The following is a 51936-nucleotide window of genomic DNA, read 5'->3' as shown; positions in this document are numbered from 1 at the left end:
GCTGTCCGGCAGCTTTTTCTTTCCACTGGCTCCCAGCTGACTCAACAGCGCCACTTGATTGACCAGATTGCCACGGCCGGTTGAGAGGCGATTACACGCAGTATCGTATGCAGAGCGGGTTCGCTCCAGGTGACGACCGATGTCTTCCATCGCTTCGATGAATCCAACAAACTTGTCGTGCAGTTCGCCGCCTCGCTTGGCAATCTCTCGGGCGTTCTGACTCTGGTGTTCATAACGCCAGATGTTGTGGATCGTGCGTAGCGTCACCAGCAGCGTGGCCGGACTCACCAGCATAATATTGCGCTCAAAGGCATCGTTGAACAGTGCATTATCGTTTTCCAAGGCCAGCATAAAGGCCCCTTCCACCGGTACAAACAGCAGTACAAAGTCGAGGGAACGCACACCTTCCAGCTTCTGATATGCTTTGTCGCTCAGGCCACGCACATGGCCGCGCAGCGACTGCAGATGTTCTCGCAGATAGCGTTGACGCTCCTGCTCATCCTCACTAGAGCAGTAACGTTCGTAGGCAGTCAGCGATACCTTGGCATCAACAATTACATCCTTGTTATCCGGCAAGCGCACAATAACGTCCGGCTGGTAACGTTTGCCTGACTCGGAAAGCGACACCTGCACTTCGTATTCATGCCCAGGGCGCAAACCGGATTCTTGCAACACGCGCTCCAGAATCACCTCACCCCAGTTGCCCTGGGTTTTGCTCTCCCCTTTCAGGGCATTGGTGAGGTTGAGTGCATCCTGGCTCATCTGCTGGTTCAGCTTTTTCAGCTGACCGATCTGCTCATATAGGGAGCGACGATCCTTAGCTTCCTTGTCGTAGACGTCTTCAACACGTTTCTTAAAGTCACCCAGCTGCTGACGTAACGGATTTAAAAGATGACCAAGCCCTTCCTGATTGGCCTGGCTGAATTTGGCAGACTTCTCTTCAAAGATCTTGTTGGCCAGGTTCTGGAATTCGATCTTCAGTTGTTCACGTGCGTCTTCCAGCGCCTTTAGCTTGTCCGCATGAGCCCTGCGCTCCGCATCCAAGCGAGTCTTCAGCTCCGCAAGGGCACTGCTGCGACGGACTAAGTCCTGTTGCCGCTGCTCTGCCAGTTGCGACATTTCCTGCAGGTCATCACGCAAGGCGGCCAGTTGACCAGAACGCTCTTCCAGTCGTGTTTCCAGCTCGGCGTAATCCTGACTGCGCACAACCAGCTCTTCCCGAACCAGCTTCAGCTCTTCATCCAACTGCTGCTTTTGCTGCTGCAGCTGCTCCAATAGCTCCAGACGCTCTTCCAGACGCGCCTGCTGAACGGCCTGTTCCTGGAGATGTTGCTGCTGCGCTACAAGCTCGGCCTTCGCATGCTCTAATGCTTCTTGCCTTGCTTTGAGCTTCTGCCAACAAACAGCCCCAACGAAAAGCGCCCCCGCGGAGGCGCCAATCAGGATACTTACGGAATCCATAGGTGCAGCGAACAACTGGGCCAGCTCCATCGGTTTGGTTTACCAGTAGTAATAGAGGGCGAAGCCGGACGCGACAACCAGCGGCATCATAATAAAGAGGTTTTTCACGTCACCCAACAGGCGCTGCAACAGTACAACGTGAATAACTGGGAAGGAGATGAACAGGCAGCTCAGTGGAATCCACCAGTCCAGTTTGAGCACACCAAACGCCATCGCGAACAGCAAGGTCAGTACTGAGTAGTTACCCGACATGATCACGGCAACCAGACCGTTGCGGCTTTTCGCAAACTCAGGCTTATCTTCGTCCGGCAGCTTGTTGATTGCCCCCGCACTCAGGGCTGCAGACATTGATACCAGGCCAGTTGCCAGAAAGACGTAGAGTAACTTCAGTTCCTCATCCACGAGAGTTTTCTCCAAAAAGCGAATAATTTCAGCCTATTGTACGTAATTTGCAGCGACTCACCCACCCGCCTAAAGCCGAAGCCCAAATATTCCTGCAAATAACCTTATTTCGTTTCTTACAGCGGTGCTGAAATCAGCTCCTGCGCCAACCAATCCCTGAATTGGATCACCTTCAACAGCTCTGCTTTGTAACCCGGACAAAACAGATAGTAGGCAAATCCACTCATCATGCTGAGCCCCAACGGGTTGACCAGCCGGCCTTCATTTATGGACTCCTGCGCCAGGAAGTCAGGCACCAAACCCAGACCCAACTGCTCTTCCGCTGCTTTGATCGCCAAAAAGAAATGGTCAAAACCCGCACCATGACGCGCCGGGGATCCATCTACCCCTAAGGTATGGAGAAACTCATCCCACATCCCTGGGCGGGTAACCTGGGTTAGCAGCCGGTGCTGCAGGATATCAACAGGTTGCTGGACAGGTGTCTCGGCAAGCCGGTCTGGAGAGGCCACCAGCAACAAACGTTCGCTGAGCAAAAGACGGTGATATTGACCGGCACGTTCCGGCCGTAAGCAACGAATTGCGAGGTCCACCTCGGTACCGGAAAAGTTAGGCTTGCCATCACCGGTAATCAGATCCACCTGCAGGTGGGGATGCTGCTGTTCAAACGCGTGAATACGTGAGATCAGCCAACTGCTGGTAAACGAAGGCGTAACACTCAGCAACAGCCGCTCGCGCTGCCGCTTCCCACCCTGTAGTTGTTCTGTGGCCGAATCCAGGGAGTCCAGCGCCGCCGACACAAATGGCAAGTACTGTGCACCCGCTTCAGTTAGCGATATGCCGTTGGGTTTCCGTTCAAACAGACCGACCCCCAGTGCACTCTCCAGCTGTCGGATCTGCTTACTGACCGCCCCCTGGGTCACGCACAACTCATCGGCCGCAGTGGTCACACTCAGATGGCGTGCAGCGGCATCAAACGCTTTAAGGGCATTTAACGGGGGTAGATGACGTCGCATCTCGATTCCTCAAAGTCATTCCAAATGCTCATACCCCTCGATAATAAGTCGTTTGTTGAACGAAGCGAAGCCTTCTTTAATACACACAAAACAACCCAACACAGACTTTGTAGCCTAAACACACCATGTCACACGTATTCCATCGTCACTGCCACACCACACTTCCCACTGCTGTTGGCGGAGAAGGCCCTTACCTCATCGACCAAAACGGCAAAAGATATCTGGACGGCAGCTGCGGCGCCGCAGTTACCAGTCTCGGTTACGGTCATCCACGGGTAGTTAAAGCTGTTCAATCTCAGGTACAAGAGATGAGCTTTGCTCATACCGGATTTTTCACCTCTGAACCGGCCGAGCAATTGGCAGCATTCCTCGCATCGAAAGCACCCGGCGACCTGAATAAAGTGTATTTCACCTCCGGCGGTTCAGAGTCCGTGGAAGCTGCGCTGAAGATGGCGCGTCAGTACTTTCTCGAACGTGGCGAGAGCAAACGCCACCTCTACATTACCCGTCGACAGAGCTACCACGGCAATACCCTGGGTGCACTCGGTATCGGCGGTAACCAGTGGCGGCGCGAACCTTTTGCATCTCTGATGACCGAAGCCCATTACATCGACCCATGTTATGCCTACCGAGGGCAGCAGGATGGTGAAACAGAGTTTGAGTACGGCCAGCGTATGGCCAATCAGCTGGAAGCAAAACTGCAGGAGCTGGGTCCGGAGAATGTCGCTGCGTTTGTGGCTGAACCGGTCGTCGGTGCAACAGCCGGCGCAGTGCCTGCGGTACCGGGCTACCTGAAACGCATCCGTGAGATCTGCGATCAGTATGGCATCCTGCTGATCCTGGATGAGGTGATGTGTGGCATGGGCCGGACCGGTACCCTGTTCGCCTGTGAACAGGACGATGTGGTGCCTGACCTGATCACCATGGCCAAGGGCCTGGGTGCCGGTTACCAGCCGATCGGTGCGATCATGGTGCAGCAGAAGATCTTTGACACCATCTCGGACGGCAGCGGTTTCTTCCAGCACGGCCACACCTACATGGGCCACCCGGTTGCCTGTGCCGCAGCGCTGGCAGTTCAGCACACCATTCAGGATGACAACCTGCTGCAAAACGTTCACCAGATGGGCAATACGCTGAGAAACTCACTGCAGCAGACCTTTGGCGATCACGAAAATATCGGCGATATTCGTGGCCGTGGTTTGTTTATCGGCCTGGAGCTGGTTGCCGATCGCGAGACCAAACAACCGCTGCCGGCAGAAACCGCCATCCATACGATGATCAAGAAGGAAGCGATGGCCAACGGACTGATGTGTTATCCAATGTCCGGTACGATCAACGGCCGTGAAGGGCACCACATACTGCTGGCACCACCATTCATCATCAATGAACATCACGTAGATGAGCTGGTAAGCAAACTAAAACGCTCGGTAGATTCTGCAATTAGCCAGGTATGCTGCACGGCATAAGAGGAAGAGAGGAAAACCACATGGACCAGGACAACACAATGACCCAACCCGTAACGCTGATTGTCGCGCCTAACGGCGCACGCCGCATGCCAACGGATCACCCTCGCCTGCCGATTACACCGGAAACCGCAGCTAGAGAATCACGCGCGGCGGTTGAAGCGGGTGCCGCTGTTGTACACCTGCATGCCCGTGATGCAGAGGGCAAACATACCCTTGATCCGGCGATCAACCGTCAGTTTATGGAAGCGGTACGTGCCGAACTGGGCAGTGACGTTGTTATCCAGCTCACCACCGAAGCCGTTGGCCAGTTTACGCCGGATGAACAGATCCACCTGATCCGCGAGCTGCAGCCGGAAGCAGCCTCCTTTGCTGTCAAAGAGCTGATCCCCACCGACGGCGATGCGGACAAAACACGCGGACGGGAATTTTTCAGTTGGGTGCGGGATAGCGGCATCATCGCTCAGTTCATCCTCTACTCCGCTGATGATGTGCGCCGTTACCACCAGCTCAAAGCAAAAGGCATATTACCCGCCGACAAACACCACCTGCTGTTTGTACTGGGGCGCTACAGCAAAACACTGCAGTCAGAACCGGAAGACCTGCTGCCGATGCTGATGGCGCACAGCGATGACACACCATGGGCGGTATGTGCTTTTGGCGCCAAAGAACACCTCTGCGCAGCCGCTGCAATAGCTCTAGGCGGAGACGTACGTGTGGGATTTGAAAATAACCTGCACGACATGCACGGTAACCTGGCCGAGAGCAACGCCACCCTGATTGCTCAGGCGGCTGATGTTGCCCGATCCATGGGGCGAGCAACCATCAGCGCTGAACAGTTCCGCCTACAGTTCTGAACGGTAAAAACGATCATTACCGGATGCCCGCGAAGATCGGGCATCCCATCTCTTCCTTACATCCACCTCTGGTACGCTTTTCACCGGCACAGTATGATCTCACTCTTAACGAGTAAGGAAATTCGATTGCCGTGCTGATGTTCCGATATCTAAAAAAGCTGGTCGATCGCCATTTTAAGCAGATGAACTGGCAAGCCATTGTGATGATGGTGCTGCTGTATATTCTGCTGGCCTGGCTTCTGCTGTCTGCCGTCAATGAAGACGCACTCACTGGTAGTGACTTCTTCTATTGGTTGCTGGTAACCGCCTCCACGGTGGGCTACGGCGACCTCTCACCTTCAACCCCCGAAGGTAAATTCATTGTTGCCTTCTTTGTTATCCCATTTGGCCTGAGCCTGTTTGCACTGACAGCGGGTAAAGTGGCCGCATTCAGTGCCTATCAGTGGAGAAAAGGAATCATGGGTCTGAAAGATCTGAACCTGCGCGATCACATCCTGGTTATTGGCTGGGACGAACAGCGCACCCCCGACATGCTGCGCCTTCTGCTTCTGGAAGCCGCCCAGAATAAAGGCCGCAAGATCTGCCTCTGTGTGACCGACCTGCCTGAAAACCCAATGCCGGGCGAGATCGAATTTATCCGCGCCAAGGCATTTAACGACGATAAGGATATGGATCGCGCCTGCATCAACGAAGCGTCGACCATTATCATCGACACCGCGCAGGACGACTTTACCCTGACCGCAGGCCTCTACGCCTACGGCCAGAATCACAATGCACACATCATCGCCTTTTTCCGGGATGACTCCCTGGCACGCCTGTTAAAAGAGCACTGCCCAACCATCGAATGCACGCCATCCGTATCCACGGAATTAATGGTGAAAGCCGCGATGGATCCAGGCTCAAGCTGCCTGCACCGCGAACTGCTGAGCGCCGCCGAAGGTATGACCCAATACTCGATCCAGTACCCTGACGGCTTGCCGGAGATGTGTGTACGCGATCTGTACGTGCCCCTGAAAGAGAACTACGGTGCTACACTGATTGCCGTGGACCTGGACTCAGACGGCCGCCCGGAAGTGAATCCATCACTGGAGCAGCGTGTAAAAGCGGGCTGTACGATCTACTACATTGCCGATAACCGAATTAAAACCTTCGACTGGGCTGCACTCGCGTCCCGTTGAAACAACTCTTTGTTTTTTAGATAGGAGCCCCGCATGGAAGCTTTCGAGCCTCTACTGAACGGTCTGTTGAACTTTGCACTTTATTTCGGCCTGTCTCTGGTCGCCCTGCTGCTGTTCAAGTTTCTCTATACCCTGTTTACACCTTACGATGACTGGGCGCTGGTAAAAAACCAGAACAGTGCAGCCGCATGTGCACTGAGTGGTGCCGTGATCGGTTACTCCATTGCACTGGGTAGCGCTGCCAGCAACTCTGTCTCTCTGATGGACTTTGCGGTATGGGCAGTCGTGGCATTGATTGCACAGATCATCGCGTATTTTGTTGTACGGATGTTTATGCCGTTGATCAGCCAGCGCATTCAGGACAATGAAGTCCCAGCAGGTATCGTCCTGGGCGCCGTATCCATCGCGATCGGTATCCTTAACGCCGCGTCTCTGACCTATTAAGGGAGGACATCACGGATGAAAAGATCCCGACAGATAAACCTCGGCAAGATGCGTAAGCTGCCAGACCTGTCTGCAGCCCAGCTTACCAAGGTCAGCATCGTGATCGGTGGTGGCGCCGTACTGAGCGGCTGTGACAGCACCGATGCCTTTATCTATCGCACCGTTGCCGAGTGTGAGTTGGACAATCCGCTTGACCTGCAACGCTGTGAATTCGCCTACCAGAACGCACTCTCCGAGTGGCACCGCACACAACCGCGCTACCTCTCGATGCGGGATTGTGAATATGACTTTGGCTACAACGGCTGTGAGCAACGTTCCCGCTACTTCTACCCGCTGATGGCCGGCTTCATGCTTGGTGAAAACGAGCAAACCAGCGATGAGTTTGACCTGGACTTTGACCGCCCCAAACCGCTGGGCAAAAGCAAAAGCGCCAACTCCTATAACAAATGGGTGGGAGCCAACGGTGCATTGTTCGGTGACGCAAGCAAATACAAAACCCAGGTCAGCAGCAAGGCGTTCACCCCGCTAAAAGGCAGCTCTCGCACCCTGGGGCGTGGCGGTTTTGGCAAAACCATCTCCAGCAAATCATCCTGGGGCGGCTGATGCTGCGCATCCCTACAACTGAACGTGCCGACTGGAAGCTGAGAGCCAAAGAGTTTGGCTTTCACTTCCACACCATGCACGGCGAGCCCTACTGGGACGAAACCGCTTACTACCAGTTTTCCCTGGAACAGATCGAAAAACGGATCGAAGATCCCACCGCAGAAATTCACCAGATGTGCCTGGAGGTGGTGGATCAGGTTGTGCGCAGCGAAGAGCTGTTGTCGAAATTCTGCATTCCCGAGTCCTTCTGGGATCAGATCGCCAGCTCCTGGTACGCCCGCGAGCCCAGCCTGTACAGCCGTATCGATCTGGCCTTCGATGGCACAGGTCCTGCCAAGTTCTACGAGAATAACGCAGACACGCCCACCAGCCTATATGAAACCGGTTTCTGGCAGTGGCTGTGGCTGGAGGATCAGGTAAACAGCGGCCACCTCAGCCGTGAGGCCGACCAGTTTAATGCGCTGCAGGAGCTGCTGATCAATCGCTTTGCCCAGCTCAAACAACAGATGCCCGATCACACCCTGCACTTTGCCTGCTGCAAAGATACCGATGAAGACCGTGGCACCGTGCAATATATGCAGGACTGCGCCGAGCAGGCCGGCATCACCTGTGACTTCGTTTACGTGGAAGATATCGGCCTGAGCGACCGTAACCGCTTCACCGACCTGAGAGACAACAACATCAGCTGGTTGTTTAAGCTCTATCCTTGGGAGTTTATGCAACGCGAAGAATACGGCGACAACGTGGCTGGCAGCCATTGCCGTTTTTTGGAACCGCTCTGGAAATCGGTCATCTCCAACAAAGCCCTGCTACCCATGCTGTGGAAGCTATTTCCTAATCACCCCAACCTGCTGCCCGCATTCTTTGAGGATGACCCGGCGGCCAGCAGCCTGAGCAAGTATGTACGCAAACCGATCTTCTCCCGCGAAGGCGCCAACATCTCGGTGCATGAAAACGGCGAGACGGTTTTGGCCAGTGATGGTCCCTACGGTGAAGAGGGTTATATCATTCAGGCGTGGCACCCTTTACCGCGTTTTGGCGACAACCATACCCTGATCGGCTCCTGGCTGGTGAATGACCAACCTGCGGGTATCTCAATTCGTGAAGATAGCGGCCCGATCACCCAGGATCTTTCCCGTTTCCTGCCACACATCATCTTGTGAAGTTTCTATGAAACAGATACCTGCGCTGTGTGTTGTTATCACCGCGCTACTGGCACTTCCTGTTCACGCAGAATCCACATACGAAGTGGTCGATAACAGCTATACCGTGTGTGAAACCGAAGCCCAATACCGCCAACTGCTCAGTTGGTCGCTCTACGGTGTAGGTAAAAAACCGGAACAGGGTTGTTTCCCGGCACCTGCCGGAGCAAAAGCGATTATCATGGAATGCCCGGAAAGTGATATTATTCTCTGCCGATTTCGCCTGATGCCCTCCGACGGTTCTGAACCGATGGAGGTCTGGGCCAGCAAAGTGATGTTAAAAGAGATACCTTAACCCCCATGTCCGACTTCCTTGTTAACGAAGCTATCGAAGATTACGCCTTCCTGAACACCACCCGTGAACCGGAACTGCTGCAAGAACTTATCGACGAAACCAATAAAAACATGGGGTGGCCGCAGAAGCTGTCCGGTCGCCTGGTCGGCCGCACACTGAAAATGCTGGTACAGCTGGCGCAGCCAAAGAACTGCCTGGAGATCGGTATGTTTACCGGCTACTCCGCACTCTCAATCGCGGAAGCGATGCCGGACGACGGCCGCCTGATCTGCTGTGAAACCAACCCACGCGCCATCGAATTCGCACAAACTTTCTACGATCGCAGCCCTCACGGCCACAAGATCGAAGTAATCTTTGGTCGCGCCATGGACACCATCAACGACCTGGTGGAAAAAGGCGAGCTGGGCGAACTGGACTTCACCTTCATTGATGCCGACAAGCGTAACTACCTGAATTACTACGAGCGCGTGCTGGAACTGACCCGCCCGGGCGGCCTGATTGTGCTGGATAACGTGTTGTGGTCCGGTAAGGTACTGCAGCCGGAGTCCGAAATTGACGATGTGTTGGTAGAGATGAATCGCCGCATTGCCGACGACCCGAACGTGGAAAACGTATTCCTCACCGTCCGCGACGGCATGAACGTTGTACGCAAGATCCGCTAAGGTTGCATCATGTTCATTCTGCGTAACTACCGCTCCGATTCTGCCAAACTGCAAGCCTTCGAGAATCAGGCAGACCTAGAGGCGGCCGAATTCAGCGATGCCGACTACCGTATCGCAAAGGCGGGTGATCTGCTGGAGCTGTACGTCAAAACCAACGACAACAGCCCTCTGATGGAACTACTGAAGCAGGCCCGCGCATACTACCTGGATGATCTGGACATCGTTCAGACCGCGCCTGAAGTGAATGCACTGATGGCATGGCTGATGGATGACTACGGTGTGGATTACCGCGGTGAAAGCTTGGAAGCGACCGCCGATCGCCTGGGTGATATCGATATTGAAGCGGACAGCGACCGCTATACCGACCTGATCTTCCACCTGAAAGATGCGGTCGAACGCCTGTACGACCTGGAGATGGATGAGTGGTGATTTGCCACTCTCCTTCCCACGCCTGACCTGAACTCCGGATTAGCCCACTCCCCCTCCGAAAGCCAAGCGAACACCTCAACCGCTTTGCCTATTCGGGAGCTTTGCTCCATACTCGCACCTGATTGTTCCATTTTACGCTACAATCCGATGTATCTAATGCCATTCGCCCCTGATCACATACCACGATCTGCGACCGGCCCTTTTGTTGTCCTGGGAAAAAGCGCTTTATGAACCTGAACGATGTACGTCTCTTCCTGCGTGTTGTCGAAACTAACAGCTTCACTGCCGCTGCCGAAACACTGGGTATCCAGAAATCCACCATCAGCCGCCGTATCGGCCAGCTGGAAGACGACCTTGGTGTGCGCCTTCTGCAACGCACCACCCGCAAGCTGAAACTCACCGATGAGGGTCAGGAACTGTTTGAGCGCTGCCGCCCGCTGATCGATGAACTGGAACAGCTGCCCGATCTGGTATCCGCCCACCACTCGGAACCCCAGGGTCGCCTGCGCATTACCATGCCACCAGAGATGGGCATCTTCCTGATGAACGATGTGATCGCCGACTTTATGCGTCGCTATCCGAAGATTCAGCTGGAGCTGGAACTGTCGACCCGACTGGCCGATCTGATCGAGGAAGGGATTGATTTGGCACTGCGAGTGGGCCACCTGGATGACTCCAGCCTGATCGCCCGCAAGATCGCCTCGATCTCCAGCGGTTTGTATGCATCCCCGGAATACATCAACCGTAACGGCACCCTGCGCAACCCGGGTGAACTGTCTCAGCACTCCTGTCTGGGTCGCTTGTCCAACAGCCTGCACTGGGAGTTTGAAAACTGGAACAATGGTGCTCCGGTACCGATCTCCGCCCGATTGAAAGCCAACAACCTGATGTTTATGCGTGATATGGCCGTACAGGGCCTCGGTATCGCACGTCTACCGAAAGCGTTCTGTCGCGGTGAAGTGGAACGTGGTGCGCTGGTTCAGGTACTGGAGGAGTTCCACCTACCTGGGACAGAGGTACACGCCCTCTACCCGAGTCGCCGCCACCTGAGCCCTAAAGTTCGCCTGTTTATCGACCACCTGATCCAGATGCTGGCCGACCACCCTTGGGTGGCCGATATGAAGCCTGTTAAGCAATAGTTACAGATCAAAGCGGAAAATAGCGATCCGCGGCGTGGCAGAACTTGTCACGCTTCTGTTTGTATTTCTGGTTGTAAGGCGTCCGTGTTCGGCTGTACTTATCGGAAAGCGCTCGACACTGCTGGGTAAAGTGCTTTTGTGCCTGCGTCCGGCAACGCCGATAAGGAATGCTACCCTCTGGGTAGTTGTAGCAGACAGAATCAAACAGGATTCGGTTGGATTGCTCCTGCCACTTGATGGTGTAGCGTTTTGTTTCTTTTGAAGCAGCAACAGACGTGGAAAGACCGACGCATAACGCCAGTAACAGTGGTTTGATCTTCATCTCGGCATCCTTGCTGAGTTGTGGTCATGCTTGTTTCTTGTTCCCATGCTCTGGGATTGTGAAAGTATCTCTTTCTTGCACTCGTAGCAGCGGGCTCCGACCGCGACTTTAGCTAGGTTAATACACCTGTCGCCCTCAGAGCGGGCTGCTACACATGCTAAGACCGATTTCTATCGCAACCCCAAAGCATCGGAACGAGACTATACAATTTAGATCTAGCGGCCTAATCCTTCTCCAGAATCTGGTCGACTACATCCACCAACGCACGACCTAAGGCAAAGTGCTGGTCTGCATCCAGATGCACACCATCCACGGGACTGGTAGACGTAACCGTTGCGGCATCAAAGAAGTGAACCTCTTTTGTCGCCGCCACATTGCGCATCTCGCGTGCCAGCCCTACGGCTTTCTCTTCCGCACCCACAAACTTATCGGCAATCGGCCCTTTCGGCGACTGAATCACCGGCGGGCACACCACCAGAATCGGCGGCTGCGGCATGCCCGGTTCGATGGGCGCGTTTTTTACTTCATCGATCAGGGAGGCGATCCCCTGAGCAACATGCCAGGCAGTATGCGTATGCATCGACTGCAGATCGTTGTTGCCCAACATAATGATCACCAGTGCCAGCGGTGAGTGCTTTTCAATCGCCTGCGCCAGCCCTTCTAGGCCGTTGCGCCCCGCCTTAAACGGATCTTCCAGCACCGTACGGCGACCGTTGAGGCAATCCTCAACCACCCGCACATGGTGCTCATCCAGGATCAGTCCATTTTCCAATACGCCCGGCCAGCGCTGGTCAAAATCCAGCCGTTCACGGGTTCCCGGCACGATGCCCCAGGTGAGCGAATCCGAATACACCAGAACATTTTTTAACACTGTTATTCCCTCCTTGAATACGTTGTTACTTTCCTACAACAAGAACGAATCGGCGGTTAAGCTTTGCCGAACATCCCTGCGGCCAGAGCTTTCTGTATCTCAATGATACATTCACCGCCCTTGAACTCCTTCACCATCGGCTCGGACATGCCGGACAACCAAAGCTTCAGCTCGGAGTCCATATCAAAATGCCCAGAGGTCTCAACGGCAAAGCGCACAATCGACTTGTATGGAATCGTCAGGTATTCCCGTTTTTTGCCGGTCATGCCCTGAATATCAATCAAAATCAGGCGAGACTCGGTAAACACGTACTTATCACGAATCACTTTGTACGCCAGACGAATCTCTTCGCCTTCGTAGAGGACCGGTTCCAGTTCCTCTTTCAGTTCATCGATATCAATATCGCTGGCATTACCCAGTAGTCCATCTAACAATCCCATTCCTGTACCTCCATCAATTTGAGACCAGCTTGCCCGCGTGAGACTGAACGGCAGCTGAAAAGCGGCCCGTGCACAGTAACACTCGAGATCAACACCGGATTTAAATCCAGAGTATCAGCAGCGCATGACAAAAACAGCATCAGCCGTATGGTTTTATAGGTGATGCCAGAGGATTTGGCTACCTCAGACAACGCTGATCACTTTCCTCTTAGGAAAGGCATTCAAACCGCAAGGTAACGGTATAAATCAATTCAGCTCAAAGGTAGCCCGAGCCTTCTCTTCACCGTTAATCAACACTGCCACACCATGAATGCCTGGATAATGCTTGCGTGTTGTCATCTGACGGAAGCTCTGGCTGCGGCTAAAAAATCGCGCCTGCTCGTCAAACCCACCTTCAGAGATCTTAAACACCTTGCGACTCAACTGGCCGTTGGCTTTCACATAGTCGATCCCGTATTCGATACGTAACCTGCCGAGCAGCCCATTACGCGCCCTAACGTTGAACTCAAAGTTCAGTGTTTCACCAATCTGGATGCTCGCTTGCCCTAACCGAAGGTCGCTGACCTCAATCTCATCGGTGGGATGGTAACCAAACAGCGCCATCACGTCGGGATGCGCCTGCTTCAGCAACGTGCGACAACCATGCTTGATGATCCAGTCGGTGTGCGGGTGCTGGGATCTGTTGCGCTTGGCCCAGTCGATGGTGACTTGAGGATTATCCTTAGCAATATCGTTGAGGTTATTCGCCACGCTGCGGCGCACGTAATCGCTATCATCCTGCTTTAGCGTCTCGAGTATCGGCAGGATGGGTGACGGGTCGTTTTTGAATATCGGCAATGCTTGCCCCCAAGGCAACCGAGGTCGAGAACCTTCACTGGCCAGGCGGCGTACATGGTAGTTTTCATGCTCACTCCACACCCGCATCTGTGCCATCATTTTAGTAGGGTCACTTTGAATGAATGGACGCACGGCGAACTCGGCACTGGAGAAACGGGTCAGCCACTGCATGGCATCCATCGACAGATCCCAATGCTGCTGACCGTAGGCTTCCACAAAATCGGGAAAGAACAGCGCTTCATACCCCCCGAATTCAGGCGCCACCTCCATCACCACGGTGATCGCCTTTTCGTAGGGCATATTCAGCGCATGATGCAAACAGTGGCGAATATGCTGGCTGCGGGCCTTAAGCTCACGTGCGTGCCACTGATGGTCGAAGACAGATTGGATAAAACGCTCGGCCGGAAACGATGGGTAAGCCTTGCAGCAGGCTTGTGCTACCCGATCAATATAGGTTTGGTCGTATGCTTCCTTGAGGGCTTGAGACATGAAAGACTCCAAAAATTATAAGCACGTAACGGTGCTGTATGACGGTCTATGCCCTATCTGCTTGCGTCAGATGGCGCAATTCAAGCGTATCTGCAAAGACCCAAACATCCACTGGTTTGATATTACCAATCAGGAACCTTGGTTACAGGAGCGAGACATCAAACCGATCGATGCCATGCTTGAACTGCATCTGGTAACCGACGACGGTTCGGTAATCAAAGGGCTGGATGCGTTTATCTGTCTTTGGTCACGCACCCTACTCTTTCGCCCCTTGGCCTGGCTCCTGCAACGTCCGTTTATATACGGGCTCAGCCAACGCTACTACGCAAATGCAACTCGGCGCCGCTTGCGTCGGGAAGGCCGCTTACCACCGCACTGTCCACCTCACTAACGTCAGTGAGTCAGGCTGTTTGTACCGACTTTCGCGAAGATCTGCGAGATGAACTGCGGCCTGTTTTTCCTGCACCCGAGCCTGAACGTGAAGCCGAGCTACTGCGTTTGCGGCGTCGCTTAACCGGACTTGATGGCAGCCCTTTTAAGCTGGTTGGCACGGTTGTGACCGCCTGGGCAATCAACTCATCTAAGCGGGTCAGCAAGGGCGCCATGAAGCTTTGGTAGCTGGCCTGCTTCTGCGTAATTGCATCCAGCTGAGATTCCCAGTGGGCGGTCATATCGGGTTTAGACGCGCTATCCGGCAACGCATCCACCAACCCACAACCTGCTTCTGTTGCGCGGATCGCTTTACCTTCCCGGCGCAGGAAACCCCGCTTAAACAACAGTTCGATAATGCCGGCGCGGGTGGCTTCGGTGCCCAAACCGTCGGTATCCTTCAGCACCTTGCGAATTTCACTGTCGGTTACATATCGGGAGATACCGGTCATCGCCGCCAGCAACGTTGCATCGGTGAAATATTTGGGCGGCTGGGTCATTTTTTCCAACACCTCACCACGCTCACACTGTAGTGTTTGCCCTTGGGTAAGTGGTGGTAGAAGCTGCTGCTCCTGGTCATCCTTATCGGTTTGCTTACCCGCCAGCACCTTCCAACCGGGTTCTAACGGCTGCCGCGCGGAAGCGGTGAAGCGCCCACCCTCGATAATGATCTCTGCCTTGGTTTCGAAGTACTTATACGGGGGCAGGAACTGGTAAAGATACTGACGGGCAACCAGCTCATAGATTTGGCGTTCCGCTTTACCCAGACGATCCAGATCCGTGCTTTTTGCTGTTGGAATGATCGCGTGGTGGGCATCCACTTTCTTGTCATTCCAGGCTTTGCTCTTTTGGGATGGATTCAACAACGCTTTCGCAGGCTCAAATGCGGTGCAATTGCGATTGATCGCCTCAATCACCGATGGCGCCTGACTATGTTGTTCGACGGGGAGATAACGACTATCGGAACGGGGATAGGTGATCAGCTTGTGTTTTTCATAGAGCGCCTGGCAGCTATCCAGTACCTGCTGCGCACTCATGCCAAACCGTTTTGCCGCATCAATCTGTAGCGCCGAGAGATTGTAGGGTAGTGGCGCAAATTGCTGTTTCTCTTTCTGCTCCAGCTTGGTTAACTGACCCGGCTTATTGGTGATGCGCCCCGCTACATTGTCCGCCAGTGGTTTAGAGAGCACGCGCCCGTCTTCATCCTGATAGGGACGACAGGCTTCACTAGGTTGCCACTTGGCGGTAAAGCGCTCGCCTTCCGGGGTCAGCAGATGGGCGATCACTTCATAAAACGGCTTAGGCTGAAACGCTTCTATCTCCCTGTCACGACGCACGACCAACCCCAGCACCGGCGTCTGTACTCGACCAACCGACAACACACCGTTATAACCAGCTTTTTTGCCTTGCAGGGTATAGGCGCGGGTCATGTTCATGCCATACAACCAGTCCGCACGAGAGCGCGCCAGTGCCGATACAGAGAGAGGGATAAACTCGCGGTTGTCGCGCAACCGACTCAAGGCACGCTTAACGGCAGGTGCGTTAAGGTCGCTGATCAGGCAACGCTGAATACTGGCTTTTTTGCCAGCGGGCACGCCGATAAAGTCGATCACTTCATCCACTAGCAACTGGCCCTCTCGATCCGGATCTCCCGCATGCACCAACTGATCCGCTTCTTTTATCAGTTTACGGATCACAGTTAACTGCTTGCGGGTTTTCGGCTTGGGTTGCAGTTGCCATTGCTCGGGTACAATCGGCAGGCTTTCCAGCGTCCACTTTTTATAGGCGGGATCGTAGGCATCGGGTTCAGCCTGCTCCAGCAGGTGCCCAATGCACCAGGTCACTACATCACCGTTGCCCACACGGATGCAGCCGTCTTCTTTCTTATGGGGGCGAGGCAACACATCCGCAATAGCACGTCCCAGGCTGGGCTTTTCGGCGATGTAGAGAATCATTAGTGTGTTCGCTGCTCTGACTGCAAATAGATACTGTATATAAAAACAGCAATCTAGCGAACTTTATTCCTGATTACCAGTATCCGTTTCGCGATACTCTTCCATCTTCACCATCAGCCAGTCGCGGAACGATTCCATTCCAAACGTAGGCTGACGTTTATTGGAATACACGAGGTAAAAGTTGCGGGCGGACTGCAACACCATGTCAAACGGCTGTACCAACTGGCCGTACTGCACTTCACGCTCAATCAACTGACTGTCCGACAGCGCCACACCCAAACCTTCCATCGCCGCATTCAGTGCCAACGAGGTGTTAGAGAAGGTCAGGCTTTTCTGATCCCGCGACCAACTGATCCCTTCCTGACGCAACAACTGATGCCACTCCTGGGTACGGCTGGATACATGGATCAGGGTATGGTTCTTCAGGTCTTCAAGTTTGGTTAGCTTGCCCTCTTCCAATAACAACGGGCTGCAAACCGGTTTGATAGCGGAGTTACGCATAAAAAGAGCTTCCACCCCTTTCCAGCGCCCGTCGCCAAAATAGATCGCCATATCGGTATCCGAATGCTCAAAGTCGATCAGGCCTGACAAGGTACTGAGTCGCAGCTCAACATCCGGATACTGTTTTTGAAAGTCTGCCAATCTCGGCACCAGCCACCGAGTCAGAAAGGCAGGCGCAACTGCGATATTTACGGCTCCAGCATTTGGCGAAGCCATCAAACGGCGGGTTGCGCTGTCGATCTCATCCAGCGCCAACTGAATCGCCACCAGGTATTTTTCACCGGCGGTTGTCAGAAACACCTTACGCTTCTCCCGACGGAAAAGACTCATGCCCAGAAAAGCTTCCAGCGCTTTCACCTGATGACTCACCGCAGAGGGCGTAACAAATAACTCATCGGCCGCCTGATTAAAGCTACCCAGACGCGCCGCAGCCTCAAAACTTCGCAAGGCGTTTAATGGGGGTAAACGTCTGATAACGACCTCCCGGGTCTACTTTGACCTACTTGGTATCCCTGCGAAGAATTGAGATGTTTCACGCAGGTTACAATGGTGAATTTTTCTAATCAATAAGCTGAAAAACTGTCGTTTGTTAGTTAACCGCTTAGACTTTAGTATAACCGCCATCAACACAGCGTTCCAACGCTGAGATGCAGACATGACGGGCTTTACCGAGCTACAGCTCTCAGACAGGAACCAACGCTGGTGAACATTACCCCACTATCCGGCAACGTAACAGTTTTTTATCTGGTGAATGAAATGAACAGTGATTTTGATATCCGCACAAACCAATATGGCGAACCTGACATGGATTACTACATGCAGGAAGCTTACGTCATGCGCGCGGAGGTCGTCATGTTCATGGTTACATCTGTTTTTAGTTTGATTAAGCGTATTGCGACAGCAGCGACCAAGCTGGACTTCAAACCGCAGAAGACTTTCGGGACCCTCTTAGGTTACTAAGAGAACACACCTCTTTGGGGCCTACCTTTAGGCCCCTGTTTTCTTTTTGTACCTCCTTTCTCTTTCAGCACGATCCTCCAAACACTTCGAGCTAGCAAACACATATTCCATAAGGAAATTTAAAAAAGACACATTTATTACTTTTAGAAATATAAAAGAATAAATCCGTCTTAGCGGTTTACAGCCCTTTCCTTATAATTCCGCCCGACAACGCGGCACTCCCCCGTTACATTCTCAGGCGCATCAGTGGCAAACCCACTAAACTCCCACTAGCATCCGGCCCCACAAGTCACCGGGTGAACAGGAATACTGCCTGATCGGCACTTATTTTCAGGAATCACAGATGAAAGCGTCACCTATTGCGCTGCTCCCTCTATTGCTGTTTCTGGCAATGTTTATCGGTAGCGGCATCTACTACCAGAACCAGGCTGTTGAATTCGCCTTCTACCAGATCTCTGCACCCGTAGCGATCCTGCCAGCCATCCTGCTTGCCATGCTGCTGGCGAAAGGCCCGTTAAACGAGCGTATCGAAACTTTTATCAAAGGGATCGGTGACAACACCATTATCACGATGGTGGTGATCTATCTGCTGGCAGGCGGCTTCGCCAGTGTGGCCAAAGCGATCGGCGGCGTGGATGCCACCGTAAACCTGGGCCTGAGCCTGATTCCCGATCCACTGGTTCTACCAGGCCTGTTTGTGATCAGTGCATTTATTGCCACTGCGATGGGAACCTCCATGGGCACCATTGCCGCAATGGCACCAATCGCAGTGGGCGTAGCGGACGCGACCGGTATCGAGATGGCATTGGCTGCCGGCACTGTGATTGGCGGCGCAATGTTTGGTGACAACCTGTCGATTATCTCCGACACCACCATTGCGGCCACTCGCACCCAGGGCTGTGAAATGCGCGACAAGTTGCGCCTGAACGCCAAGGTTGCCATCCCAGCTGCGGCACTAACAAGCGTTCTGCTCTTTACCATGGGCGGTAGCGGAGAAGTCAGCACAACGGACGACACCAACATCCTATTGGTTTTGCCCTATATCGCAGTTTTGATCATGGCACTCAGTGGTCTGAACGTTATGCTGGTTCTGTTCAGCGGCATTCTGTTCGCGGGTGTAGTCGGCATGGTACAGCTGCCGGATTACAGCGTGGCCCAGTTCTCGAAAGACATCTATGCAGGTTACACGAGCATGCAGGAGATCCTGATCCTGTCGATGCTGATCGGTGGTCTTGGTGCAATGATGAAATCTCAGGGTGGCGTGGAATATATCGCGGGCGTGATCGACCGTCTTACCCGCCGCAAACACAACCACGAACCGTCACCGCGTTCCGGTGAAGTCAGTATCGGCGCCGCGGTTGCACTGACCAATATGGCAACCGCAAACAACACCGTTGCAATTGTGCTGAGTGGCGCGCTGGCCAAAGATATAGCCAGCCGTTACGGTGTGGATCCAAAACGCAGCGCCAGCCTGATGGACATCTTCTCCTGCGTGGTGCAGGGCTTTCTGCCCTATGGTGCGCAGGTGCTGCTAGCAGCCTCTATCGCCAAGCTGTCACCACTGGAGCTGGTTGGCTCAATCTACTACTGCGCACTCCTAGGTATCGCCGCAGTCATCTCCATCCTTTTGGGTCGCCCAAATCGCTGATCCTTACAAGGCGTAAATCTTCGGGTTTACGCCCTTTCAACCTCCCTTGCATCTTCCCTACCTCTTTAAATCATCCAATTAACGAACAATCGCTCAACCAACTCGTTAAAAATTAAGAATTTTTCCTATATCCGAGCCCTAAAACTGTTGCTACTTTTTTAAGCACCAGTAAATAAAATGAAAATTCAGTCACGAATAACAGGATAACTACACATCTTGTTTGCTATGTGACGGACTCCAGATAAGGATCGGGACTCTCAGTGTTCGGCACCATATCCGCAGTTCCAGCCGAACGGGTCATACCATACCGCTACGTTCACTAAGAAGTACGTGTGATAAAAGGACTCGGATTATGTTGGAACGGAAAGATTACTGTACGTGCTGCCTGACTCCCGCCAAAGAAGCCGCACCTTCGCCCTCTCTGCACAAAGTGGCGCATATCGGTGACCACACAGTTTATAACTGCGATAAATGCGGAATGACGCTATGTATGGATGAGGATTACGGGAAGGATATTTATGATCGAGCCGCGTATGAGCATGTGATTGCAGGGGCGGAGTTCGCCACGTAAGCACAACCAGCAAGACTAACCTGCAAACATAAAAAAGCCCTGAATGATCAGGGCTTTTTATTAGTCACGTATTCAGTGATTAGATACGTGCAGCTGGGATAGCCTTAGGTGCTACGCTCAGGTCTTCCGCAGGTGGAGCGAAAGACGTCAGGTTGATACCTTCAACGGCTTCTTTGTACTCTTCCAGAGTCGGGAAGCGACCCAGGATACAAGACAATACAACCATTGGGGTAGAGCCCAGCAGAGACTCACCTTTCTTCTCTGGAGTGTCTTCTACAACACGGCCCTGGAACAGGCGAGTAGAAGTCGCCAGCACAGTGTCACCTGGTTCTGCTTTTTCCTGATTACCCATACACAGGTTACATCCAGGACGCTCCAGGTACAGAATGTTTTCGTACTTGGTACGCGCTTCTTCTTTTGGATTCTCGTCAGAGAATTCGAAGCCAGCGTATTTCTCCAGCAGCTCCCAGTCGCCTTCCGCTTTCAACTCATCAACGATGTTGTAAGTAGGTGGCGCAACAACCAGTGGCGCATTAAAGGAGATAGGGCCTTTCTTCTCCAGGTTACGCAGCATCGCAGCAATAATCTGCATATCGCCTTTGTGAACCATGCAAGAACCAACGAAGCCCAGATCTACCTGACGACCATTGTAGTAAGAAGCAGGACGGATCACGTCGTGGGTGTAACGCTTAGAGATGTCTTCGTTGTTTACGTCTGGGTCAGCAATCATTGGCTCGTCGATTGCGTCCAGGTCAACAACCAGCTCAGCGTAGTACTTAGCGTTGTCGTCCGGAGCCAGCGCAGGCGCTTCACCGGATTTCACTTCAGCAATACGCTTGTCAGCCAGTTCGATCAGGCCGTGCAGCATATTTGCACTGTTTTCCATGCCTTTGTCGATCATGATCTGGATGCGGGACTTAGCCAGTTCCAGAGACTGAATCAGCGTCTCGTCAGTAGAAATACAGATAGAAGCTTTCGCTTTCATCTCTGCAGTCCAGTCGGTGAAGGTGAAGGCCTGGTCAGCCAGCAGCGTACCGATGTGGACTTCGATTACACGACCCTGGAAGACATTTTCGCCGTTGAACTTCTTCAGCATCTGCGCCTGAGTGGCGTGTACGATGTCACGGAAGTCCATGTGAGGCTTCATGCTGCCTTTGAAGGTTACCTTAACAGACTCAGGGATTGGCATTGCCGCTTCACCGGTCGCCAGTGCCAGAGCAACAGTACCGGAGTCAGCACCGAACGCTACACCTTTAGACATACGGGTGTGAGAGTCACCACCGAGGATAATAGCGCGGTCGTCAACTGTGATGTCATTCAGTACTTTGTGAATAACGTCAGTCATTGAGTGGTATACGCCTTTCGGGTCACGTGCAGTGATTACGCCAAACGCGTTCATGAATGCCATCAGCTTAGGCGTGTTTGCCTTAGCTTTGCTATCCCATACAGACGCAGTGTGACAACCAGACTGGAAAGCACCATCAACGCTTGGAGAGATAGTAGAAGCAGCCATTGCTTCCAGTTCCTGACAGGTCATAGGACCGGTAGTGTCCTGAGAACCTACGATGTTCACTTTAACGCGAACGTCAGAACCGGCGTGCAGAGGAGTCTTAGAAGTAACACCTACCGCGTTGCGGTTGAAGATCTTCTCAACAGCAGTCAGGCCCTGACCTACGTTGGAAATCTCTTTAGAAGGTGCGTAAACAACCGGAGCTTCAACGCCCAGAGTTTCAGCAGCGAAAGTCTGCAGTTTCTTACCAAATACAACCGCGTAAGAACCACCCGCTTTCATGAATTCAACTTTTTGCGGTGTGAAAGCGTCGGATACGTCTACCAGCTCCTGGTCGCCGTTGTACAGCTTCTTAGCTTTAGTATCGATGGTCAGAACAGTACCAGTTGCAACGGAATATGCTTCTTCCAGTACTGGGTCGCCGTTTGCGTCACGTACGATTTCGCCGTTTTCGTCGGTTTTCTTAACCCAGTTTTTCAGGTCCAGACCGATACCACCGGTTACACCAACAGTCGTCAGGAAGATAGGCGCGATACCGTTAGTACCCGCAACAACAGGTTTGTTATTTACGAATGGAATGTATGGAGAAGTTGGCTCACCCGCCCACAGTGCCACATTGTTCACACCAGACATACGGGAAGAGCCTACACCCATGGTGCCTTTTTCAGCGATCAGCATCACTTTAGCGTTAGGGTGTTTTTTACCAAGTTCAACGATTTCTTGTTGAGCTTCAGGAGAGATCATGCACTTGCCGTGCAGTTCACGGTCAGCACGGGAGTGGGATTGGTTACCTGGAGACAGCAGGTCAGTAGAGATATCACCTTCTGCAGCGATGTAGGTAACAACTTCGATCTTCTCTGGGATGTCGTCCAGCTTGGTGAAGAACTCAGCTTTTGAGTAGCTTTCCAGGATATCTTTAGCGATGGCGTTGCCCGCTTTGAAAGCGTCAGCCAGACGAGCGGTGTCTGCGTCGTACAGGAATACCTGAGACTTCAGAACTTCACCCGCAGCAGCAGCCTGAGCATCGTCAGACAGAGCGATGTCCAGCAGAACTTCAACGGAAGGACCACCTTTCATGTGAGATAGCTGTTCTAGCGCAAACTCAGGAGAGATTTCTGCAACAGTTTCTTTACCCAGAACGATGTCTTTCAGGAAAGCCGCTTTAACGCCAGCCGCTGGAGTAGTACCAGGTAGAGTGTTGTAGATGAAGAAGTTTAGAGAAGCTTCGCGCTCTGCATTACCAGTGTCTTTGATCTGGGCAATGATTTCAGAAAGCAATTCCGCGCTATCGATTGGTTTTGGGTTTAGACCTAGGTCCTTTTTACGAACCTCAATTTCTTCTAGGTAGTCAGAATAGTAACTCATAGGCTCCAGCGTCTCACTTAAATCTAGTTATGATTTGCTGGCAGATTATAAAAAAAAAGCTGCAAACAGCTCAACGAAAACTACCTAAATGAAACTAATAGTCTATATAAGCCAAAAAAATAGTGGATATAAATTAGAAAAATAGTACTAAAGCCAACGTATTTTAGACGATTTACATTGGATGAAATATGTACATTTATGCACAAGCATGGTAGAGTGATTACACTTTATTGCAAATAACAATCATTTTTATAAACATTTACCTTCATGACACTCCCAAGGTGGATCAGTCATATTTTTATTGCGTGGCTAGTTCACCAACGCTCGTATCCATAGTGGTTTAATCGACCAGTTAGACGCCCCAGAATCATATTTGGATCTTTGAGCCCTCTTGCTGTGGGCACCGAATCCCCACTTCACCACCTGACTCTTGCCTATGCTTCTCAGCGTTAGGGCCGTCGCGTTTGATCTGCGCGTAAAGACTGTGAGCGGTTGTTCCAAATCGCCGGACGACACCTACCAAATTACGACCTGCCACGGTTACTTGTTTGACCGCTGCGATCTTAAGTTTTCTGGATAACGCCTAATTGCTCACATGCCCCTCTTGTCATGTCATTTTCTCTGACTAAGCGGCGCCCAGCATACTGGTGGCGATTCACATCCTTGATCCTTTATTCATTCAATAAAGCAGCTCCACGGTCATTTCTGCGTTGCAGAAAACGAGCGCAATACCACTTCAAAATTGCTCAAATGAAGTTACAAGCACTATCAAATAGTCTTAGATTGTATGTAATTCTGACGAAATCCGGCCAATAACACTTGATTTGAGGCGCTTTATAGCTAACATTGTCGACAATCCTGACAAGATAATAATTTTAGTTGCAGGAAATAGCGGTTCGTTTGACGCCTGAAAATATGACTGACCAGGAAACCGAGCAGCCCCAACAATTACCGGATGCTCGTACAAAAAGGTTATAGGTTCAGAAACGCCCTCTCTGCGTAAGGTATAGAAGATGACAAGTCCTATCGATTTCGATCCATCCAGTTCTGTTAGAACACTCCCCGGAACAGCACACAGCTACCACAGCCTTCCTGATACTGCTGAGCTGTTTGGCATCAAGCTTGATGAGTTACCTTTCTCTCTTCGCCCTATTCTTGAAGGTATCGCCCGAAATGTTGGCCAAAATGGCGTAACTGCTGAGCAGGTTCAGGCGCTTGGCGGCTGGACAGAGCATCAGGGCAAACAGCCGGTCGAAATTCCTTTTACCGCTGGCCGTGTCATTATGCACGACCTGAGTGGTACACCAGCAATTGTGGACTTTGCAGCTATGCGTTCTGCGGTTCAGCGTATGGACCTGGACCCAGCGATCATCGAGCCGCTGGTACGCGCAGACCTGGTGATCGACCACACGGTTACGATGGACAATACCGGCAGCCCAGCTTCTCTCCGAATCAATGGCGAACTGGAAGCCGAAAGGAACAAAGAGCGCTATGCATTTCTGAAATGGGGCGCGCAGGCATTCGAAACCATCCGGATTATCCCACCTCAGACCGGTATCGTTCACCAGGTTAACCTGGAATATCTGGCACAGGGCTATCTCAATATGAATGGCCTGATGATTCCGGATACCCTCATTGGTATGGACAGCCATACGCCAATGGCAAACGCGCTGGGTATTGTGGGCTGGGGTGTTGGCGGCATCGAAGCCGGTGCCTCCATGCTGGGTCAGCCAATGCAAATGCTGGCACCAGAAGTTGTCGGCGTTGAGCTGACCGGTGCACTACGAGAAGGTGTTACCGCGACGGACCTGGTACTGACAATCACCGAAATGTTGCGTAACTATCCGGGTGGCGTAGTTGGTAAGTTTGTTGAATACGTCGGTGAGGGCTGTGCCAACCTATCCCTGCCAGACCGTGCGACCATTGCAAATATGTCGCCTGAATATGGCGCAACCATGGGCTTCTTCCCGTTTGATGAAGTCTCTGCCGAGTACATGAGAGCAACCGGAAGGGACGGCGATCTGCCACTCGCTTATTACAAAGCACAGAATATGGCTTGGACGCCTGGTCAGGCGCTTCCTCGCTACACAGACCTTCTGCAGCTGGATCTGTCCACTGTAGAACCTTCTGTGGCGGGTCCGAAACGACCTCAGGACCGACTACCTTTGGCTGAGATCGGCAACGTATTCAGAAAAGCAGCAGCTGAAGGTGATCGTAATCCTGAAGTTGCTACTGTTACCCCAATGAAAGCAGACGAAGCGGGTATTTTCGCGCCTCTGCCTGAAAGGGAACTAAAAGACGGCGATATCGTAATTGCTGCGATCACCGCCTGCACCAATACATCCAACCCTGGCTTGCTGATTGCGGCGGGCTTGCTGGCTAAGAAAGCCAATGAGCTGGGTATGAAGGTACCGGATGGCGTCAAAACCTCTCTGGCCCCAGGGTCACCGGTTGCCACCGACTTCTTGACCAAGGCAGGACTGCAACAACATCTCGACGCACTGGGCTTCAATACCGCGGGTTACGGCTGTACCACTTGTGTGGGCAACTCTGGCCCTCTGGCACCAAGCATCGAAGAAGCGTTGCAAAACCACGACATTATCGCGGCGTCTGTTTTGTCCGGTAACCGTAACTTTGAAGGTCGTGTACACCCGGATGTGGATGCCAACTTCCTGATGTCACCACCGCTGGTCGTTGCTATGGCGATGGCGGGCAACGTGAACATTGATGTGACCACTCAGCCACTGGGTCAGGATGCCAACGGCAACGATGTATTCCTTAAGGATATCTGGCCAAGCAACGCTGAAATCACTCAGACCATGAATGAGTGTATGGATCCGAAAGCCTTCCGTGAAACCTATGAAAACGCTCTCGATGGCCCGGAAACTTGGCAGAACCTGGAATCTCCGACCGGCCCTGTATACGACTGGGATGCGGATTCCACCTACATCCAGGAGATCTCATTCTTCGACGGTTTCTCTCTGGAGACGCCAAAAGACGCACTGAACAACATCGCTGGTGCGCGCATGCTGGTGATGTGTGATGACAACACCACGACTGACCATATCTCCCCGGTAAGCCGTATCCGCCCGGATTCTCCTCCAGGCGAATACCTGAGCTCACAGGGTGTGGCAGACGGCGACATGACCTCGCTGGGTGCGCGTCGTGGTAACCACCACGTGATGTTGCGCAGTATTTTCGGCAACGTGAAAGCCAGAAACCTGATGCTGCCTGGCACCACGGGTGCAGTAACCAGCTATCACCCGGCTGAAGGCGCGCCAACGGAAATGTCTATCTACGACGCTGCTGCGCGCTACCGTGAAGAAGGCACGTCCACTGTAGTATTCGGTGGCAAGCTGTACGGTACTGGCTCGTCCCGTGACTGGGCAGCGAAAGGGCCTGCCCTGCTGGGTGTTCGAGCGATCATTGCGGAGAGCTTTGAGCGTATTCACAAATCCAACCTGGTAGGTATGGGTGTACTGCCGCTGCAATTGCCGGAAGGTGTTACACGCGCGTCTCTCAACCTGGATGGTTCAGAAACCTTCGACCTGAATGGCATCGATACCCTTGAGCCTAGGGGGTCTGTAGAGCTGACCATTCACAGAGCGGATGGCTCATCCCAGCAGATTGAGTTGACTTCGCGTGTTGATACCTCATCAGAGCTGGATCAAATCCGTCACAAAGGCATCTTGCCGATGGTATTGCGCGATATTATCGCCGCGAATACATAACACCGACTCTGCGTTTCTAGACAACGAAAAAACCGCCGTTTCCCGGCGGTTTTTTATTCCTGTTAATTTATCTTTGAATAATTTATCCAAGTTTTATGTGGATAGGCATAGCTCTGGGACCAGGTCTCCCTTTTTTCCAATGATTCAACTAAACGATTTGAATGGATACTCACCGAAACAGGGCAAGGCAACTTAAACATGCATTTAGAAAGGCGAGAGGAACCTTCTCGAACTGCCTCCAGTTTAAGGCTGCACATAGAACTGGGGGGGGTAAGCAACTTCATGCATCTAACCGCTAGTTCTCATACGGTTATTAGATGGATACTGTCGAGGCTCAAACAACATAGACAGATCGTTATCACAGAACCTGACTCAATAACGCAGCACCACGAAGCACAGCCTCACGTCAGCATTTAACTTTCAACGAACGACAGGGTTGAGTGCAAGCTATCGCTGACTGTGAAGCCAATGGCACACGGATACGATACGGATACGGAAATAACAAACGTGGTGTCGGAGGTTTCGAGGTATGCGCTTAAACGGACCATGTGTCTCACTTTGTGTCGCAATTAGCGCCAGCAGCGTAAGATCGGCAAGAAAGTCTTTGAAAGATAATGCATTGGGGGAAACTGGGGGTGACCCCACCAGCCGCATCCCGGCACACGAATCCACCGCTGTGGCTGCTCCCTTCCGGGCCTGACCAGATTCACGGTTTATCGTTGCGGGAGGACCAGCAGGGCCACCACAACACGGCTTAGAAAAAGCCTCATCCAGAGTTGGACAACTCAAGATAGGCGCGCAGTATACCAACATGATCTTGATTATCAAGGAGTTTCTGATGAGCAGATCACGAAATAATTTACTGCGCCTATCTGGGCATTATTCTAAGCTGTCGGCCTCAGTCTTCCTCGTCATACCCCTTCAGCAATTGACGTACATAAAGCCAAAGGACACCGGCAATCAGTGGTACGGAAAAGCTCAGCCCCATCAACACATCGTTACGTAAGCTGTCTCCGGGTACCGTATTGCGGACGGTTCGTTCGATCAGGTCAAAGGCGTAATAAGTCACAACGATGATCGTGAAGCTCTCCAGTTTCGCCTGCAGGCGCAGCTGGCGACGGGCACGACCGTTCAGCGCTTCGAGCAGATCACGGTTCTGTTTTTCAATAGACAGATCTACCTGTGAACGGATCAGCTCACTCACCCGGGCGATACGTTTCGACAGATGTTCGATACGCTTTCCAGCCGCCTGACAGGTGCGACGCGCAGGCTCCAGACGTCGTTCCATAAACTGGGTGATGGTCTGCAGGCCTTCAATACGTTCCTGACGTAACTCGTTTAATCGGGTATCCAGCAACGCAAAGTAGGCATCACTGGCGGAAAACCGGTTGGCGGTATCCGCGGACAACTCCTCCACCCGAGCCGCCAAGGTCATCAGCTCCTGCAACACTTCCGACGGCTGTTCCTGATGATCGCCAGTCATACGGTGGGTAATATCAGACAGCTGCTTATCCAGATCGGTGATCAACGGCATCGCTCGCTGGGCAACCGGCAATGCCAACAGGGCCATGTGGCGGTAGGTCTCAATCTCACAGATTCGTTGCAACAATCGCCCGGCCTGGAACGGTTGCAACGCACGGTCTTCAACCAAGACACGAACAAGCCCGCTCTCTTCCCTGACAGCAAAATCAGTCCAGAGTGTGGCACCACCACTCATTACATCCGAGGCAGCCAGTTGGCGATCACCAAACTGTTCGGCCGCAAAGTCCCGTTTGCCAAAATACTTACGGCACCAGGCCAGCGGATCGTCCCGTCGGCGGCGGAACAGAATCTCGGCCCCCACCAGCATTTCACCAGGCAGCAAATCACCCGAGATCAACGGCAACCAGCGTTCGGCCAATACGTCTTCTGTTTCTGCACCAAAGTGGTACAACGTCAGGCTATAAAACTCATTGTGTCGTTCAAACCTCAGCCCCATCTCGTCGGAGCTGATAAAAAAGAAACCGGAATCAGATGTTCTCGCATCAATACCCAGTCGGGCGGCCATATCCAGTGCAGAATCTACGGCCTTTCCCATCTGATCAGCAGGCAACATTATCGCCAGATGCACCATATAGAGCGGCGCCTGGACCTTCTGAAACGGTCGGGCGTGAACTTCGTTGGTAATCCGCTCATACAACGTGTGGGTCTGCATCATCACTTAAGGTACTTATCCTCCTCTATTTGACAGATCATGCGTTTTAAGTGATCCATCCTAAAATTCTGTCTTTATTCATTACCAATAGTATTTTCTGAAGCATTAACCGTGCCCAGGCTATCCAAAGTCCCCACTTGAAATAACCGGGCCATCACCGGACAATACAACGGATAACATATTAAGGATTACCCGATCTCTATGCGCAAGTTCGAAGACTCTATTCCCCTGCAACTGCTCAAGGCCCGTGAAGCAACCATGAGTTTTTTCCGCCCTATCCTGCAGGAGATCTCCCTGACCGAACAGCAATGGCGCGTAATCCGTGCACTCAACGAATACACCGAGCTGGAATCCAAGCAGCTGGCAGAGCGCTGCTGCATCCTCAGCCCAAGCCTGACCGGTATCATCAACCGCCTGGAGCAACAGGGTCTGATCCAACGTCGCAAATCACCGGAAGACCAGCGCCGAGTGTTGCTGAGTCTGACCGATGAAGCCAAGCAGATGTTTGACGAGGTCAGCCCCCGCCTGGAAGCCCGTTACAAAGCAATGGCAGAACAGATCTCCGAGGAAAAACTTGAGCAGCTGAACGAGTTGCTGAGTGAGCTGTGTAAGCTCAAACCGTAACCCCCCCCCCTTTCAATCCCTTCCTGCCAAGTCATCCCTTTGATGTCGGGTCGGCATTGCCCGACATCAAGCATCCCGGCCCATATTCCTTCATATTTTCAACACCACGCTGAAATCCTATCGGCACCTAGTCCCTTAGACTAAAGGCTAAAAGTTACGAAATCAGCAACACAGAGTTAGCTTTCGACCCCTTGACATTAGATAACATCTTAATTAATTTATTTAACATATTAATTATATTATATCCCACCGGCATCGGATTCAGGCAGAGAAACGTGGACTGAGCCATCATAGATGATGTGGGACAGAAACCTGATGAGGGAAAAGAGAGATGGGCGAAATCGTATTGGCAGCAAAAATTACCCACGTACCAACGATGATTCTGTCGGAGTCTGCAGAGGACGCGCCACTGCGCGGTTGCCGTAAGCAGGCGATCGACGGCCTGATGGAGATCGGTCGTCGCGGCCGTGAGGCGGGCGCAGACACCGTTGTGGTTCTGGATACACACTGGCTGGTCAATGCCGGCTACCACATCAACGCCAATGAACATTTCAAAGGTAACTATACCAGTCACGAGTTTCCGCACTTTATTCAGAACCTGGAGTACGACTTCCCGGGTAACCCAGCTCTGGGTGATGCCATCGCCGAGAAAGCCACCGAGAAAGAGGTGTTCACCCTCTCCCATCAGGTTGAAAGCCTCGATCTGGAGTACGGCACCGTTGTACCAATGCGCTTTATTATGCGTGAAGCGCCGGATCTGAAAGTGGTCTCTGTTGCGGGTTGGTGCACCGTGCACAGCCTGGAATCCTCCCGCAAACTGGGTGAAGCGATCATGGAAGCGATCAAAGAGAGCGACAGCAAAGTGATGCTGCTGGCCTCCGGCTCCCTCTCCCACAAGATTTGGGCCAACGACGACTACGCCGCCAACAACGGCACCTTCACCATCTCCAGTGAGTTCAACCGCCAGATGGATCTGCGTGTCCTGGAGCTATGGGAGAAAGGCGAGATCGCCACCTTCCTGAAGATGCTGCCTGAATACGCTCAGTACTGCTCCGGCGAAGGCGGCATGCACGATACCGCCATGCTGTTTGGTGCCCTCGGCTGGGATAAGTATGACGGTAAAGGTGAACTGATCGGCGAATACTTCCCAAGCTCCGGCACCGGCCAGGCCAACGTGGTCTTCTCTCTGTAAGAGAACAGTTTGAGTTCAAAAGGCGACCCGGGGGCTTTGGCCCCCTTTTTTATCCGGGCAAGAGATGCACATGCAGGTACCGGACTGAACAGAATTTAGCGGAGATCAGCGATGCTTAACGCAACTTACCCCTACTATATCGCCAACAAACCTGAAGCGCCCAATCAGGACCTGGCGGTCTATGACAAATACAGTGGCGACGTCGCCACCCGTGTCGCCATGGCCGATACCGCGGCGATTGATCGTGCGATCGCGGCAGCGGATGCGGCGGCCGAACCGATGCGTAAACTGCCTGCACACAAACGTCAGGCGATCCTGAATCACTGTGTGAAACGCTTTGAAGAGCGCTTTGAAGAGCTGGCCGAAGCGCTCTGTATCGAAGCGGGCAAACCGATCAAGGATGCACGCGGTGAAGTCACCCGCCTGATCGATACCTTCCGCATTGCCGCAGAAGAAGCGGTACGCATCAACGGTGAAGTGATCCCGATGGATATCACCGCTCGTGCTGAAGGTTACACCGGTATGTGGAAACGGGTGCCGATCGGTCCGTGCTCCTTTATCTCGCCATTCAACTTCCCGCTGAACCTGGCTGCGCACAAAGTAGCGCCGGCGATTGCGGCAGGCTGCCCGTTTATCCTGAAGCCAGCAAGCCTGACACCCATCGGAGCACTGATTATCGGTGAGGTGCTGGCGGAAACCGACCTGCCGGACGGTGCGTTCTCCGTCCTACCATGTCACCGCGACGGTGCCGACCTGTTCACCACCGACGAGCGCCTGAAACTGCTCAGCTTTACCGGCTCACCGGAGGTAGGTTGGAACCTGAAAGCCAAGGCGGGTAAGAAACCGGTTGTGCTGGAACTGGGCGGCAACGCGGCCTGTATCGTTGACGAAGATACTGATCTGGATGATGCGACAGCTCGCATCGTATTTGGCGCGTATTACCAATCCGGCCAGAGCTGTATCAGCGTGCAGCGTATCATGGTGCACGACAGTCTCTACGACGTAATGCGCGACAAACTAACTGAGGCGGTCAAAGCCCTGCCAATGGGTGATCCAAAGGATGAAAACACCTTTATCGGCCCGATGATCTCCGAAAAAGAAGCCACGCGTCTGCACAACTGGGTAGTAAACGCGGTAGACAACGGCGCCACCCTTCTCTGCGGTGGCGAGCGCGACGGTGCGATGCTGCAGGCAACTCTGCTGGAAAACGTGGCGACCGACCTGGACATAAACACCCAGGAAGCTTTTGGCCCGGTAGCCATCCTCTCCCGCTTTTCCGATTTTGATGATGCACTGAAAGAGGTGAACAACTCTGACTTTGGCCTGCAGGCCGGTATCTTCACCCGCGATATCTACAAAGCGCAGAAGGCCTGGGATGAACTGGAGGTCGGTGGTGTGGTGATCGGTGACGTACCTTCCTGGCGTGTGGATCACATGCCATACGGCGGTGTTAAGGACAGCGGTCTGGGCCGTGAAGGTATTCGCTATGCGATTGAAGATATGACCGAGATCCGTCTGATGGTCATTCGCGATCCATCCTGATCAGTTAAAGCCTGGGACTGCGATCGAACCGGTTGCAGTCCCGTTATGCATTTGAGTTTTAACCACTCCCCCGCCTGACGCACCAAACGTCCTTGCTTATAAAACCGACAAACATGTTTAAAAAACATACAGAAAGCCATTGAAATTTGCCTTTCCGCAGCAAGAAGCACCAAAAACGCCCACCAGCTCTTGTTTTAATTAGCAAAAGATATAATGATGCTGAACGACGGTTATTTATATTTTTACGCCCAAATCACTCTACTTTACGGTAGTTATAAGCCCGAACAGATCTAAAACCCAAAGTAATTAAGACCTGTTAACTAGCACCGGGCTTGTTTAAATTCACATACAGAAAAGTCAGATTTCGCAACGGACTGCTACCTCACTTTTCTAAGAAATACCCAATACCGTCAGGCAACTTAAATAATAAAAAATGCCAAAGGTGAGCAGTTGCAGTATCAAAAGGCACCGATCAGTTCGGTAGTTATGGCTGGCGCTTTGCTGGCTATTTCCCACCCGGTAGTAGCAGCGCCTGATAGCGACGACTTTTCCACGATGTCGCTCAAAGAGCTGGTTGCAATGGATGTATTTAAATCAGCGTCCTTAGTCCCTACGCAAACCAGTAAAGCTCCGGGCACTCTATACACGTTCAGTCGAAAAGACTTTAAACGTTTTGGCGTACGTCGCCTGGAAGACCTGATGGCTTTTGTGCCAGGCCTGCAGCTCAACCAGTACCGTAAGCGTCACCGCTCTGTCTGGTCCCGGGGTCTCCTGGATCGTTACAACGACAAGATGGTGCTGATGGTCGATGGCGTGCGTATGCAGCACCTCTATTACGGCCACTTCTCACTGGGCGACAATCTGCCCCTGGAATATATCGAGAAGGTTGAGGTGATTCTTGGACCAGCCTCAAGTCTTTATGGCGCCAACGCCTTTGGTGGCATTATCTCCATCACTACACGTGACTTTGCCGAGCAGGCCAACTGGGAAACCACGCTGGAAGCAGGCGACAACAACCGCGGCAAAGGCACCCTGTTTTACAACTCACCCACCTTCCAGGCATTTGGCAGTTATATTGATCAGGATGCACCGTTTCGCAAAGAGCGTAAAAGCTTTATCGGTGGCGATGTACTGCAACCGCTGGACGAGGATTACACCAACCTTCAGCTCAAGGCGATGCCGATAGAGGGCCTGACCCTGGCGCTGGGTTACAACAGCAACGAAACACCGTTTCTGTTTATTCCCCCGACCCAGGATGCATTTGTACAGGAACGTAACCTGACATTATCCGCCTCATACAACCACGGCTCGCTGGATACAGGACGTCTGGAAAGCACGCTGTACTACCGGGATGATAAAGCCCGCGAATACGAGGTTGAGCAGAATACCCGCACATTGGGGTATCAGGAGTACCAGAACGCCACCATGGCGGGCGCTTCGGTGACCGGGCTTAAACGTTGGCAGGATCATGTATTCGCAGCCGGTGTGAGCTGGCAGCATGAAAAGGCCGAGCGTACCGATTTCGAGCGTTTCTTCCACTTCCGCGACGGTTTCCTCAGCCCCACGGTCAAGGGTAACCTGTTAAACGACCCGGGTATCACAAACAACAACTATGCAGTGTTTGTGCAGGATGTATGGGAGATCAATCCCGATCTGAACCTGACCCTGGGTGGACGGTACGACTACTTTGACCAGTTCGACGGTTACTTCAACTACCGTGCTGCCCTGGTCCATACCCCTGACGCACACCAAACCTGGAAAGCACAATACGGCACCGCGATCCGCACACCCACCTTCCGTGAATATCTGAAAGTCCTGGAAGGCACTACATTCCAGCCACCCGAGGTTGACGCGGAGGAGATCCACCTGCTGGAACTGGGTTATCTCTACCAGTGGGATGAAGCCAACCTCAGTTTCACCCTGTTCCGCAGTCATCTGCACGACTTTATTCACGAAGTGCCTACACCGGACGATGCTGACGAATACTTCGCCAACAGCGACGATACCTACAAAATACGTGGCGCAGATGCCCTGTTTAACGCTCGCCCTACCGATGATCTAAACCTACGCCTCGGTCTGGCGTACCTGCAGTCAGATACGGCAGACGGTGAGCTGCCTTATCTCGCGTCCTGGAGCGGCAGCCTGAAACTGGATTACAACTACCGCCCGGATCATACCGTCGGCTTCTCCGTCGTCTATAACGATGCGAGGCCCGACAGCAACAGCTTTGATGAAGACAAAGCCAAAACCTTTTTTATCGCCAACCTGTTTGGTTTTGGCCAGATAACACCCGAGATCAGTTATTACTTCGGCATCGACAACCTGTTTGATGAAAAGGTCTTTGATCCGGCCGCGGACTTCGGCTCCCAATTCAACAACGAGCGAAGCGAGCGGGAGATCTGGCTGCGCCTGAAGTGGGAAAGCAACGTTTTATGAAGCTGACCTTATCTCAGGAAGGCGGCGTTAAGGGACCAAACACACGCATCAATCGCAGCATTTTGCTCGCGGTGATTGCCGTGTTGCTGTTCGCGGTACAGCCAGACACAAGCCATGCGGCATCCAATGGTCACAAGCGAAACCTGATCAAAACTGCATTCGTATTTAATATCGCCAAATTTGTGACCTGGCCCGATGAGGTTTACATAACAAGGCCTCAAACCCTGCGCATCTGCTTCTACCGTAAGGACTTCCTGCGGCGGGCATTTAGCTCCATTGATGGCAAGCGAGTCCGGGAACGACAAGTTGAGGGCCTGACTATTGAGCACGCGAATGACACTGCGCGCTGTGATGTTGTATTGGTCGCCCAATCCCAGTTAGCGCGCTTTGAAGACGAATCAGCACAGCAGGCACAGCAGCCCGCGCTGGTGATCGCAGATCTGACCACGATGCATAACAGCCCCCGTGTGTTCCGGGGTGTAACCATGAACCTGGTGCGCCAGGGCAAATCGATCGGTTTTGAAGTCAACCTGAGCGACGTAAAACAACGTGGCTTGTCCATGAGCTCCGAGCTTTTGAAGCTGGCTCGCATTATCGACACTGAGCATTGAATAGATGAGTATCAACCGCCAATCACTGCGCAAAAAGCTGATGTTGCTACTGATGATCGTCAGTTGCTCTGTGCTGTCGTTGGTGACGCTGGGTTTTGCGATCAGCGACTGGATTAGCTCCCGTGATGACATCTATGATCGTATGCGCGCACAGGCCAGCATCATTGGTCAAAACAGTGTCGCCGCCCTGACCTTCTCTGACCCCGACGCGGCCAAACGGACCCTAAACACCCTGGAAAACACCCACGATATCGTAGGTGCCGTGCTGTTCGACAGCAATCAACATCCTTTCTCCAGCTACCAGCGTGACAATACTGAGCTACCGTTATCGCCCCCCGAGGCCTACGAGGGGTCCTTAAAAGGTACACTCTACGTCAAACTGCCAGTGCAGTTAGATGGCGAACAGATCGGCTGTATTGTACTTCTCTCGGAACTGGGCAACTGGCAGCAACAACAGCTGCACCGTATGACCATTGTGTTTGGCCTGTTCCTGTTCTCATTGCTGGTCGCCGTATTCCTATCCAACGTTGCCCAGCAGATCGTTACCCGACCTATCCTGAGTCTCGCCCGCACCGCCCGCCGTATCACCGATACCCGGGACTACGACCTGCGCGCCGCAAAGCTTTCCAATGACGAGATTGGCAGTCTGGCCGACGACTTCAACCAGATGCTGGATCAGATACAGCAAACAGAGAAGGAGTTACGTGACGCCCAGAGCCAGCTGGAAGAGAAGGTCAACGAACGTACCTCCGAGCTGCTGGAGTTGACCGAACAGCTGGAGCATCAGGCGTTCCACGATACCCTCACAGGCCTTGCCAACCGTGCCACCTTTGACACCAACCTGCAGGCCGCAATCAACTATGCCGGTCGCCGGAAGCTGAAATTGGCGGTGATGTTTCTGGATCTGGATCGCTTCAAAAGCATCAACGACACACTCGGTCACGCGGTGGGCGACAAACTGCTGGTAGAGATGGCAGATCGGCTGAGCCACTGTCTGCGCCAAAGCGATACCTTGGCACGTCTGGGTGGAGACGAATTCGCCCTGCTGCTCCCGGACAGCTCCCCCAATGCCGCGGCCGAAGTCGCCACCAAAGTGATTGAGGCCGTCAAACAACCGATCCATGTGGAAGGCTATAACCTGCAGGTAACCACCAGTATCGGTATCAGCATCTTTCCGGATAACGGCGCAGATGCCTCCAGCATTCTGAAGAATGCCGACACCGCGATGTACAGCTCGAAAGAAGCCGGTCGCAACCAGTTCAACTTCTTTAGCCCGGAGATGAACGCCAGCACCGAGCGCCGCCTGGTTCTGGAAAACAAGCTGCGCCAGGCGATCAACGATAGTCGTTTCAGCATCCACTACCAGCCTAAATGGCACGCACACAACGGTAAGATGCTGGGCGTGGAAGCTCTGGTGCGCTGGTTTGACGACGAGGAAGGCTTTATCTCGCCGGAGGAATTTATCCCGCTGGCGGAAGACTGCGGTCTGGTGAGTGCCATCGACGACTGGGTATGTAAAAACGCCTGCCAGCAGATTCAATCCCTGTTTGCACAGGGGCAACCCACCATTGGTCTATCGGTAAACCTGTCACCCACTCAGGTGATCCATAAAGATATCTATAAGCGCATCAGTACCATTCTCACCGAGACCGGTTTCCCGGGAGATCGCTTGGAACTGGAGATCACCGAAACCATGCTATCCGCTGAAGTGGAGCAACTGCATGACGATCTGGAGCTCTTGCGCCCGCTGGGCGTGGAAGTTTCCATCGACGATTTTGGTACCGGTTATTCGTCATTGAGCCGCCTGAAGAGCTTGCCGATCAATACCCTGAAGATTGACCGTTCCTTCATCAACGACATCGGTCAGGACAGCGGTGATGAGGTGATCATCCGCACCATCATCGATATGGCACACAACCTCAACCTGCGCGTGGTTGCCGAAGGGATCGAAACCGAAGAGCAACACGATTTTGTCCGCCGCCATAACTGCGACATGGTACAGGGTTACCTGTTTAGCCGTCCGGTACCTCTGGATGAGCTGGCGCAATTACTGGCCGAATCCGAGCATAATCAATCGGTGACTTCATACTAAAATCAACCGTCCCATCGACAAATAGCCAAACCGTCCTGGACCGCTACGGGTTAAAATAGCGCACCAAGAGAACCCCAACCTGCGCCAGGACGGATACCCGCAGTTGAATACAGCAAAGAGCGCCCCCGCACCTTCAGCCCTGCTTCTGGCAGGTATCGCCATGGCGAGTCCGTTGGCGCTGAACGCCTTTATTCCGGCGATGCCCGACGTGGCACAGAGTCTGGACCAACAGATCAGCACCATCCAGCTGACCTTCACCCTCTATCTGCTGACACTCGCGGTGGGGCAACTGCTGTGCGGACCACTCTCAGATTACTTTGGCCGTCGACCGGTATTACTCGCAGGACTCGGGCTACATCTGCTTGGGAGCCTGTTAGGCGCCACCGCTGACGATATCAGCCAGCTGATCAGCGGACGCGTGTTGCAGGCGTTGGGGGGCAGTGCCGGCATGGTGCTGGTGCGGACTATTTTGCTGGACCTCTATGGCCGCGAAGGTGCGGCCAACAGGATGGGGTATGTGGTGATGTCGATTGCCATCTCACAAGCGATCGCCCCGGCACTCGGCGGCTACATCAACCTCTGGTTTAGCTGGCAGAGTATTTTTTACCTATCCCTACTGATCAGCACGTTGATCTGGCTGACCACCCTGCTGCACTTGCCGGAAACCTGCGCGCAGAAAACCGAGACTTTTGGCCTGATACCCGTTCTGCGGCAATACCAACAGATCCTGCGCAGTCCGTCCTATCTGGGTTACACCCTCTCCACCACCTTTATCGCCTGTGCCTTTTACCTGTTTGTCGGCAGTATGCCCTATATCGTGGTGGACCAGATGGACGGCACCTCCGCCGATTTCGGTAACTGGTTTCTGACCGTCTCGCTGGCGTTTATGCTTGGCAGTTTCATTTCGACCCGTATCTCAGCAAGCCTCCGCATCGACAACATGGTGCGCCTGGGTAACGGCTGCTCCCTGCTGGGCGCCGCGCTACTACTGACCTTCAGCCTTCTTGATTACTGGCAATACGCCACCCTGTTTTTGCCCATGGCCCTGCTCACCTTTGGCCGTGGCATGAGCCAGCCCAACGCCCAGCTTGCGGCTATCAGCAGTTCTTCCGGTGCCGCCGGAACTGCATCCGGTCTGATGGGTTTTATCCAGCTGATTACCGGCGCAGCCGTGGCCCAGAGCATTCCTTTCCTTATCGACACAAGTGTTGTGCTGCTGATCACCTTTATCTTTATAGCCCCAGTTCTATCATGGTTATCTCACCAATTCGCAATCACCCGAACTAAATCGCCGTAGGGAAATGGCGCTTAAACCATAGCTCCAGAAACCTAAACCCTGATATGTGACTGCCTGTGCTTAAGCGATCTGATCTGTTCTTTCTGCTGTTTTCTGCTCTGTTGTTTTCGCCCCTGGTCTGGGTCGACAACCCCGCGCAGTTACTGAAAGCCGCAAATCACAGCTACCCGCTGCTGGCGAGCTTTATCAAGTTTGCGGTGCTGGCCACCTATGGCGAGCTGCTGGGGGCACGCATCGTCAGTGGCCACTACCCATTGGCTACCTTTGGCATCCTGCCAAAAGCGGTGGTCTGGGGTGTATTCGGCATCTTTATCAAACTGTGTTTTGTGATCTATGTGAACGGCGTACCGATGGCATTAAGCCTGATGGGTATGGATCAGGCCGCCACAGCCCTGCAGGGACCGGTATCGGTGCAGATGCTGATCACAGCCTTCGCCATCAGTCTGTCGATGAACCTCACCTTCGGCGTCTGGCTGATGACGGCCCACAAAGTCACCGACCTGCATATCGCTACCTATCAAGGCAAGCTGGTTGCACTGGTCCGCCCGATCCAGATTGGCCAGATCCTGACGGAGATGAACTGGCAACGCCTGTGGTCCTTTGTGTTGAAGAAAACCATTCCTCTCTTCTGGATCCCCTGCCATACCCTCACCTTTATGTTACCCAGTGAGTATCGTGTACTGTTTGCGGCATTCCTCGGCATCATTCTGGGATTGATCCTGGCGTTTGGAAGTCGCCATAAAACCCCTGAAAATAGGGCGCCAGCTGTGTAAAACACAGACACCAGCTTGTTTAAATCAAGTTTTTGATCAACTGGCGCAGGTTTGCAAAAACGAATGGTTGCCCCAGAAATAGAACGATGCTTGAATGTCCTAAACCCAGGGCATGACGAGTAACACATGGAAGACACTTCCACCGACATCCTGATGGCACGCCAGCCAATCTTCGACCGTGAATTGCGTGTTGTTGCACATGAGCTTCTCTACCGCTCATCGGGAAACCGGACATCCGCCAACGTTTTTGACGGTAACCAGGCAACCTGCGATGTCCTGATCAATCATTTCACCAGTATTTTTGATCGCGGAAACCAACGTCAGGTACCGGTATTTATCAACCTGACTGAAGACCTGTTGAGCGGAAATAGCCTGCCCGCTTTCGACAATAAACAGGTGGTACTTGAGGTACTGGAAGACGTTGCTGTCACCGACGAGGTAATCACCGCGGTTCGTCACCTGGCATCGGCCGGTTACCGTATCGCACTCGACGATTTCGAATACAGCCCCGCCCACGATCCGCTGCTGCACCTTGCACATATCGTTAAAGTGGATCTGACCATCACCCGCGGTAATGACTTGGTCACACTGGTCGAGCAGTTACAGCCATTTAACGTGGCCCTGCTGGCAGAGAAGATCGAAACCGAAGAGGAATTTCAGACCTGTGTGGCGCTGGGTTTCAAACTGTTCCAGGGTTATTTCCTCTCCCGCCCACAGGTGATTGAAGGCCGTAAGATTTCTGATAACGAATTGGTACTGATTGAGCTGCTGGCTGCGCTGGATGATCCGAACACCTCACCGCAGTATCTTGAAGGTATCATCGCAAGGGATCCACACCTGACACTGAAGTTGCTGCGCATCGTCAACTCGTCCCGTTATGCGCTGGTACAGAAGATTGAAAGCCTGGCCCAGGCGATTGTGATGATCGGCTTTGTCGAGATCAAGAAGTGGGCAACGCTGATCTCCCTGTCGAGCAACAGCAACAAGCCGTCTGAACTGACACTGCAAACCCTGACCACGGCTTACATGTGTGAAATGGTTGCGCAGCGCAGCGCTGGCGTGAATTCCAGCTCGGCATTCTTGGTGGGCATGCTATCCACCGTGCACGCGATGCTGGGTATCAGCAAAGAGGAACTGCTGGAACGACTGCCTATGAGCGACGAAATCGTTGCAGCTCTCACCGACCGTAGCGGTACCCTAGGCCATGTGTTGGTTAATGCCGAACGTTACATGGCGGCTGAATGGGACCAACTTTCGCAGGATATCGACCTCTCGCTATACCGTGAAGCCTACGAAAATGGTGCAATTCAGGCGACCGAAAGCCTGCAACAGGTATCCGGCCTCAAATAACGGCGCCATCACTCGCTTAAAGAACAAAACCCGCTATCAACGCGGGTTTTGTTTTATTACCTGACTGGTAAACCCGATCAGGAAAGTGTCACCACGCGGGCCGACAAGCCGATCAGAATGCCACCGGTAATCCGGTCGATCCAACGCGTATGTTTCTGCAGATAGGTCAGCACCTTGGAGTGGGAGAACACCAATGCCACCAGCACATACCATAGCCCATCAATGCCACCCGCCGTTGCCATCATAATCAACTGATCAGAGAGTGTCTGCCCGGCAGATACAAACTGCGAGAACAGCGCGATAAAAAACAGTGCCAGCTTCGGGTTCAGCAGAGAGATCATCAAACCGTCCACACCCGCTTTCCACCAGGATACGTGTTCGGTCTCACCCACTTTCAACACACCGTCGCCCTTCGCGGTCAATGCCTTGTAACCCAACCAAGCGAGGTAACCGGCACCACCCCAGGTGATCACCTTAAATAGTACAGGCGACTCAGCCACCAGAATCGCCAAACCCATTACTGTTAGCAATGCCCACAACGCCACACCAGCGGCGTGGAAAATCGCCGCCGCAACACCGTGCTGACGCGAGTTGGTGACGGTATGACGCAGCACCACTGCCAGGCTCGGCCCCGGTGTCATCGCACCCAAAATGCAGATTGCTACAATTGAGAGCCAGGTTGCTAAAGTCACGGCATAATCCTTTTCTTAAGATCTTCATAAATCTGTAATCCATTATGGGGATCGACTCCACACCGGGGTAATACTTTATCGTTATGACCCGAGCTGCTACGCTTGCGGCATGGAACTTTCGCAGATAAACCTTAACCTCCTGCTGTCGCTCTACCACCTGTTGCGCACCCATAGTGTGACCCAGGCGGCCGAAAGTGCGCACATCAGCCAGCCCGCCATGAGCCGTAACCTGGCACAGTTGCGTGATATTTTTGCCGATCCCCTGATGGTACGTGTCGGCAACGATATGCATCTCACGCCCCGCGGTGAAGCGGTCTGGCAGCAACTGCCACCGATGCTGAATCAGCTGGAGACACTGTTTATCCCCAACAGTTTTGAGCCGTCGGGATATCAGGGGCAGTTCAACGTGGCATCCACCGACTACGTGACCCAGGAGCTGGCGCCGGAGTTCCTGGCCGAGCTGCAAACCAATGCACCCGGCATCGGTGTCCATTTCCATCTGTGGAAACCTTCGATGATGGACAGCTTGCGTCAGGGCCGACTAGATCTGGCGTGCTGTTATCTGGATGAGGTGCCGGATGATATCTATGGTCGCCAGGTAGGATCAGACGGTTTCTGTTGCCTGATGAGTCAGGGCCACCCGCTGGCAGAGAAAGAATCCCTGTCGCTGGATGATTTTATGGCGGCTGAGCATCTGGCGGTGACCGGCGGCGGCGACAAGATCCGCGCGGTGGATAACGCCCTCTCCCGCCTGAATTTGCAGCGGGAGCTGAAAGTCACCGTACCCTTTATCAACTCCGCACTCGCCATGACGGCGCGCTCCAAGTACCTGCTCACCCTGCCGCAACATATCGCCAACGATCTGGGCAACCGGTACAACCTGCTCTACCGTTCACTGCCGTCTGAACTGGAGGTGGGGCGAAGCGCCTACTACATGATCTGGCACCACCGCATGAAGGCAGACCCCGCCCATCGCTACCTGCGCGAGACCCTGTACAGCGTGATTCGCACCGGCGCGCCCCACGTTCCCTACAACGACCAAACCGGGATTTAATTGTCCGAAATAAATCAAGGGCTTATATCAACCCAGGTCATATCAATTTTGATATAACCTCTATCCCGAATAGTCATTGGAGCTGATCACCACAGCGCCCTAAACTGCCCGCAAATCACTTGAGTTTGGACGTAGTACGATGGGCGAATGGCTGTTATTGGTGGGTATCTGTTTTGTGGGTGCGATGGTTCCGGGGGCCAATACGGCTCTGGTTCTGCGTCGTACACTGGCAGGAGACCGCAAAGGAGCCTTTATCACAGTCTCCGGCCTCTCCTTGGGTCTGGCGACTCACGTCGTCGCCTCCATGCTGGGCATTACTGCCCTGATCAGTGAAACCCCGGCGCTGTATGATGCGATCCGCTGGTTGGGCAGCGCCTATCTGGTGTACATGGGTGCCACCTACCTGCTCACCCGTGGCAGCAACAACCCGGATGAGGAAGGCAACAGCCACCTGTCCTTGAGTAATCCGTTTTTGAGCGGCCTGATGGTCAGCCTGTTGAATCCAAAGCTTCTGCTGATGTTTATAGCCCTGTTTAGCCAGATTATCGATGCCGCCCACGGCTGGCAGATGATGACCCTGTACGGCGCGACACCGTTGGTGACTGAAGCCCTGTGGCTAACCCTGATCATTGTCCTGCTGTCCCGCCCGGCGATTCAGAGCCGGATGAACAAGATTCGCAAAGGGCTGGAACGTATGATTGGTGGCGGTCTGGTTCTGCTGGGGATCAAAGTAGGTCTGGGCTAACCAGCCCTTCCGCCTCTTCACGTAATTTGGTGAGCCCGGCCTTTTGCAGTTGCCGGGTTCGCTCTACACTCACCCGCAGCTGATCCGCCACCTCCTGCAACGTATGCTCGCGACGACAGCCGATACCAAAGCGCAAGCGCAACACCAGAAACTCCTTGTCACTTAAACGTTCAGCACAGCGCTCAACCAACCTGCGCAGCTGCAGCTGGTGTGCCGATGCAGAGGCGTCTTCTCCTTTATCCGGCAGATCAAATTCCAGGTCGTCACTTTCCACATTTTGCAGCGGCTGATTGAGGGACAAACTGGACTTGGGAAACGCCCGGATACGCTCCAATGTGGCGACATCGATACCGGTTTCTTCGCTGATCCAGGCCAAACTGGCCCGTTTTCCGAAACGATTGATGTGCACCGTTTCCGCCCTGCGAATCTTCGCCAGTTTTTCCTGCAGATAGCTCGGCCGGGATATCAGATGGTATCGCTTCTGCAACGCAGTCTTGATCACGTTCTGGATGCAGAGCATGGCATAGGTCGAGAAACGGAAACCACGGTGGAAGTTGAAGCGATCCACCGCCGTAATCAATCCCACATTGCCCTCCTGAATCAGGTCATCAAAGGTGACACCCGTGTGGCGAAACTTCATCGCCACCTGATACACCAAGCGCAGATTGCGCTGCACCAGCTCATTTCGCAGATCAAAATAGCGCTGCAAGCCACGTTTCGGATACGGTGCCCGGAGGTAGACATCGGGCTTTTCAATTAAAGCCACCAACTTATGCCGCCCTACCGCCAATGCTGCAACCAGTGCCGCCAGATTCCACGCCAGGTTTTCCGCCTCAGGGGCCTCGCGCTGATTCAGATGCTCCATTACCCGCAGCGTATCGATCAGGGTCACCACCAGGTTTTCCACATATTGCGGTGGTTCGGACAGTCCCCATTTCTTCGCCGCCAGACTGTTCCGCCCCTGGTGCAAAGCCAGATACTCCTCCAGCAATACTTCAAGGCTGTTCAAGCCCCGTTCCGAATCAATCAGGTACACCAGCATCTCGGTCAGTACACGGTTGATCTTTCGACCCAAAACCCGCTCTTCCTCGGACGTCAGCAGATCGATACTGCCCAGCTGCTGGCTATAGATATCCAGTGCACCGGCTTCCTGAATACGGTGAATGGCGGGGGAGAAATGCTCTTTGAAGATTGAAAGGTCAGCGTACTTCATCGGAGAGTGCACCTTGTTGTGAAACACTCCCTTTACGCAAAGGCCGGGTGATCAGATTGGAAGCCAAACGTCTTGGACCGGCTACCAAAGAAGGCAAAAACGCCCGCGGCGTAGCGGGCGCTTGAGATAATGAGTGGTGAGCAGATCTAAACCCAGCGCTCCAAGCCCTGCAGCCAGAGCTGTGCTTCCGCTTCACGGCGCTTGCGCAGACCTTCACTGTTCGGCCATAGGCGACGCATTGCCAGCAGCTCATTGGCGACTTTGGCCAGCACCCGCTCTTTGGCGGCATGACTATCGGCACGATCAGCTTCAACCAGAAGGTCACGAATCGTCCGCATCTCAGTGCGACGCTCATCCACCTCTTTTAAGCTTGGCCCACGGTTATACACCAAGCTGACCAAGGCCGAGCGGCACAGCTCCGGTAACCGAGGCAGCGACGGATAGATCGCTTTGGTCTGGGCGTAATAGTCCGGCAGCGTGTGGGACACGAACACAGGCCAAGCCGCTGAGAATGGCACTTCGATCCCCATCTCTTTCAGCTGCTGTACACGTGCTTTGCTGCCCTTTTTGCCGATGTCTTTCGACAGTTCAGCTATCACAGATTCTGGCAGGTGCGCACCCCACAATGCCCGAAAGTTTGCTTCGCTGGCAAAGCGTAGGTCATACCCCACCCCGATGGTGATACCGCTGCGTTCACCGGGAAAGTGAGGCCAACGGGTGAACTGCTCGTAATAACTCAATCCGCCCGTCTCTTTCTGGGCGATGAAGGCAATGCCATTCGGGTGTAACAGAGGAAAAGGTTCGGGTTGTGCGTCCAGCCAGCGCCACAAAGCTTCATCAGCGGTTCCCGTTTGAGCCTGCTCGGCCAGTGATTGGGCGTATTTCACACCATGCTGACTACCACCACCAAAGATGCCGTCAGCCTCCAACATCGCCCCAACCCGGTTCAAAAGCGTCTGCAAACGCTCGACTTCATCTCCACGGTCACCTCGACTCAGTTCTGGGTAACTCATCCTGTGTACCTTCCTTTTAGATCTGTCTGGATTCGTCGCTTGTTGCTTTACGGAATTCAGCTTGCCCTGATTCCGTTCCTTTTTACTCTTTTTGTTCTTCTTGCGATCGTCACTATCTTTGCGTGCTTCCGGTTTCAGAGTTTTCGCCTTACCCTTGCTGCCTTTTTTGACCTTATCTTTTTTCCTGAGCTTTTTACCTTGCTTCAGCTCATCTAACAGCTTGTCTACAAGTCGAATCAGCTTTTTCTTCAACCCCATGATGCTGTTCAGTCCGTCTAAGTAGCGTTGTTGTAATCATCATAGTGAGTATTGCAGACAATAAAAAACCCGCCGGACCAACTCTTTACGGAATCGGCCGGGCGGGTTTTCTTCAGCGTTAATCCGGTGTTGGATTAAGCTTCGATCTCAGCGTTGTGGTAAACCTGCTGTACGTCATCACAGTCGTTCAGCATCTCCAGGAAACGCTCGAATACTGGCACGTCGTCACCGCTCAGTGGCGTGTGAGTCTGTGGGATGAAGGTGATCTCTTCAATTTCGTACTCAAGATCCGGGTACGCTTCAGCCAGTGCGGTTTTCGCTTTGAAGAACTCGGTGTGCGGCGCCAGTACAGTCAGCATACCGTCTTCGTTTTCAATATCCGCAACATCCACGTCCGCCATCATCAGCGCTTCCAACACACCCTCTTCGTCATCGCTCTTGAAGACAAAGATTGCTTGGTGGTCAAACATGTGGGACACGGAACCCGGTGTACCCATCTTCGCTTTTGCTTTGTTGAAACAGATGCGCACATCACCGATGGTACGGTTGTTGTTGTCCGTCAGACAGTCCACGATCACCATGCAACCGCCAGGACCAAAGCCTTCGTAACGTGCCGGATGGTAGTCTTCGCCGCCACCACCCTGTGCTTTTTCCAACGCACGGTCTACAACGTGACTAGGTACTTGATCTTTTTTGGCTTTCTCGATCAGACGACGCAGTGCCAGGTTGCCATCCGGATCAACGCCGCCGTTCTTAGCGCATACGTAGATCTCTTTACCGTACTTGGAGTTAACCTTTACACGGGCACCCTGGGTTTTAGCCATGCTGGCCTTGCGGACTTCAAAACTTCTTCCCATTCGGAATCACTCTTAAACCTGATGTTAAGTGGAATGCCATAGATTTTAATCGGATCAGAAAAAAATATCAGGGTTGAAAACAAATTAGATGGGGGTGATCGTGCACTTAATTGCGTTAAATGCGTCTTTCGTACAGGAATTGACCACAAAAAAGGCCGTCCTAAGGACGGCCAATAGCCAATCACACAGCGATGCGTGTATCGACAGACGATATCCGGGGGTGACAACGAAACTAAGTAACAGTCGGTGAGACCTGTCTGCATCCGACCACCACTGAGCTCCACCAGATACCAGAGCACAATCAAAGGGGGCCAATAGGTTTACTTAAACAACGGATGGATGTTGTTCTTGTTGAACTTCAATACGGAATCCAGCTCGGTCATCTCAAAGGAGATCTGGCAGTAACCACTGTCCGTGACCGGTTTCATCCAGTCACACAGAATGGCAAATACCCTCTCTGCTACCGCCTGCTTCAGCTCCATACTGCGTCCATGCCCGATCTTGAGGTTCAGATTCAGGAACGCAAACTCTTCACGCCCATCAGCCACGCGGTAGTCCTCACAACGAATCGCGCGACTACGTACACCACCCAGCGGAAATGCGCCGGTGGAGACCACGTATTCGTGCAGCTGCTTGAACAGATCCTGAAACTCCAGCTGTTCGTGCAGGTTGGACGAGTATTCAACGATAAAGTGAGGCATTACGCTTCTCCAATATCCATTAAGCCATTGTTGTCGCGCTCGGCACCCAAAGGGCATAAAAGCGCTCTGCTACAGGACGTAGGGTGCTTTAAAACGCACCTTACAGATTCAATTCCCAACGGGATTAAACACCCCACTTCGGAATATGGTGATCCCCCATGCTAATGCAGACATTCTTCAACTCGGAGAACACCTCAAAGCTGTAGGTACCCCCCTCACGGCCAGTGCCGGAGGACTTGATACCACCAAACGGCTGACGCAGGTCACGTACGTTCTGGCTGTTTACAAACAACATTCCGGCTTCGATCTGGCGGCCGATGCGGTGTACACGGCCGTTGTCAGAGGTCCACAGGTAGGACGCCAGACCGTATTCGTTATCGTTGGCCATGCGCAGTACATCGGCTTCGTCTTTGAATGGGATCAGCACAGCGACCGGACCAAAGATCTCTTCCTGCGCGATACGCATGTCGTTGGTTACGTCACGGAATACGGTTGGGCGCACGAAGTGGCCGTTCTGCAGATCCGCAGGCAGATCGGACGGCTTGTCACCACCCGCGATCATGGTTGCGCCCTCTTCTACACCCAGCTTGATGTAGCCGGTCACCTTGTCCCAGTGCGGCTTGGAGATCAGGGAACCGACTTTGGTGTCCATGTTCATCGGGTCGCCCACGGCGATCTTGTCTGCACGCGCTGCGAAATCTGCGGCGAACTTGTCGTAGATGCTTTCCTGCACAAAGATGCGGGAACCGGCGGTGCAACGCTCGCCGTTGATGGAGAAGATACCGAACAGAGCTGCATCCAGTGCACGTTCGTAGTCGCAGTCGTCGAAGATCATCACTGGCGATTTACCACCCAGCTCCATGGAGAATTTCTTAAGACCCGCGTTGGCGATAATATGTTTACCGGTTGCGGTACCGCCGGTGAAAGAGATCACACTTACGTCATCGTTGCGGATCAGGGCATCACCGGTGGTCGCTCCGTAACCGTGAACGATATTGAATACGCCTGCAGGCACGCCCGCCTCCAGAGCAAGTTTGCCGAGGAAATCGGTGGTCAGTGGAGACAACTCAGACTGCTTCATCACCGCGGTGTTACCCAGCGCCAGACACGGCGCGGTTTTCCAGGTACCGGTCATAAACGGTACGTTCCACGGAGAGATCAGCGCACACACACCCACCGGTTGGTGCAGGGTGTAGTTCAGCATCTGGTCGTCCACCGGATAGGTGTGGCCGTTCATCTGTTTTGCCATCTCGGCAAAGAAATAGAAGTTGTTGGAGGCACGTGGCACCAGTGCTTTCTGGGTCTGGTAGATCGGCAGACCGGTGTCTTTGGTTTCCAGAATAGACAGCTCTTCCACGTTCTCAGCGATCAGGTCGCCCAAACGCTCGATGATCTTGGAGCGTTTCGCCACCGGCATATTCGCCCATGCAGGGAACGCATCTTTCGCCGCGGCCACCGCCGCTGCTACCTGCTCCGGGGATGCGTGTGCCACTTCGGCCAATACTTCACCGGTTGCCGGGTTAACGGTTTCGAAGGTCTCTTTACTCTCAACCCACTGACCGTTGATGAGGTTCTTGATCATCTCAATGCTCCAAATCTCTTAGCGTTTGTTCATGTTGTAGTTGGTGGGAAGTTGGGCTTCGCTTTGCGAAGGCCAACCTACATGTATTCCGTAGGTTGGCCATTGCGAAGCAATGCCCAACACAAACATCGATGACTCACCGCCAACTAATTAATATGTTAATTAATTTAGTTATGATCTTAAGCGTTGTCAATGTCTGACGGGGGAGAAATCCACAACTTCTTAAGATATTAATAAGTTGACAAGCAAGAACGGACCGATAAACTAATTAATATATTAAATATATTCTCACCAAAGCGGCTACTATTACCGCTTCTATATAGAGGACACACCATGAGGCACAGCCGAATACTTAAAGCAGGAGTGGCCTGCGATCAGACCGAGGAACACCGCAACACTCTGATTGCCGATCAGGATACGCAGTGGCTACCTGCTACCACCGGCACTGTGCTGGGGATCGCCCTTAACCACGCCGATCTGCGTGAACAGATGGCGGAGGCATTCAACGAAAAGCCACACGTTAACCCACCAAAAACACCGGTTCTGCATATCAAAACCGACAACACTCATATCGGTAACGGTGCAGCCATCCCAGCCCCTGCCGATGGCGAAGCGATCTACGCCGGTCCCTCTCTAGGCATTGTCATCGGTCAGCAGGCAACTCGCGTATCTGCTGCCGAAGCGCTGGACTACGTTAAGGGCTACACCGTCGTGAACGAAGTGAGCTTGGCGGAAAACTCCTTCTACCGCCCGGCCGTGAAAGCCAAATGCCGCGACGGTTTCTGCCCGATCGGTCCTTGGGTGGTTGATGCTGCCGACGTAAAAGAGCCAGGAGCATTGCAGATTGCGACTTACGTGAACGGTGAGATGCAACACTGCACCACCACCGCCAAGCTGCACTACGGCATCGCCGAGATCGTTGAATATGTAAGCAGCTTCATCACTTTGCAGCCGGGTGACCTGCTGATCGCTGGTACCCCGCAGCGTACCGAAAAACTGGCGCTGAAAGCCGGTGATACCGTTGCGATTGAAATTGAACAGATTGGCCGCCTGGAAAACCCTGTTGTGGCTGAACAGGAGATTGCACAATGAAACGCGCACGTATTCTGCATAACGGCCAAGAAACCGACGTAACCGTAAACGATGACCATCAGGCGGTACTGGCTGATGGCACGGTTCTGAACGAAAGCGACGTACACTGGCTGCCACCCTGCGACGGTAAGATCTTCGTACTGGGTTTGAACTACGCTGATCACGCCTCCGAGCTGGCGTTCAGCGCCCCGGAAGAGCCACTGGTGTTCCTGAAAGGCCCAAACACCCTGATCGGTCACAACCAGAAAACCTACCGTCCCGACAATGTGGACTACATGCACTACGAAGCGGAACTGGTGGCGATCATCGGTAAAACGGCGAAGAACGTTAGTCGCGAAGACGCGATGGACTATATCGGCGGTTACACCGTAGGTAACGACTACGCGATCCGTGACTATCTGGAAAACTACTACCGCCCGAACCTGCGTGTGAAAAGCCGCGACACCTGCACCCCTGTCGGCCCGTTCATCATCGACGCCGAAGACGTGGGCGATCCGTCCAACCTGGAATTGAAGGCCTACATCAACGGTGAGCTGAAACAGCACGGCAACACCAAGGATATGATCTTCGACATTCCGTTCCTGGTGGAGTACCTGAGCGCCATCATGACCCTGCAGCCGGGTGACATGATCTTTACCGGCACGCCGGAAGGTCTGGCGGACGTAAAGCCGGGCGATGAAGTGGTGATCGAAGTGGAAAAAGTGGGTCGCCTGGCCAACACCATCATCACCGAAGATGAATACGTTGCCAGCCTGAACGCCTAAGGAGCATCTATGTTATCTCAAGAGATTATCAACGACTGCGCCAACCAGCTGAATCAAGCCGAGAAAAGCCGCGAACAGGTGCGTCAGCTTTCCCTGCAGTACCCGGAGATCACCATCGACGACGCCTACGCCATTCAGCGCAAGTGGGTGGAGATGAAGCTGGCCGAAGGCCGTTCAGTGATCGGTCACAAGATCGGTCTGACCTCCCGCGCCATGCAGCAGTCCTCCCAGATCGACGAACCGGACTACGGTACCCTGCTGAACGACATGTTGTTCCAGGACGGCGGTGATATCCCGACCGATCGCTTTATCGTGCCACGTATCGAGGTGGAGCTGGCCTTCATTCTGGCCAAGCCATTGAAAGGCCCGAATGTCACCCTCTTCGATGTGTACAACGCGACCGACTACGTGGTGCCTGCGTTGGAGTTGATCGACGCCCGCAGCCAGTCCATCGACCCGGACTCCGGCCGTCCGCGTAAGGTATTCGACACCATCTCAGACAACGCCGCTAACGCCGGTGTGATTCTGGGTGGCCGCCCGATCAAACCGGATGCGCTGGACCTGCGCTGGGTGTCTGCGATGATGTACCGCAACGGTGTCATCGAAGAAACCGGTGTTGCCGCAGGCGTGCTAAACCACCCGGCCAACGGTGTCGCCTGGCTGGCGAATAAACTGGCGCCGTACGATGTAACCCTGGAACCGGGCCAGATTATTCTGGGCGGCTCCTTTACCCGCCCAGTCGCAGCTCGCAAAGGTGATACTTTCCACGTGGACTACGGTCAACTGGGTTCCATCAGCGTCAATTTCGCATAAGAAGGCTCGAGGAGATTAAAGATGGCAGCGCCTAAGAATACCTTCAAAGAACAGATCAAAAACGGCCCCGCACAGATCGGCCTCTGGCTAGGTCTGGCGAACGCCTACACCGCCGAACTGCTGGCCGGTGCTGGATTCGACTGGCTACTGATCGATGCGGAACACGCCCCCAACGATCTGCAGACCATTCTCGGTCAGTTGCAGGCCGTGGCGCCCTACCCGGTACCACCGATTGTGCGTCCGCCCTGGCCGGACCAGGTGCGC

At 53.3% G+C, this 51936-nt stretch carries 46 protein-coding genes and 1 other RNA gene; 29 read left to right on the top strand and 18 right to left on the bottom strand.

Annotated elements, in window-relative coordinates; translation table 11 throughout:
- From rmuC to ACEQ15_RS13150, 3 genes are all read right to left on the bottom strand, one after another.
- Positions 1-1461 (bottom strand): DNA recombination protein RmuC (gene rmuC / locus ACEQ15_RS13160; RefSeq protein ID WP_370279646.1); only part of this gene is annotated, 1461 nt, incomplete at its 3' end.
- A 39-nt stretch (positions 1462-1500) separates the two neighbouring features.
- Positions 1501-1863 (bottom strand): hypothetical protein, encoded by a 363-nt coding sequence (locus ACEQ15_RS13155; RefSeq protein WP_370279645.1) that lies wholly within the window; start codon positions 1861-1863, stop codon positions 1501-1503.
- Between the two features lie 116 nt (positions 1864-1979).
- Positions 1980-2876, bottom strand: coding sequence for a LysR substrate-binding domain-containing protein (locus ACEQ15_RS13150; RefSeq protein ID WP_370279644.1), 897 nt, complete (start codon positions 2874-2876; stop codon positions 1980-1982).
- A 125-nt stretch (positions 2877-3001) separates the two neighbouring features.
- Here ACEQ15_RS13150 and ACEQ15_RS13145 point away from each other — a divergent pair, with 125 nt between their 5' ends.
- From ACEQ15_RS13145 to ACEQ15_RS13100, 10 genes are all read left to right on the top strand, one after another.
- Entirely contained in the window at positions 3002-4342 is a 1341-nt protein-coding gene (locus ACEQ15_RS13145) for an aspartate aminotransferase family protein (RefSeq protein WP_370279643.1), read from the top strand.
- Positions 4343-4362: 20 nt separating this feature from the next.
- Positions 4363-5196 (top strand): 3-keto-5-aminohexanoate cleavage protein, encoded by an 834-nt coding sequence (locus tag ACEQ15_RS13140; RefSeq protein WP_370279642.1) that lies wholly within the window; start codon positions 4363-4365, stop codon positions 5194-5196.
- A 137-nt stretch (positions 5197-5333) separates the two neighbouring features.
- Positions 5334-6374: an ion channel gene (locus tag ACEQ15_RS13135; RefSeq protein WP_370279648.1), complete on the top strand. Its 1041-nt coding sequence runs from the start codon at positions 5334-5336 to the stop codon at positions 6372-6374.
- A 33-nt stretch (positions 6375-6407) separates the two neighbouring features.
- On the top strand, positions 6408-6818 hold the full coding sequence (locus tag ACEQ15_RS13130; protein WP_370279641.1) for a DUF350 domain-containing protein: 411 nt from the start codon (positions 6408-6410) through the stop codon (positions 6816-6818).
- A gap of 15 nt (positions 6819-6833) precedes the next feature.
- On the top strand, positions 6834-7421 hold the full coding sequence (locus ACEQ15_RS13125) for a DUF1190 domain-containing protein (RefSeq protein WP_370279640.1): 588 nt from the start codon (positions 6834-6836) through the stop codon (positions 7419-7421).
- Positions 7421-8584, top strand: coding sequence for a glutathionylspermidine synthase family protein (locus ACEQ15_RS13120; protein ID WP_370279639.1), 1164 nt, complete (start codon positions 7421-7423; stop codon positions 8582-8584). Before ACEQ15_RS13125 ends, ACEQ15_RS13120 begins: the two co-directional genes overlap by 1 nt.
- 7 nt (positions 8585-8591) lie before the next feature.
- Complete coding sequence (locus tag ACEQ15_RS13115) at positions 8592-8918, top strand: hypothetical protein (protein ID WP_370279638.1); 327 nt, start codon at positions 8592-8594, stop codon at positions 8916-8918.
- A gap of 5 nt (positions 8919-8923) precedes the next feature.
- Positions 8924-9580 (top strand): class I SAM-dependent methyltransferase, encoded by a 657-nt coding sequence (locus ACEQ15_RS13110; protein WP_282356205.1) that lies wholly within the window; start codon positions 8924-8926, stop codon positions 9578-9580.
- A gap of 9 nt (positions 9581-9589) precedes the next feature.
- Positions 9590-10009 carry a hypothetical protein gene (locus tag ACEQ15_RS13105; RefSeq protein ID WP_370279637.1) on the top strand — a complete coding sequence of 140 codons (420 nt, stop codon included), beginning with the start codon at positions 9590-9592 and terminating at the stop codon, positions 10007-10009.
- 227 nt (positions 10010-10236) lie between these two features.
- Entirely contained in the window at positions 10237-11148 is a 912-nt protein-coding gene (locus ACEQ15_RS13100) for a LysR substrate-binding domain-containing protein (protein WP_370279636.1), read from the top strand.
- A gap of 7 nt (positions 11149-11155) precedes the next feature.
- Here ACEQ15_RS13100 and ACEQ15_RS13095 read toward each other — a convergent pair whose 3' ends face one another.
- From ACEQ15_RS13095 to ACEQ15_RS13080, 4 genes are all read right to left on the bottom strand, one after another.
- Positions 11156-11470, bottom strand: coding sequence for a hypothetical protein (locus tag ACEQ15_RS13095; protein WP_370279635.1), 315 nt, complete (start codon positions 11468-11470; stop codon positions 11156-11158).
- A 223-nt stretch (positions 11471-11693) separates the two neighbouring features.
- Positions 11694-12341 (bottom strand): SGNH/GDSL hydrolase family protein, encoded by a 648-nt coding sequence (locus ACEQ15_RS13090; RefSeq protein ID WP_370279634.1) that lies wholly within the window; start codon positions 12339-12341, stop codon positions 11694-11696.
- A gap of 56 nt (positions 12342-12397) precedes the next feature.
- Positions 12398-12781: a PH domain-containing protein gene (locus ACEQ15_RS13085; protein ID WP_370279633.1), complete on the bottom strand. Its 384-nt coding sequence runs from the start codon at positions 12779-12781 to the stop codon at positions 12398-12400.
- Between the two features lie 246 nt (positions 12782-13027).
- Complete coding sequence (locus tag ACEQ15_RS13080) at positions 13028-14107, bottom strand: DNA alkylation repair protein (RefSeq protein WP_370279632.1); 1080 nt, start codon at positions 14105-14107, stop codon at positions 13028-13030.
- On the opposite strand from ACEQ15_RS13080, the gene ACEQ15_RS13075 reads away from it, so the two are divergent.
- Entirely contained in the window at positions 14106-14498 is a 393-nt protein-coding gene (locus ACEQ15_RS13075; protein WP_370279631.1) for a thiol-disulfide oxidoreductase DCC family protein, read from the top strand. The genes ACEQ15_RS13080 and ACEQ15_RS13075 overlap by 2 nt on opposite strands.
- Positions 14499-14508: 10 nt before the next feature.
- Here ACEQ15_RS13075 and ACEQ15_RS13070 read toward each other — a convergent pair whose 3' ends face one another.
- The gene (locus tag ACEQ15_RS13070; RefSeq protein ID WP_370279630.1) at positions 14509-16491 is read right to left on the bottom strand and encodes a DNA topoisomerase III; all 1983 of its coding nucleotides are present in this window, start codon (positions 16489-16491) and stop codon (positions 14509-14511) included.
- A 63-nt stretch (positions 16492-16554) separates the two neighbouring features.
- Positions 16555-17466 (bottom strand): transcriptional regulator GcvA, encoded by a 912-nt coding sequence (gcvA, locus tag ACEQ15_RS13065; protein ID WP_370279647.1) that lies wholly within the window; start codon positions 17464-17466, stop codon positions 16555-16557.
- A 228-nt stretch (positions 17467-17694) separates the two neighbouring features.
- On the opposite strand from gcvA, the gene ACEQ15_RS13060 reads away from it, so the two are divergent.
- Positions 17695-17952 (top strand): RSP_7527 family protein, encoded by a 258-nt coding sequence (locus ACEQ15_RS13060; protein ID WP_370279629.1) that lies wholly within the window; start codon positions 17695-17697, stop codon positions 17950-17952.
- Positions 17953-18295: 343 nt separating this feature from the next.
- Complete coding sequence (locus tag ACEQ15_RS13055) at positions 18296-19600, top strand: Na+/H+ antiporter NhaC family protein (RefSeq protein ID WP_370279628.1); 1305 nt, start codon at positions 18296-18298, stop codon at positions 19598-19600.
- A 650-nt stretch (positions 19601-20250) separates the two neighbouring features.
- Here the strand turns inward: ACEQ15_RS13055 and ACEQ15_RS13050 are convergent.
- The gene (locus ACEQ15_RS13050; protein ID WP_370279627.1) at positions 20251-23046 is read right to left on the bottom strand and encodes a bifunctional aconitate hydratase 2/2-methylisocitrate dehydratase; all 2796 of its coding nucleotides are present in this window, start codon (positions 23044-23046) and stop codon (positions 20251-20253) included.
- Positions 23047-24059: 1013 nt separating this feature from the next.
- Here ACEQ15_RS13050 and acnA point away from each other — a divergent pair.
- Positions 24060-26777: an aconitate hydratase AcnA gene (acnA, locus tag ACEQ15_RS13045; protein ID WP_370279626.1), complete on the top strand. Its 2718-nt coding sequence runs from the start codon at positions 24060-24062 to the stop codon at positions 26775-26777.
- Positions 26778-27416: 639 nt separating this feature from the next.
- Here the strand turns inward: acnA and ffs are convergent.
- Positions 27417-27513: signal recognition particle sRNA small type (gene ffs / locus ACEQ15_RS13040), an RNA gene on the bottom strand.
- A 162-nt stretch (positions 27514-27675) separates the two neighbouring features.
- Positions 27676-28974 carry a DUF3422 family protein gene (locus ACEQ15_RS13035; protein ID WP_370279625.1) on the bottom strand — a complete coding sequence of 433 codons (1299 nt, stop codon included), beginning with the start codon at positions 28972-28974 and terminating at the stop codon, positions 27676-27678.
- A 198-nt stretch (positions 28975-29172) separates the two neighbouring features.
- Between ACEQ15_RS13035 and hpaR the strand changes: the two genes are divergently transcribed.
- From hpaR to ACEQ15_RS12990, 9 genes are all read left to right on the top strand, one after another.
- Complete coding sequence (hpaR, locus tag ACEQ15_RS13030; RefSeq protein WP_370279624.1) at positions 29173-29595, top strand: homoprotocatechuate degradation operon regulator HpaR; 423 nt, start codon at positions 29173-29175, stop codon at positions 29593-29595.
- A 331-nt stretch (positions 29596-29926) separates the two neighbouring features.
- Positions 29927-30787: a 3,4-dihydroxyphenylacetate 2,3-dioxygenase gene (gene hpaD / locus ACEQ15_RS13025; RefSeq protein ID WP_370279623.1), complete on the top strand. Its 861-nt coding sequence runs from the start codon at positions 29927-29929 to the stop codon at positions 30785-30787.
- Between the two features lie 111 nt (positions 30788-30898).
- On the top strand, positions 30899-32329 hold the full coding sequence (locus ACEQ15_RS13020) for an aldehyde dehydrogenase family protein (protein ID WP_370279622.1): 1431 nt from the start codon (positions 30899-30901) through the stop codon (positions 32327-32329).
- Positions 32330-32779: 450 nt separating this feature from the next.
- Positions 32780-34765: a TonB-dependent receptor plug domain-containing protein gene (locus ACEQ15_RS13015; protein WP_370279621.1), complete on the top strand. Its 1986-nt coding sequence runs from the start codon at positions 32780-32782 to the stop codon at positions 34763-34765.
- Positions 34762-35376: a YfiR family protein gene (locus tag ACEQ15_RS13010; RefSeq protein ID WP_370279620.1), complete on the top strand. Its 615-nt coding sequence runs from the start codon at positions 34762-34764 to the stop codon at positions 35374-35376. Before ACEQ15_RS13015 ends, ACEQ15_RS13010 begins: the two co-directional genes overlap by 4 nt.
- Positions 35377-35380: 4 nt before the next feature.
- Positions 35381-37468 carry an EAL domain-containing protein gene (locus ACEQ15_RS13005; protein ID WP_370279619.1) on the top strand — a complete coding sequence of 696 codons (2088 nt, stop codon included), beginning with the start codon at positions 35381-35383 and terminating at the stop codon, positions 37466-37468.
- A gap of 103 nt (positions 37469-37571) precedes the next feature.
- Positions 37572-38765, top strand: a complete 1194-nt coding sequence (locus ACEQ15_RS13000) for a multidrug effflux MFS transporter (protein ID WP_370279618.1) — start codon at positions 37572-37574, stop codon at positions 38763-38765.
- A gap of 56 nt (positions 38766-38821) precedes the next feature.
- Positions 38822-39538, top strand: a complete 717-nt coding sequence (locus ACEQ15_RS12995) for a hypothetical protein (protein ID WP_370279617.1) — start codon at positions 38822-38824, stop codon at positions 39536-39538.
- A 126-nt stretch (positions 39539-39664) separates the two neighbouring features.
- Positions 39665-40888, top strand: a complete 1224-nt coding sequence (locus tag ACEQ15_RS12990; protein WP_370279616.1) for an EAL and HDOD domain-containing protein — start codon at positions 39665-39667, stop codon at positions 40886-40888.
- A 77-nt stretch (positions 40889-40965) separates the two neighbouring features.
- Here the strand turns inward: ACEQ15_RS12990 and ACEQ15_RS12985 are convergent, their stop codons facing one another.
- Entirely contained in the window at positions 40966-41580 is a 615-nt protein-coding gene (locus ACEQ15_RS12985) for a LysE family translocator (protein ID WP_370279615.1), read from the bottom strand.
- 109 nt (positions 41581-41689) lie between these two features.
- Between ACEQ15_RS12985 and ACEQ15_RS12980 the strand changes: the two genes are divergently transcribed.
- Together ACEQ15_RS12980 and ACEQ15_RS12975 are read left to right on the top strand one after the other, a co-directional pair.
- Entirely contained in the window at positions 41690-42634 is a 945-nt protein-coding gene (locus tag ACEQ15_RS12980) for a LysR family transcriptional regulator (RefSeq protein WP_370279614.1), read from the top strand.
- Between the two features lie 139 nt (positions 42635-42773).
- Positions 42774-43379, top strand: a complete 606-nt coding sequence (locus ACEQ15_RS12975) for a LysE family translocator (RefSeq protein ID WP_370279613.1) — start codon at positions 42774-42776, stop codon at positions 43377-43379.
- Here the strand turns inward: ACEQ15_RS12975 and ACEQ15_RS12970 are convergent.
- The 5 genes from ACEQ15_RS12970 to hpaE form a co-directional block, all read right to left on the bottom strand.
- The gene (locus ACEQ15_RS12970; protein ID WP_370279612.1) at positions 43360-44592 is read right to left on the bottom strand and encodes a sigma-70 family RNA polymerase sigma factor; all 1233 of its coding nucleotides are present in this window, start codon (positions 44590-44592) and stop codon (positions 43360-43362) included. The genes ACEQ15_RS12975 and ACEQ15_RS12970 overlap by 20 nt on opposite strands.
- 146 nt (positions 44593-44738) lie before the next feature.
- Complete coding sequence (locus tag ACEQ15_RS12965; RefSeq protein WP_370279611.1) at positions 44739-45605, bottom strand: peptidoglycan-binding protein; 867 nt, start codon at positions 45603-45605, stop codon at positions 44739-44741.
- Positions 45606-45997: 392 nt separating this feature from the next.
- Positions 45998-46720, bottom strand: coding sequence for a YebC/PmpR family DNA-binding transcriptional regulator (locus ACEQ15_RS12960; protein WP_282355739.1), 723 nt, complete (start codon positions 46718-46720; stop codon positions 45998-46000).
- A gap of 320 nt (positions 46721-47040) precedes the next feature.
- Complete coding sequence (locus tag ACEQ15_RS12955) at positions 47041-47421, bottom strand: 5-carboxymethyl-2-hydroxymuconate Delta-isomerase (protein ID WP_370279610.1); 381 nt, start codon at positions 47419-47421, stop codon at positions 47041-47043.
- Positions 47422-47545: 124 nt separating this feature from the next.
- Entirely contained in the window at positions 47546-49003 is a 1458-nt protein-coding gene (hpaE, locus tag ACEQ15_RS12950) for a 5-carboxymethyl-2-hydroxymuconate semialdehyde dehydrogenase (protein WP_370279609.1), read from the bottom strand.
- 333 nt (positions 49004-49336) lie between these two features.
- Between hpaE and ACEQ15_RS12945 the strand changes: the two genes are divergently transcribed.
- The 4 genes from ACEQ15_RS12945 to ACEQ15_RS12930 all read left to right on the top strand — a co-directional run.
- Complete coding sequence (locus ACEQ15_RS12945) at positions 49337-50095, top strand: fumarylacetoacetate hydrolase family protein (protein WP_370279608.1); 759 nt, start codon at positions 49337-49339, stop codon at positions 50093-50095.
- Entirely contained in the window at positions 50092-50859 is a 768-nt protein-coding gene (locus ACEQ15_RS12940; protein WP_370279607.1) for a fumarylacetoacetate hydrolase family protein, read from the top strand. The genes ACEQ15_RS12945 and ACEQ15_RS12940 overlap by 4 nt, the downstream gene beginning before the upstream one ends.
- Positions 50860-50868: 9 nt before the next feature.
- Positions 50869-51672: a 2-oxo-hept-4-ene-1,7-dioate hydratase gene (hpaH, locus tag ACEQ15_RS12935; RefSeq protein WP_370279606.1), complete on the top strand. Its 804-nt coding sequence runs from the start codon at positions 50869-50871 to the stop codon at positions 51670-51672.
- A 21-nt stretch (positions 51673-51693) separates the two neighbouring features.
- A partial coding sequence (locus tag ACEQ15_RS12930; RefSeq protein ID WP_370279605.1) for an aldolase/citrate lyase family protein occupies positions 51694-51936 on the top strand: 243 nt, incomplete at its 3' end.

The organism is Pontibacterium sp. (assembly GCF_964228735.1).
Lineage (GTDB): Bacteria > Pseudomonadota > Gammaproteobacteria > Pseudomonadales > Balneatricaceae > Pontibacterium.
Note: the sequence above shows the minus strand (reverse complement) of the source record. Positions and strands in the feature narration are given on the sequence as shown.

Coding starts and splice junctions, on each gene's coding strand:
- ACEQ15_RS13150 (WP_370279644.1), bottom strand. CDS start 2,876: ATGCGACGTCATCTACCCCCGTTAAATGCCCTTAAAGCGTTTGATGCC.
- ACEQ15_RS13145 (WP_370279643.1), top strand. CDS start 3,002: ATGTCACACGTATTCCATCGTCACTGCCACACCACACTTCCCACTGCT.
- ACEQ15_RS13140 (WP_370279642.1), top strand. CDS start 4,363: ATGGACCAGGACAACACAATGACCCAACCCGTAACGCTGATTGTCGCG.
- ACEQ15_RS13135 (WP_370279648.1), top strand. CDS start 5,334: ATGTTCCGATATCTAAAAAAGCTGGTCGATCGCCATTTTAAGCAGATG.
- ACEQ15_RS13130 (WP_370279641.1), top strand. CDS start 6,408: ATGGAAGCTTTCGAGCCTCTACTGAACGGTCTGTTGAACTTTGCACTT.
- ACEQ15_RS13125 (WP_370279640.1), top strand. CDS start 6,834: ATGAAAAGATCCCGACAGATAAACCTCGGCAAGATGCGTAAGCTGCCA.
- ACEQ15_RS13120 (WP_370279639.1), top strand. CDS start 7,421: ATGCTGCGCATCCCTACAACTGAACGTGCCGACTGGAAGCTGAGAGCC.
- ACEQ15_RS13115 (WP_370279638.1), top strand. CDS start 8,592: ATGAAACAGATACCTGCGCTGTGTGTTGTTATCACCGCGCTACTGGCA.
- ACEQ15_RS13110 (WP_282356205.1), top strand. CDS start 8,924: ATGTCCGACTTCCTTGTTAACGAAGCTATCGAAGATTACGCCTTCCTG.
- ACEQ15_RS13105 (WP_370279637.1), top strand. CDS start 9,590: ATGTTCATTCTGCGTAACTACCGCTCCGATTCTGCCAAACTGCAAGCC.
- ACEQ15_RS13100 (WP_370279636.1), top strand. CDS start 10,237: ATGAACCTGAACGATGTACGTCTCTTCCTGCGTGTTGTCGAAACTAAC.
- ACEQ15_RS13095 (WP_370279635.1), bottom strand. CDS start 11,470: ATGAAGATCAAACCACTGTTACTGGCGTTATGCGTCGGTCTTTCCACG.
- ACEQ15_RS13085 (WP_370279633.1), bottom strand. CDS start 12,781: ATGGGATTGTTAGATGGACTACTGGGTAATGCCAGCGATATTGATATC.
- ACEQ15_RS13075 (WP_370279631.1), top strand. CDS start 14,106: ATGAAAGACTCCAAAAATTATAAGCACGTAACGGTGCTGTATGACGGT.
- ACEQ15_RS13080 (WP_370279632.1), bottom strand. CDS start 14,107: ATGTCTCAAGCCCTCAAGGAAGCATACGACCAAACCTATATTGATCGG.
- ACEQ15_RS13070 (WP_370279630.1), bottom strand. CDS start 16,491: ATGATTCTCTACATCGCCGAAAAGCCCAGCCTGGGACGTGCTATTGCG.
- ACEQ15_RS13055 (WP_370279628.1), top strand. CDS start 18,296: ATGAAAGCGTCACCTATTGCGCTGCTCCCTCTATTGCTGTTTCTGGCA.
- ACEQ15_RS13050 (WP_370279627.1), bottom strand. CDS start 23,046: ATGAGTTACTATTCTGACTACCTAGAAGAAATTGAGGTTCGTAAAAAG.
- acnA (WP_370279626.1), top strand. CDS start 24,060: ATGACAAGTCCTATCGATTTCGATCCATCCAGTTCTGTTAGAACACTC.
- ACEQ15_RS13035 (WP_370279625.1), bottom strand. CDS start 28,974: ATGATGCAGACCCACACGTTGTATGAGCGGATTACCAACGAAGTTCAC.
- hpaR (WP_370279624.1), top strand. CDS start 29,173: ATGCGCAAGTTCGAAGACTCTATTCCCCTGCAACTGCTCAAGGCCCGT.
- hpaD (WP_370279623.1), top strand. CDS start 29,927: ATGGGCGAAATCGTATTGGCAGCAAAAATTACCCACGTACCAACGATG.
- ACEQ15_RS13020 (WP_370279622.1), top strand. CDS start 30,899: ATGCTTAACGCAACTTACCCCTACTATATCGCCAACAAACCTGAAGCG.
- ACEQ15_RS13010 (WP_370279620.1), top strand. CDS start 34,762: ATGAAGCTGACCTTATCTCAGGAAGGCGGCGTTAAGGGACCAAACACA.
- ACEQ15_RS13005 (WP_370279619.1), top strand. CDS start 35,381: ATGAGTATCAACCGCCAATCACTGCGCAAAAAGCTGATGTTGCTACTG.
- ACEQ15_RS12990 (WP_370279616.1), top strand. CDS start 39,665: ATGGAAGACACTTCCACCGACATCCTGATGGCACGCCAGCCAATCTTC.
- ACEQ15_RS12980 (WP_370279614.1), top strand. CDS start 41,690: ATGGAACTTTCGCAGATAAACCTTAACCTCCTGCTGTCGCTCTACCAC.
- ACEQ15_RS12975 (WP_370279613.1), top strand. CDS start 42,774: ATGGGCGAATGGCTGTTATTGGTGGGTATCTGTTTTGTGGGTGCGATG.
- ACEQ15_RS12970 (WP_370279612.1), bottom strand. CDS start 44,592: ATGAAGTACGCTGACCTTTCAATCTTCAAAGAGCATTTCTCCCCCGCC.
- ACEQ15_RS12965 (WP_370279611.1), bottom strand. CDS start 45,605: ATGAGTTACCCAGAACTGAGTCGAGGTGACCGTGGAGATGAAGTCGAG.
- ACEQ15_RS12960 (WP_282355739.1), bottom strand. CDS start 46,720: ATGGGAAGAAGTTTTGAAGTCCGCAAGGCCAGCATGGCTAAAACCCAG.
- ACEQ15_RS12955 (WP_370279610.1), bottom strand. CDS start 47,421: ATGCCTCACTTTATCGTTGAATACTCGTCCAACCTGCACGAACAGCTG.
- hpaE (WP_370279609.1), bottom strand. CDS start 49,003: ATGATCAAGAACCTCATCAACGGTCAGTGGGTTGAGAGTAAAGAGACC.
- ACEQ15_RS12945 (WP_370279608.1), top strand. CDS start 49,337: ATGAGGCACAGCCGAATACTTAAAGCAGGAGTGGCCTGCGATCAGACC.
- ACEQ15_RS12940 (WP_370279607.1), top strand. CDS start 50,092: ATGAAACGCGCACGTATTCTGCATAACGGCCAAGAAACCGACGTAACC.
- hpaH (WP_370279606.1), top strand. CDS start 50,869: ATGTTATCTCAAGAGATTATCAACGACTGCGCCAACCAGCTGAATCAA.